We start from the raw sequence: 56,449 nt of genomic DNA, 5'->3' as shown, positions 1-56,449 counted from the left end.
TACCGGCGCAGCCTGGTCGACCTCGCCGCGCTTCAGCTCTCGCCGCTCATCCTCGGTGCGAGCAACATACCCGCGGCCGGCCTGCCGTGGTTCATGACCATCTTCGGCCGCGACAGCATCCTCACCAGCCTGCAGACGCTGCCGTTCACGCCGGAACTCGCCGCCAACACGCTGACGCTGATGGCGAGCATGCAGGGCAACAAGCTGGATGATTTCCGGGACGAGGAACCAGGCAAGATCATGCACGAGTGGCGGTACGGGGAGTCGGCGGCGTTCGAGGAGCAGCCGCACACCTCGTACTTCGGCACCGCCGACGCCACGCCGCTGTTCGTGATCCTGCTGGACGAGTACGAGCGCTGGAGCGGCGACAGCCAGCTGGTCGGTCTGTTGGAGCCGGAGGCCCGTGCCGCACTCGACTGGATCGACGAGTACGGCGACCTGCTCGGCGACGGCTACATCCGGTACCAGACCCGAAACGAGCGGACCGGCCTCGTGAACCAGTGCTGGAAGGACTCCTGGGACTCGATCTCCTACCACGACGGGCGCCTGCCGGACTTTCCCCGCGCGACCTGCGAACTCCAGGGGTACGCGTACGACGCGAAGGTGCGGGGCGCCCGGTTGGCCCGTGACTTCTGGGGCGACCCGGAATACGCGGACCGGCTGGAGCGGGAGGCCGCCGATCTTCGGGCGCGGTTCAACCGCGACTTCTGGGTCGAGGACGGGGAATTTTACGCCCTGGCCCTGGATCCCAACGGCAGGCCGGTCGACTCGCTGTCGTCGAACATGGGGCACCTCCTCTGGAGCGGAATCGTCGATCCGTCCAGGGCGGAGGCAGTCGCGCGGCATTTGCTCGGGCCCCGGCTGTTCTCCGGCTGGGGGGTGCGGACGCTGGCCGTGGATGAGGGGCGCTACAACCCCATCGGCTACCACGTGGGCACCGTCTGGCCGTTCGACAACTCGTTCATCGCCTGGGGGCTGTGGCGCTACGGCTTCCGGGCCGAGGCGGGACGCATCGCCGCGGGCATGATCGACGCTGCGAAGTTCTTCCACGGCCGGCTGCCTGAGGCATTCGCCGGCTACGACCGGGAACTGACCCGGTATCCCGTCGAGTACCCGACCGCCTGCAGCCCACAGGCCTGGTCGACCGGTACTCCGCTGCTGCTACTGCGCGTCATCCTCGGCCTGGAGCCGGACGGGGACCGGCTGCTGGTCGAACCGGCAGTGCCCACCAGCATCGGCCGGATCGAGCTGCATAGCATTCCCGGACGGTGGGGCCACGCGAGCGCGGCATCGGGCTAGCGTCGGCTACCGCCGCGCTGATTGATCCACATCGGCAAGGCGCTCCGACTTCTGCCAGACAGGCAGTAGGGCGACGACCGTGATCACGCATCCGGCCATGATGTACACCGCGATCGCCCAGGGACTACCCGCCTTCGAGTACAAAGCCGCCGCGATGAACGGTGCCGGTCCCGCCAGCACCGTCCCGGCCAGGTGGTACGAGAGCGCGGCGCCGGTGTACCGCACGCGGGGGTCGAACAGTTCGGCGATGAAACTCGACAACGGGGCGTAGGTGACCGCGCTGCTGACCGCCACCATCAGCACGAGCGCCACGCCGACCAGGAACGGATTCCCGGTGTCGAAGAGCCAGAAGAACGGAAAGGCGATGACGGCCGTGAAGATCGCGCCGCCGATGATGAGGCGCCTTCGGCCCAGCCGATCCGAGATCGCCGCCCCGAGCAGGTTCAGTGGCACGGCCACGAGCGCGGCGACGACGATTGCGGCCAGCACCGCGTTCTGGGAGATGCCCACCGTCTTGGGGCCGTACGACAAGATGAACACCGTCGCGACGTAGAACGTTATGTTCGCCGCGCCCAGGCTCGCGCTCCCGATGATCAGACCCTTTTTCTGCGTACGGAGAAGCTGGACAAGCGGTACGGCGGAGCGCCGTCCCGACTCCCTGACGTCCCGAAAGGCCGGAGACTCCAGCACGTGCCGCCTGGCGTAGAGCCCGACGAAGAACAACACGATGCTGGCGAGAAACGGGATCCGCCATCCCCAGCTCAGGAATTGCTCCTCCGGAAGCAGACCGACAAGATAGAATGCCCCGTTGGCCAGGGCCAGGGCCAGGGAAGCACCAGCCTGCGGCCAGGCGCCGTAGAAGCCCCGCTTCGACGGCGGCGCGTGTTCGACCACCATCAACACCGCGCCGCCCCATTCCCCACCCACCGCCACACCCTGCATCAACCGGGTCGCGAGCAGTAGCGCCGGCGCCCAGAGGCCGATGGCCGCGTACGTGGGGAGCAGCCCGATACCCAACGTGCCGACACACATGATCAGCAGCGCCAGAATGAAAATCGGTTTTCGCCCGATCCGGTCTCCGAAATGCCCGAACAGCGCTGCGCCGAACGGCCTGGCGACGAACGCGACCCCGAAGGTCGCGAAGGAGGCCAACGCACCGGCGGTCGGGCTGAGGGCAGGAAAGAACAACTTATCGAATACCGTGGCGGCGGCGACCCCGAAGAGGATGAAGTCGTACCACTCGATCGTGGTACCGATGAAGCTGGTCAGGGCGACATGCGCCAGATGGGAGTCCCCCTGCCCTTGCTCAGCCACCGATCGACCCCTTTCGGATCGCCAGCGCGGATCCACCCGCCCGGGCGCGAAACACCGATCACAATCTATTAGCTGCACGATTCGTTTTAATGATCTATTGGTGATTAATGGTCGCACACCGACCGCCCCACAGCGGCACGTTTGACGCGCTACGTTCGAGGTCAGCGAAGCGCGCACTCGGCCTTGCGGTGCGGGGCGTCCGAAGGGACTACGGGGCGCTTGCCGGTCTTGGCCGCCTTGGCCTTCGCCTTGGTCGCGTCGACTTCCCGGGCGGGCCTTGACACGCGTCAGCTCCTCGCGGATCGCGGCGAGTTGGTCTTCGCGTCGGGCGGCGGGGTCACGAACCCTGAGCGCGGCGGACGGCGGACGGCGGGCGGCGGGCGCGCCGCCCGTTTGCGGGCGGGTCGATCGGGAAGGCCCGGGGTGACCGCAGTACCGGCGCAGGCGCGCCCCGACGGATCGCGAGGATCGTCATGGGTCGACAGCAGGACGACAGGTCCAGGCAGCAGACCGCCGAGCGGGAGCGGCGGGCACAGGAGGACGAGCGCGGCCGGGACTGGGCGGACGAGGCGGCGCAGGCCCGCACCGGCGACGATCCGCGCGCGATGGCGCCGCGCGACGCGGCCGGGCGCCCCTCCAACGGCCCGCAGTTCTGACCGCTCCGCCTCGGGTGGGCGCCCGACGCCCGCCCGAGGCGGCGGTGCCCAAGCCACCCGAGGCGGCAGCGCCACGCACCCGAGGCGACGGGCGGCGTCGCAGCACCCAGAGGCGACGGCGGAACGGCAGCGCCACGGCATCCGAGACGGGGCTCAGCTGCCCTCCTCGGGCAGATGCAGCAGCGGGGCGCGGCCGGGCGGCTGCTCCGGCTCCGGGCCCGGCGGCCCGGCCGGCGGCACCGGCACGGTGACCGGCTCGGCGAAGGTCACCCGCACCTTCTCGCCGTGGTGCCGCAGTTCCACCATGTCGCCCTCGTGGCCGTGCCGCAGCGCGTACGTCGTCTGGTGCTGCCGGACGTCGACGCGCAACCGCATCCCCCGCCACTGCAACGAGAACTCCAGCCGGCTGAGCCGGCTCGGCAGCCGGGGCGCGAACGTCAGCAGCCCCTCGTGGTCGCGCAGCCCGCCGAAGCCGGCGACCAGGGCGATCCACGCCCCGGCCAGCGAGGCCATGTGCACGCCGTCGCGGGTGTTCTCGTTGAGGTCGTGCAGGTCCATCAGCGCCGCCTCGCGCAGGTACCGGTGCGCCAGCTCCAGGTACCCGACCTCGGCGGCGATCACCGCCTGGGTGCACGCCGACAGCGACGAGTCGCGCACGGTACGCCGCTCGTAGTAGAGGAAGTTGCGCCGCTTCTCCTCCGTCGTGAACGCGTCCCCCCGCCAGTGCATGGCCAGCACCAGGTCGGCCTGCTTGACCACCTGCTTGCGGTACAGGTCGAAGTACGGGTAGTGCAGCAGCAGCGGGTACTTCTCGGGCGGGGTATGCGGGAATTCCCACTCCTGCTGCCGGGTGAAGCCCTCCACCTGCTCGTGCACGCCGATCTCGTCGTCGTACGGCACGGTCATGGCGTTCGCCGCGTCCCGCCAGGCGGCCGCCTCCTCCTCGGTCACCCCGAGGTCGAACGCCTGGTCCCGGTGGCGCATCGTGCACTCCGCCGCGGTCAACAGGTTCCGCTGCGCCATCAGGTTGGTGTAGATGTTGTCGTTCTTCACCGCCGTGTACTCGTCCGGCCCGGTCACCCCGTCGACGTGGAACCGGCCGTTGCGGTCGTGGTGCCCCAGCGAGCGCCACAGCCGGGCCGTCTCGACGAACAGCTCCAGGCCGATGTCCCGCTCCATCTGGACGTCCCCGGTGACCTGCACGTACCGGCGCACGGCGTCGGCCACGCCAGCGGCGATGTGGAACGCGGCGGTCCCCGCCGGCCAGTACGCCGACGACTCCGGCCCCTCGATGGTGCGCCACGGGAACGCCGCCCCCCGCAGGTTCAGCGTGCGGGCCCGCTCGTGTGCCTGTTCGAGCGTCGAGTGCCGCCAGTGCAGGGCGTCGCGCGCCGCCGAGGGCTGGGTGTAGGTGAGCAGCGGTAGCACGAACATCTCGGTGTCCCAGAACGCGTGCCCGTCGTACCCCGGGCCGGTCAGGCCCTTGGCGGCGATCGGCCGGCGCTCGGCGCGGGCGCCGGCCTGGAGCACGTGGAACAGCCCGAACCGGACCGCCTGCTGCACCTCCGGGTCGCCCTCGACCCGCACGTCGGCGGCGTCCCAGAACTCGTCGAGGTACTCCCGCTGCTCCCGACGCAGCCCGTCCCAGCCGTCCAGCCGCGCCGCGGCGACGGCCGCGCCGACCTGGTCGCGCAGCGCCGGCAGGGACCGCCTGCTCGACCAGCCGTACGTCAGGTACTTGACCACCCGCAGCGCCTGGCCCGGCCTTAGCACGCACCCGACGGTGGTACGCACCCAGTCCGCGTGCCCCTCCGTCTCGAGCGTGGTGTGCTCCGGGCCGTACACGTCGTGGTCCATCGCGGCGGCGACCCGCAGCCCGCTGACCTTGGTCCGGTGGATGAGCAGCCCGCCGTCGTCGGTGGTCAGCTGCTCCTCGGACTGCAACGGGGACTCCAGGACGGCCGCCACCCGGGGGTCCCGGCTCTGCGCCGGCAGCGACTCGTTCGCCACCAGCTCCGACTGCAGGATCAGCCGCAGCGGCCCGTCGACAGCCTCGACCTCGTAGTTGATCGCGGCCAGCGCCCGCTGCGTGAACGACACCAGCCGGGTGCTGCGGACCTTCACCTCCCGGCCGGCCGGCGAGCGCCAGTGCGCCTCCCGGTGCAGGGTGCCGGCCCGCAGGTCGAGGATCCGCTCGTGGGAGAGCAGTTCGCCGTACCGGACGTCGAGCGGCTCGTCGTCGACCAGCAGCCGGATCAGCTTGCCGTTGGTGACGTTGACGATGGTCTGGCCCGACTCGGGGAAGCCGAAGCCCGCCTCCGCGTACGGCAGCGGCCGCAGCTCGTAGAAGGAGTTCAGATAGGTGCCGGGCAAGCCGTGCGGCTCGCCCTCGTCCAGGTTGCCGCGCAGGCCGATATGGCCGTTGGAGAGCGCGAACACCGACTCCGACTGGGCCAGCACGTCCAGGTCGAGGCGGGTCTCCCGGACGTGCCAGGGCTCCACCGGATAGGCCCGCTCCCGGATCATGCCGCCGCCTCCCGGTCCATCAGCTCGGCGAGGTCGGTCACCACGACGTGCGCGCCGTGCGCCCGCAGCTCGTCGGCCTGGCCCACCCGGTCGACGCCGATCACGTGGCCGAACCCGCCCGCCCGGCCGGCGGCCACCCCGGCCTGCGCGTCCTCGAAGACGGCGGCCTGCGCGGGCTCGACGCCCAGCAGCCTCGCCCCGGCCAGGAAGGTGTCCGGGTACGGCTTGCCGCGCAGCCCCTCGGCCCGGGCCACCAGCCCGTCCACCCGGGCCTCCAGCAGCGGTTCGAGTCCCGCCGCCGCGACCACCTCCCGGCAGTTGGCGCTCGCCGACACCACGGCGCGGCGCAGCCCCGCCTCGGCCGCCGCCCGCAGGTACGCCACCGAGCCGGGATAGACCTCGACCCCGTCGGAGCGGATGCGCCGCAGCAGGACGGCGTTCTTCCGGTTGCCCACCCCGTGCACGGTATCCGCGTCCGCCGGGTCGTTCGGCGAGCCCTCCGGGAGGGTGATCCCCCGGGAGGCGAGGAAGGAGCGCACCCCGTCGGCCCGGGGCCTGCCGTCGACGTACCGGTTGTAGTCGGCCCCCGGGTCGTACGGCCGGAACGGCTCCCCCGTCTCGGCCGCGCGCCGCCGGAGGAACGCGTCGAACGTCTCGGCCCACGCGGCGTTGTGCACCCGGGCGGTCTGCGTCAGCACACCGTCCAGGTCGAAGAGACAGGCGGTCACGTGAGCAGGCAGGCCCAGCACGGTACGAATCTATCCACCGGCCGGACCCGGCAAACCCGTTTCGGCTCGCCTGGAGGCAACGGGCTCAGCGATTGGGGCGCAGCGTCCAGACCACGGTCATCGCCCCCGTCGGCGTGCCATCCTCGGTGGCGATCTCGACCTCGACCGGGAACTCGGGCCGCTGGCCGGCCTCCAGCTCGGCGATCACCTCGGGCGCCGGCCGGCCGAGGCGCGCGGTGGCCCGCACCGGCCCCATCGCCAGCTTCCGGTACGCGATGTCCGCCCGTACCGCCAGCGGCACGGCCCGGTCGAGCACCTGCCCGAACGCGGCCATCACCACCGTCCCGGAGGCCGTTTCGCCGAGGGTGAACATCGCCCCGGCGTGCGGGCCGCCGACGTGGTTGTGCACGGCCGGCGAGTCGGGCAGCCGGACCACGGCCCGCACCCCGCCCTCGGCCTCCGGGGCCACCTCGACGAACTCGAAGCCGAGCGTACGGGCGAAGGGCACGGCCTCCAGCATGCCGGCCGCGACCTGGCGGGAGTCGATCGTCATGCCCGCACGCTACTCCCCGGTAACTTCGCGGGCAAGGCCCCGGGACCGGGCCGCCGCCCCGCCATCCGCGCGGCTCAGCGCCAGCCCACGTCGATCCGGTCCCCGCGCTCGTCGAAGAAGTGCAGGGCGTCCATGCGTACGGAGACGGCCAGCGGGTGGCCCGCGGCGACGGCCGGGTACGGCGCGAGCCGCACGGTCAGCTCCGCCGCGCGGCGGTGGTGCCGGCCCGGGTCGCTGAGCACGCTGGTCCGCCGGTCGTGCGGGGCGGGCTCGGCGGGCGGCTCGCCGACCCGGCCGGTGAGCCGCTGCACGACCTGGCCGAGCCGGCGCCGGCCGCGCTGCTCCGCGGAGCCGGAGTCGGCGGGGCCGCCCATCTCGTCCACCACGACGGCGGTGGCCCCGATGTCGAGGAAGGCCAACGACTCGTGCCCGTGGTGCTCCAGGTAGCGGATGCGGCCCCGGAGCACGTCGCCCGGCGCGTCCGGGGAGACCGGGGTGAGCGCCTCGGCCCGCATGCCGACCACGATCCGCTCGCCGTGGTAGTGCGCGACCGCGCGGCTGCGGATGTCGTTCCACGGCAGGTAGATGGCCTGGTCGCCGAGATGGAGCGCGACGTACCGGTCGAGGTGCACGTAGACCGACGCCTCCAGCAGGTTCATCCGGGGGCTCCCGAGGAACGCGGCGACGTAGAGGGTGGCCGGGCGCCCGTACACCTGGGTGGGGGTGCCGACATCCTGGAGCACGCCCCGGCGCATGATGGCCACCCGGTCGGCCATCGTCAGCGCCTCGGCCTGGTCGTGCGTGACGTAGATGGTGGTGACGCCCAGCTCGCGGGTCAGGCCGGAGATCTCCGCCCGCAGCTCCGCGCGCAGGCCGCTGTCCAGGTTGGACAGCGGCTCGTCCATCAGGAACAGACCCGGCCGTCGGATGATGGCCCGGCCCATGGCGACCCGCTGCCGCTGTCCGCCGGAGAGCTGGCTGGGCTTGCGGGCCAGCACGTCGCCGATGCCCAGCGCGCTGGCCACGCCGGCGACCTGCTCGTCGCGCGGCGCCGGATCGACCCCGGCCAGCCGCAGCGGGAAGGCGATGTTGTCTCCCACCGACATGTGCGGGTAGAGCGCGAAGTCCTGGAAGACCATGGCGATCTTCCGGTCCCGGGGCGGCAGGTCGTTCGCCAGCTCGCCACCGAGCAGCACCGCCCCGGAGCTGGGGGACTCCAGGCCCGCCACCATGCGCAGCACGGTGGACTTCCCGCACCCGGAGGGGCCGAGCAGGACCATGAACTCACCGTCGTTGACGTCCAGGTTGATGGCGTCCACGGCGACAGTGCCGTCCGGAAACACCTTGGTCACATCCTTGAGCGCGACGGTGGTCACCGTCACCTCCCACAGCTCGTCGGCCAGAACCCCGAAAAAGAATGTGACCAGAATCATGCGTTTTCGCGCATCGGGTAAACGTGCCATGTTCGGCCAATAACAGACCTATTACGGCCCCGATCCGGAGGGCCCGACGAGGACCGGGTCACGCCGGCTCGCCGAGGAAGACCCGGCGGACCACCCGCTCGGCGGCATGCCCGTCGTCCAGGGCGCAGAACCTGGCCCGGAACCGCCGCCGGGCGGCCGTCGCGGCGGCGGCGTCGACCGCACCCGTTCGGAACAGGTCGAGCAGGGCGGGGAAGCTGGTCGCCACCGCCCCCGGAGGCTCGGTGAGCAGGTCGAAGTAGACGCCCCTGGCCAGCCGGTACGCCTCCCAGTCCGGCGCGTACACGACGATCGGCCGGTCCAGCACGGCGTAGTCGAACATCGCGGACGAGTAGTCGGTGACCAGCACGTCGGCGGCGAGGTAGAGGTCCTCGACCCGGTCGTGGTCGCTGACGTCCAGCACCCTGACGCCGCCGGCGCTCAGCACCGGCCCGGTGCCGCGGGGGCGCCGGTCCCGGTCGTGGAAGTAGTGGCTGCGCAGCAGCAGCCGCCCGGCCGGGCCGAGCGAGTCCAGCAGCAGCCCGGGGTCGAACGGCGGCCGGTAGCCGGGCAGGTGCTCGCGGTGCGTCGGGGCGTACAGCGCCACCCGGTCGCCGGCGGCGAGGCCGAGCCGGGACCGCGCCTCGCGCACCTCGTCGGGGCCGGCGGTGACCAGTCGGTCGTTGCGCGGGTACCCGACCTCCAGGGTGGTGTACGCGGCCGGGTACGCCCGCTCCCACATCTGGGTGGAGAAGGCGTTCGCCGAGACGCTGTAGTCCCAGCGGTCCACCCGCCGCAGCAGGTCGCCGAAGTCCATGCCGACCGCGCCGAGCGGGTACCGCTGCTGGTCCAGCCCCATCACCTTGACCGGGGTGCCGTGGTGGGTCTGCACGTGCACCGAGCCCGGCCGCTTGCGTACGAAGTCCGGGAAGTTGACGTTGTTGACCAGCCACCTCGCCCGGGCCAGCGCCCGGTGGTACGCCCGGCTGCCGGCCACCACGTACTCCACGCCCGACGGCAGCGAGTCCACCCGGTCCCGCCGGACGACCCACACCCCGCGCACGTGCGGGGCCAGCCGGCGGGCCGCCTCGTAGATCGCGGCGGGGTTGCAGGCGTAGCCGCGGTACCAGTAGGCGGCGTACACGGCCAGCGTCGGGTCGATCGGCCGGGTCAGTTCGGCCCGGTAGTACTCACGCAGCGCCGCGTCCCGGCCCAGCCGGGCGGTTCGGCGGGCCACCGGCGCCAGCCGCCGAACCTGCCGCCGGGCCGCCTCCCCGGCCTGGTGGGCCGCCCGCAGCACGCTGAACGTGCGCCACCGGCCGGCGGCGACCAGCCGATGCCTGAGCCCGTCGACCCCGGGTGGGACGGAAGCGCCGGCGGGCGGCCGCCACCGGGCGTGGTCGGCGGTGATCCGGGCGAAGAACGCGGGCCGCAGCTCGGGGGCGATCCGGTCGCCGTTGCCGAGCACCGTGAGGTAGTGCCAGATCATCCGCTCGAAGACCGCCGGGCGCAGGTCGTCCACGCCCCACTCGTCCATCAGCCGGAACACCCGGTGCCACTGGGCGAACACCTCGAAGTGCCGGTCCCCGCGGGTCCGGGTGATCGCCCCCGCCCGGCGCTGCCGGTAGTTCAGGCAGACCCGGTCCAGCACCCCGATCCGCTCGGCGGCCATCAGCACGGGGTAGCTGAACGGAACGTCCTCGTACCAGCCGGGCGGGAAGCGCAGGCCCAGGTCCACCAGGAACCGCCGGCGGACCAGCCGGTTCCAGGCCGTGTGCAGCAGCCGCATCGCCTCCGGCCGCTCACGCAGCCGGAACGTGACCGGCCCCGGCGGGTCCGGGAACACCTCGGCCAGCGCGCTGCCCACGACCCGGTTGTCCCAGTGCACCCGGACGTGGTCGACGAGCAGCACGTCGGGGCGGGTGGCCCGGAGCCGGGCGGCCACCTCGGGCAGGCAGTCCGGGGCCAGCCAGTCGTCGCCGTCGACGAACCAGACGTACTCGCCGGCGGCCAGGTCCAGCCCGGCGTTGCGGGCCGGACCCAGGCCGACGTTGCGCGGCAGCCGGACGGCGCGGACCCGGTGGTCGCGGTCCGCGTACCCGGCCAGGATGTCGCCGCTGCCGTCCGGCGAGTGGTCGTCGACGCCGATCACCTCGACGTCGTCGAACGGCTGGCCGAGGATCGAGTCGAGGCACTCGCGCAGGTACGCCTGCACCCGGAAGGCCGGTACGACGAAGCTGATCAGCGGCATCGACCGGCCCCTCCGTCAGCCCGGGGAGCGGACACCTCCGACCGCCGGGGCGCCCGCGGCCCGCCGGGTGCGGGCGGGCAGGACGACCCAGGCCAGGACCACACTCCCGACAAAGAGCACGAGCAGGTACGCACCGAGTGTAGCCATGACGATCCCCGCGAAACCGGCGATCGCCGCCACGCCCAGCACCACGGAACGCCCGTCCCAGCCGAGCGTCGCGCCGTGCAGCGGCGGGGCCGCCTGACGCTTCTCCAGCCGCGCCGTCAGGTCGTAGTGGTGCAGGGTGAGCACCAGGACGTACCCGAAGACCAGCCAGGCCGGGACGCCGCCGACCACGCCGACGGCGATCGCGAACAGGTACTCCCCGGCCCGCAGCGCGGCCGGCACCAGCCAGTCCAGCGGCCCGTTGTGCGCCGCCCCGGCCCCGAGGCCGGCGACCAGCAGCACCAGCAGGGCCACCGGCAGCCACCAGCGCAGTCCGGCTGGGTCGCCGTCGCCGCCCGCCCGCAGCAGGGCCGCGACCAGCAGCACCGCCGGGCCCAGGGCGCCGACGACCGCCAGGGTCAGCGGGCCCATCGGGCGCAGCGCCGGCAGCCGCGCGGCCAGCGGGCCGTCGTCGCGGTGCAGGGTGGCGTCCACCGTGTCCAGCACCGGCACCCACATCCAGCGAGCCCGCAGGGTACGCAGCGCCCCGGTGTACGCGAACGCGAGCGTCCCCCAGACCAGCACCGCGATCAGGCTGACCCGCGGGCCGAACAGTGCCACGGTCAGCGCGATCAGCGCCCAGCGCTCCCCGATCGGGAACACCACCGTCCGCTTCAGCCAGTACGACAGCGATCCGGTGTCCGCCTGCACCCGGGTCGACGCGGCGTTCAGCCTGTCGCCGATCCCGCCGCCCCCGGCGCCGACCGTCTTCGGGCGGCGCGCCGCCTCGTCGTGCAGCACCCCGTACCAGGTGTCGGTCATGTGCCGGACGGTCTGCAACGTCATCGCGGCGATCGCCAGCGCCCAGCCGTACCGGAACCCGGCGTGGGTGGCCCCGTAGCCGAGGCCCGCGTAGGCCACGTACTCCTTGGCCCGGTCGGCCATGGTGTCCAGCCAGCCGCCCCAGGCGCTGAAGTTCCGCGTGTAGCGGGCCAACTGGCCGTCCACGCAGTCCAGCACGAAACCGAGGTAGAGCAGGACCGCGCCGGCGACCAGCGCGGGCCGCCCGCCGCCGACGGCGAACAGGGCCGCGGCGGCCACCGCGAAGGCCACCGAGATCATGGTGACCGCCGTCGGGCCGAGCCCCATCCGGGCCGCGGCCTTCGTCACGTACGGGGACCAGGTGCTGACGAAGAAGGTCGTGAAGAAGTCGTCCTTCTCCTTCACCGACAGCTTCAGCTCGGCCCGGTCCTCGTCCACCCCGCGCAGCGCCGCCTCGGCGGCGGCCAGCCCGGCCGGGTCGGCGACCCGGTGGGCGACGAGCAGGCGTACCCGGTGGGCGAAGGTCAGGGTGCCGAGCGCGGCGAGGCCGGTGAACAGCCGGTCCACGACGGGCCCGGCCGACGGGCCGGCGTCGGCGGCGACGGCCGCGGCCCGGGCGGCGGCGGCGAGCGCCGGCAGGTCGTCCACGCCCACCCGCAGCGCCCCCCCGAACACCCCGGTCGCCCCGTCGAGCCGCCCGGCCGGCCCGGCGTCGACCACCTGGCCGCGCTCCTCGCGCACGGCGGCGTGCCCGGGGGCCGGCGGGTCGGTCAGCACCAGCGCCACCGTCGGCCCGACCGGACTGGTGGCCAGGTGCCGCAGTACGGCGGTGTGCGCCACCAGGTCCGCCCCCGTGACGATGACCGGCCCGGCGGCGACGTCGACGAGGTCCGCCAACTCCGTCAGGTCGGCGGCCTGCCGCACCTGGGTCGCCCCGGCCCGGCGCCACTGGTCGGCCAGCCGGTCCGCGAGTGTGCGCCCGTCACCTGTTGGCAGGCCCGCGGCCGGGGCACCGGCGGCGAGCACGATCGCGAGCGTCACCGCGGGACCGCGGTGTGGTACGCGTCCAGCGCCTCGGCGATCGTCCCGTCGACGGTCAGCCGCCCGGCGTCGAGGTACAGCCCCCGACGGCAGAACCGGGTCAGATCCTTTTCGTTGTGTGACACCAGCACCAGTGTGCGCCCCTCCCCGAGCAATCGGTCGATCGTCGCATAGCACTTCCGCCGGAACTCCGCGTCCCCGACCGCGGTCACCTCGTCCATGAGCAGGATCGGGTGCGGCAGGTGGGAGATTATGGCGAAGCCCAGCCGGACCTTCATGCCCGACGAGTAGTGCCGCACGGGCGTGTCGATGGCCCGCTCCACCTGCTCGCCGGCGAAGGACACGATCTCGTCGAAGTGCCGCCGCAGGTAGCCCGACGACAGCCCGTGCAGCCCGCCGACGAGGTACAGGTTCTCCCGGCCGGTCAGGTCGTTGGAGAAGCCGGCGGACAGCTCCAGCAGCGGGGCCACCCGGCCCCGGACCTGGATCCGCCCCTCGTCGGCGATGAGCACCCCGGCGATCAGCCGCAGCAGGGTGCTCTTGCCGGTGCCGTTGCGGCCGACCACGCCGACGGTCTCGCCGGCCGCGACCCGGAACGAGACGTCCCGCAGCGGCCAGAACTGGCCGGACGAGGCGGACCGGCCGCCGCGGTGGATGAAGAACTCCCGCAGCCGCAACTGCCGGCGGCGGTTGCGGACGAACCGGATGCCGAGGCCCTCCGCCTCGATGATCGGCTCCGCCATCACAGTTCCTTCAGCACGGCTGGTTCGAGCCGGCGGAACGCCCACCAGCCGGCGACCAGCACCAGCAGGCTCACGGCGATCGTGGTGGCCAGCAGCCGGACGCCCGGGAACTGGTCCGGGTACCAGATCGCGTGGTGCAGCTGGAAGACGCCGACCAGCGGGTTCAGCTCGTACGCGACCTTCACCCAGCCCGGCGCCGCGGACTCCCGCACGAGGCTGAGCGGGTAGATGATCGGGGTGGCGTAGAAGAGCAGGCGGATCACCAGCCGCATGAACCGCTCGATGTCGCGCATCAGCACGTTCGCCGCCGACAGCAGCAGTGCGAGCCCGACCAGCAGCATCCCCTGCACGGCGACGGCGAGCGGCAGGGCCAGTAGCGACCAGCCGGGGTGGATCCTCCCCTGCGCGGCGTACACCGCGGCGATGGCGGCCAGGATCGGCAGGCCGGCGGCGTACTCGGCGAACCGGCCGGCGATCCGGCCGATCGGGAAGACCTGGCGCGGGACGTTCATCGTGGTGATCAGCCGGGCCTGCCCGGTGAGCGCGTTCGTCGCCTCGCTCAGCGCGGAGCTGGTCCACATCCAGGCGAAGATGCCGGTGATCAGGTACAGCGGGTACGACCCGGCGGCCTGCCCGAGGTGGCGGCTGGTGTCACCGGAGTAGAGCACCCCGAAGACGAAGAAGTAGATCGCGCCCATGCCGAGCGGCTCGATCAGCGACCAGAGGTACCCGAGCAGCGACTGCTGGTACTTCACCGCGAGGTCGCGCCTGACGAGGATGCGCAGCGAGTTGCGGTGCGACCACAACGCCCCGACGCCAGACGTCACCGTCGCCTCCTCGCTGGACGCGCAACAGGTTAACAGCCGGGTCCGCCCGGATCCGCCGGACTCAGCACTCGATCACGTTGACGGCCAGACCGCCCCGCGCCGTCTCCTTGTACTTGACCTTCATGTCGGCGCCCGTCTCGCGCATCGTCTTGATCACCTTGTCCAACGAGACGGCGTGCACCCCGTCGCCGCGCAGCGCGAGCCGGGCGGCGGTGATCGCCTTGATGCTGGCCACGGCGTTCCGCTCGATGCAGGGGATCTGCACGAGGCCGCCGACGGGGTCGCAGGTCAGGCCGAGGTTGTGCTCCATGCCGATCTCCGCCGCGTTCTCCACCTGCGCGGGGGTGCCGCCCAGCGCCTCGGCCAGCCCGGCGGCGGCCATCGAGCAGGCCGAGCCGACCTCGCCCTGGCAGCCCACCTCCGCCCCGGAGATCGAGGCGTTCTCCTTGAACAGCACGCCGATCGCGCCCGCCGCCAGCAGGAACCGGACGACGCCCTCGTCCGACGCCCCCGGCACGAACCGCGTGTAGTAGTGCAGCACCGCCGGGATGATGCCGGCCGCGCCGTTCGTCGGCGCGGTGACCACCCGGCCGCCGGCCGCGTTCTCCTCGTTGACCGCCAGCGCGAACAGCGTCACCCAGTCCATCACGCGCAGCGGGTCGCCGGTGCCGTCCGCCTCCAGACTGCGCCGCAGCTCCGCCGCGCGCCGCCGGACCCGCAGCCCGCCGGGGAGTACGCCGTCGCGCTCGCAGCCCCGCTCGACGCACTCCCGCATCACCCGCCAGATGTCCAGCAGCCCGGCCCGCACGTCGGCCTCGCTGCGCCAGGACCGCTCGTTGGCGAGCATCACCTCGCTGATCGACAGCCCGTTGCCGGTGCTCACCGCCACCAGGTCCGCGCCGGTCAGGAACGGGTACCGGACGGGGGTCGTGTCGGGCTTGATCCGGTCCGCCCCGGCCGCCGCCTCGTCGACCACGAACCCGCCGCCGACGGAGTAGCAGGTGCGCGCCCGCAGCTCCGCGCCCGTGTCGTCGTACGCGGCGAAGGTCATCCCGTTCGGGTGGTACGGCAGCGAGCGGCGGCGGTGCAGTACCAGGTCCCCGTCCGGGTCGAAGTCGATCTCATGGGTGCCGAGCAGGCTCAGCCGCCGGTCGGCGCGGATCCGGGCGACCCTGGCCTCGACGGAGTCGGTGTCGACCGCCTCCGGCGCCTCCCCCTCCAGCCCCAGCAGCACCGCGCGGTCGCTGCCGTGGCCGTGGCCCGTGGCGCCGAGGGACCCGAACAGCTCGGCCCGCACCCGGGTCGTCGAGGAGACCAGCCCGTCGGCCTTGAGCCCGGAGACGAACGTCCGGGCGGCCCGCATCGGGCCCACGGTGTGCGAGCTGGACGGCCCGATGCCCACGCTGAAGAGGTCGAAAACGCTGATCATGTGCACTTCCTCGCCGTCGTTGCCCGGGATGCGGGCCCGGCCCGGTCGCGGCCACCCGGTCGGGGCGGCCGTTGCGTCGCCGCCGCCCGGACGGGGCGGCCGACCGGCGAGCCTACCCGCCCCGGCCCGTGGCCGCCCGGCCTGACCAGCCCATTTTCCCTCCCCCGCCAGGATCCGACACCCGCCCGACCGTCCTGTGGAACTGCCCGCACAGACGGGGCAGGGGAATCGCCGTGCAGGACAGGCACCCTGCCACCGCCCCTGTGGAGCTGCCCGCGTGAATGGGGCAGCGGGGCTGGCCGGGCCCGGTCTCCGTTCGGCGGGACCACCAGGCAGGACGGCGCGGAGCAAGGTAACCAGGCGGCGGTGGGCCCGTGGGGGGCGGTAGCACGCACGGGGCAACTCCACAGCGTCCACACCGTAGAAGCTCCGGCCCCCGCCGCCCGCCCCGCCGGTCCTGCGCCGCCCGCCCCGCCGCCCGCCCGCCGGTCGCCCCGCCGGTCGCTGCGCCGGTCGCCGCGCCCAGGTCCGGCGGCCCACCCGGGGCCGGCACCGACGCGAGCAGCGGGTATGCACCTACGGGTCGGCTGCGGCCAGATCCCCCTCGGGACGGAGGGCGGACTGGTCGGGCGTTTCTACCGTTGGTGGCAGAAGCGGCGGAACGCCGCAGAGTGGGAGTACGACGATGAGTCGCAAACTGGTCCGGCCCCGCGAGGGGCGCATGCTCGCCGGCGTGTGCGTCGGCCTGGCCCGCCGGTTCAACACCTCCGCCAACCTGGTCCGGCTGCTGTTCCTGCTGTCGCTGCTGCTGCCGGGCACCCAGGTGATCGTCTACCTGGTGCTCTGGGTGCTGATGCCCAACGAGGACCGGCACGCCGCTCGCTACTGACCACAACCGGAAGCGCCCGCCCCGGACGACCGGGGCGGGCGCTTCGCGTTCGTGGCGTCAGGGCGCGGTGTACGTGACGGTCACCTTCTCGTAGCCGAGGGAGCGGAGCAGGCCCTCCAGCATCTTGCGGGTGTTCTCCTCGGCGCGGGCGCCCAGCCCGCTGTCCCGGGCGGCGGCGCCGATCCGTTCCTCGGCCATCCGGTACACCTGCTGCTGCCGGTTCGGGTCGCCCTTGACCAGGTCGTTGATCCGGTTGAGCAGCCCCCGCTCCTCGGCGAAGACATAGCTCTTCTCCATGTCGAGGTTGACCTGGCCGAGCTGCGGCGCCGGCAGTTTGATCTCGACGGACTTCCCGTCGGCCGACTCGACCACGGCCCCCTCGGAGATCCTGGCGAAGTCGACGTACGCCTCGACGCTGCCCGCCCCGACGAAGAGCGTGCGCTGGTTGAGCAGGAACTCCGGGATGTTGTTGCGGTCGTTCTGCAGGTCGACGACGACCTGGAAGTTGCCCTCGGCGGCCACGTAGCGGCTGAGGTCCTGGATCGACTTCAGCAGCGGCGGCTGACTCCGGTCGGTCTGCTCCTTGGCGAACGGGTTGCGGAACTCGGGGAAGATCCCCGTGGCCTGCGCGCCGAGCAGCACCACCACCGCCAGGGCGGCGGCGCCGAGCGCCAGGAGGAGCCCGCGGGCCGGCCCGGAGGGCGGCCGGGCAGGCTCGTGGAATTCGCCGTCAGGGGACATTGCGCTCACCATCCTCGATCGGACACGTCGCCCTGTCGATGACGGTACGTCCCCCGTGCGACACTCGCGCGCCAAGCTCGCCGACCGGACGCGGAGGCCCTGGTCAGGCGAATGCGGACAGCCCGGTGAGCCGCTGCCCGATGACCAACTGGTGGATCTCCGAGGTGCCCTCGTAGGTGAGCACGCTCTCCAGGTTGTTGGCGTGCCGCAGGACCGGGTACTCCCCGGAGATCCCGTTCGCGCCCAGGATGGTGCGGCACTGCCGGGCGATGTCCAGCGCCTCCCGGACGTTGTTCAGCTTGCCCACGCTGACCTGCTCCGGGCGCAGCCGCCCCGCGTCGGCGAGCCGGCCCAGCCGCAGCGCCAGCAGGAAGCCCTTCTGCCACTCGACCGCCATGTCGGCGAGCTTGGCCTGGGTGAGCTGGAAGCCGGCCAGCGGCCGGCCGAACTGGGTGCGCGTGGTCGCGTACCAGCGAGCGGACGCCCGAGTCGGCGGCCTCCAGTTCCAGGCAGGCCAGCCCGTACGCCACCGCGGAGGAGCCGGCACAGCCGTACCCGGTCAGGTGCATGCCGAGCAGGCCGAGCCTGCCGAACTCCCGGGCCAGCTCGCGGGCCGGCACCCGGCCCTCCTCGTACCAGTCGGCGACGTGCGGGCGGACCCGGTCGTCGAGGAGCTGCCGCACCACGTCGCGGATCTGCCGTTCCTCGTCGTCGAGGAGGGAGTCCAGGTCCAGCAGGTCGAGAGGAGTCATGCCGCCACCTTAACGAAGGTTCAGGAGCGGGTCACTCGGGCTGGCCGGAGAGCACCAGCACCCGGGCGTGGATCTGGTTGCGCTGCTGGAGGGCGGCGCGCAGCGCGCGGTGCAGCCCGTCCTCCAGGTACAGCCCGCCGTTCCACTGCACCACGTGCGGGAACAGGTCCCCGTAGAACGTGGAGTCCTCCGCGAGGAGCTTGTCCAGCGCCAACTCGCGCTTCGTGGTGATCAACTGGTCCAGTCGCAGCGGGCGCGGCGGAATCTCGGCCCACTGCTTGAGCGTCAGGTTGTGCTCCGGGTAGGGACGCCCGTCCCGGACCGCTCTGAAGATCACGACGGCAGCTCCCCTCCCCCTTACCGGGCCGACTCACCGCGCCGGGTCGGATCGCGGTGCGGCGCCGCGCGGCACGGCACGGCACCGATGACGGTGCCAGCGTAGCCGCCCCCGGCGACACCGTGATTCACTCCCTCATGTCGGCTTTGCTACTGCCGGTACCCCGCCGCACCGGCCCGAACCGGGCGATCCGACCCGCTTCCGCGTCAGCTCCACCGGCCCCGGCGGACCACCTCGTCGGCCGGGCGGCGGCCCCGCCGCAGCGACGGGGAGCGGTGGTCGGGCGCCCGGTAGCCCACGGTGAGCGCGCCGATCGGCTCGTACTCCTCGGGCACCCCGAAAGCCTCCCGGTACGCCCGCGTGCGCTGCGGCGGGATGCCGAAGAAGCAGGCACCCAGCCCCTCGTCCACGGCGGTGAAGAGCATGAGCAGGGCGGCGAACCCCGTGTCGATGTGCCAGTACGGCACCGGCCAACGCTCCGTCGCGCGGTCCGTCCAGCCCTTGTCCGGCTCGGCGTACCGGTCCAGGTACGCCGACCGGTTCGCGTGCGGGACGACGATCAGCGGCGCCCGGCGCATCCCGGCCAGCCAGCGGTCCCGCCCGCCGCCGTCCGGCGTGGCCGCCGCCCAGAACCGCTCCCGGTCGTCCGGCTCCTCCAGCACCAGGAAACCCCAGCCCTGGGCGAACCCGGCCGACGGGGCCCGGACGGCGTGGTCGAGCAGCCGCTTCACCACCTCCGGCGGAACCGGGCGGTCCGGGTCGTAGTTGCGCACCATCCGGCGGCGCCGGACCACCTCGGCGAACTCCATGCCGCTTCCCCCGTTCCGGCTCAGGCGCCGGGCCGGATGCCCCAGGCACCCCGCCAGGTCTCCCCGGGCTCCAGCGTGATCACGTCCCGGCCGGAGCGGAACGCGTCCGGCGGGCAGGTCATCGGCTCGACGGCCACCGATCGGCGGTGCCGCTCACCACCGAGGGTGTCGCCGGTGAAGACCTGCCACCAGCCGAACCCCCGGTCGGCCCAGAGCCGCACGGCCGCCGAGTCGTCCGGGGCGGTCAGGGTGACCGACGAGCCGCCGTCGGCGTCACGGATCACGTCGCCGAACGCCGTGTCGAGCACGGCCGGGCCGATGCGCCGGGGCGTGGTGTAGTCGTACGCGGTGCCGGCGACCGGGGCGACCCCGATCGGCAGCAGCCGGTTGTCGACCACCACCCGGGTGCGCCCCGGCACGCGCAGGGCGAGGTCGTCCACCGCCACCCCGGGCAGCCGCAGGTACGGGTGGACGGACCAGCCGAACGGGCAGGGCTCGGCGCCGACGTTGGTGGCCTCCGGCTCGACGCGCAGGCCGTCCGGCCCGACGCTCCACCGGGTGAGCAGCCGCAGCGGCCACGGGTAGCCGGGGTGCGGCGGCAGGTCGTACCCGACGGTGACGGAGTCCTCGGACCGCTCGACGAGGTGCCACCGCACCCAGTTGACCAGGCCGTGGATGGCGTTGTGCCGGGTCGGCTCGGTCAGGGTGAGCTGCAACGAGCGCCCCCCGAACTCGTACGCCCCGTCCCGGATGCGGTTCGGCCAGGGGGCCAGCACCTGCCCGGCCCCGCCGGGGCAGAGCTCGTCGGCGCCGTACCCGTCGAGGTAGTCGACGCCGTCGTGCCGGTACGCCCGCAGGCCGCCTCCCACCTCGACGATCACGGCCTCCTGGCCGGCGGCGGCGATGGTCCACTGTGCACCTGACGGCGGGTGGGGCGCGGCGTTCTCCATGCCGGGGACCCTATCGGCTCAGCCGCGCTCCCCGCCCGACGCGGTCGCCGGCCGGTAGCGGGCCAGGGCAGGGAAGACGGCCGCCAGCAGCACCGCCAGCACCGCGGCGGCGAGCCCGCCGCTGACCCAGGCGGCACCCGCGCCGGACCCGGCGGCCACCGCCCCGGCGCGCAGGTCCCCGAGGCGGGGCCCGCCGGCGATGACCACGGTGTTGACACCCTGGATCCGGCCGCGCATCCGGTCCGGCGCGTACACCAGCAGCATCGTCTGCCGGACGACCGCGCTGACCAGGTCGGCCGCGCCGGCCACGGCGAGGAGCCCGACCACCAGCCAGAGCTGGTGGGCCAGCCCGGCCGCCGCCACGGCCACGCCCCAGCCCACCACGGCGAGGATCAGCACCAGCCCCTGCCGGCGGATGCGGCCGATCCAGCCGGAGGTGAGCCCGCCGAGCATCGCGCCGATCGAGATCGCGGCGTACAGCCAGCCGACGGCGGCGCCGCCGCCGAACCGCTGCTCGGCCGTCTCCGGGAAGAGCGCCCGGGGCATCGCCAGCACCATCGCGATGAGGTCGATGGCGAAGGAGAGCAGCAGCACCGGCGTGGTGGCCAGGTAGCGGAGGCCGTCGACGATGCTGGCCAGCCCCGCCCGGCTGGGCGCGGCGGTGCCGTCCGCGTCGGGTTCCGGAGGCATCGCGGGCAGCCGGAAGGTGGCCCAGAGCGAGACGGTGAACAGCAGCGCGTCCACCGCGTACGCCACGGGCAGCCCCACGTCCGGGCGCCAGAACGTGAAGATGAGGCCGGCGGCCAGCGGCCCGAACACCGAGGTCGCGGTGAAGGTGGTGAAGTTCAGCGTGCTCGCCGCCGGCAGCAGCTCGGCGGGGACCAGCCGGGGCAGGATCGCGTTGCGGGTGGGCGAGGTGATCGCGAAGGCCGTGGACTGCACCGCCACCAGGGTCAGCAGCAGTACCGGGCTGCCCACCCGGAGCAGCGCCTGCACCAGCAGCGCCAGCGTCGACACCCAGAGCAGCGTCCCGGCGCCGAGCAGCACCCGGCGCCGGTCCCGGACGTCCGCCACGGCCCCGCCCCACAGCCCGAAGACCAGCAGGGGCAGGAAGCCTGCGACGCCGAGCAGCCCGACCCAGAACGAGCCGCCGGTCAGCGCGTACATCTCCACGGGCACGGCGACGGCGGTGAACTGGAAGCCGAACATGGCCACGCCGTTGCCGAGCCACACCCGCCGGTACGCGGGCACGCCGAGCGGGCGCAGGTCGATCGCCCAGCGGCGCGCCCCGCGCTGCCGGGTCTCCTTGACGGCGGTCACGGGGCCAGCCGCTCCACGATCCAGTGGCCGTCGTCGGCCGTGCCACCCGGGTCCGCCGTGCGGCGGAACCGCAGCCGGTCGTGCAGCCGGTTGGCCCGGCCCTGCCAGAACTCCACGGTCTCCGGTCGCACCCGCAGCCCGCCCCAGTCTGGCGGGGTGGGGATCGGCGCGGTCTCGCCGAACCGCTCGGCCGCCCCCCGGTAGCTCGCCTCCAGGGCCGCCCGGTCGGGGATCACGCGCGACTGGGTGCTGGCCCAGGCGCCGAGCTGCGATCCGCGCGGCCGGCTCGCGAAGTACGCCTCCGTCTCGGTCCGGTCGATCGGTTCGATCCGGCCGGCGACCACCACCTGCCGGTGCAGGGGGAACCAGGGGAACACCAGGCTGGCGTACGGGTTGGCCAGCGCCTCGACGCCCTTGCGGGAGCCATGGTTGGTGAAGAAGACGAAGCCCTCCCGGTCGTACGCCTTCAGCAGGACCGTCCGGCCGCTGGGCCGGCCCGCGGCGTCGGCGGTGCCGACCACCATCGCGTTCGGCTCGGGCAGGCCGGACGCGGCCGCGTCGGCGTACCAGCGGGCGAACTGGGTGAGCCAGTCGGCGGCCAGGTCCGCCTCGGAGAGGCCCAGCTCGGCCGCGTACTCGTTACGCATGCCGACCCACTGCGGTGTGTCACCCGTCACAGTTCGCTCTCCCCCTCGCCGGGCTGCGCGCGCCTCCGGCGCAGGCCAGCCCGTATGCCCCAGTCTCACCGAGTGCGGCCAAATGTCCACCGGCGGGGGTGTCACGTGCAGCACAGTCGCAGTGGGTCGCGCGGTTGGTTACTCGCCAGGCAAGATGTCACGAACACGTCCCTGAGGATCGCCTAAGGCGCTCGGCCGACAGGGCCGAAGTCCCAGGCGGGCGCACCGAGCTGAGCCAGGAGAGAGCGATGGCCGACTTCAAACCCGGACTGGAGGGCGTCGTAGCCTTCGAGACCGAGATCGCCGAACCGGACAAGGAGGGTGGCGCGCTGCGCTATCGCGGCGTCGACATCGAGGATCTGATCGGCCAGGTCTCGTTCGGCAACGTCTGGGCCCTGCTGGTCGACGGTCGGTTCGGCCCGGGCCTGCCGCCGGCCGAGCCGTTCCCGGTGCCGGTGCACTCCGGCGACATCCGCGTCGACGTGCAGTCCGCGGTCGCCATGCTCGCCCCGTACTGGGGGCTCGACCAGCTGCTGGACATCTCCGACGAGCAGGCCCGCGAGGATCTCGCCCGGGTCTCCGTGACCGCGCTGTCCTTCGTCGCGCAGTCCGCCCGCGGCCTGGGCCTGCCCGCGGTGCCGCAGAAGGAGATCGACAAGGCGGAGACGATCGTCGAGCGCTTCATGAAGCGCTGGCGCGGCGAGCCCGACCCCCGGCACGTCAAGGCCGTGGACGCGTACTTCATCTCGGCGGCCGAGCACGGCCTGAACGCCTCCACCTTCACCGCCCGGATCGTCGCCTCGACCGGCGCGGACGCGGCGGCCTGCATCTCCTCCGGCATCGGCGCGCTCTCGGGTCCGCTGCACGGCGGCGCCCCCTCCCGGGTGCTCACCATGCTGGAGGCCGTCGAGCGCAGCGGCGACGCCGAGGGCTACGTCAAGGGCGTCCTCGACCGGGGCGAGCGGCTGATGGGCTTCGGCCACCGGGTCTACCGGGCCGAGGACCCGCGCGCCCGGGTGCTGCGGCGCACCGCGAAGGAGCTGGGCGCGCCGCGCTTCGAGATCGCCGAGGCGCTGGAGAAGGCCGCCCTGGCCGAGCTCCAGGCCCGCCGCCCCGACCGGGTGCTCGCCACCAACGTCGAGTTCTGGTCGGCCGTCGTGCTGGACTTCGCCGAGGTGCCGGCGCACATGTTCACCTCGATGTTCACCTGCGCCCGGATGGGCGGCTGGAGCGCGCACATCCTGGAGCAGAAGAAGCTCCAGCGGCTGGTCCGCCCGTCGGCCCGGTACGTCGGCCACGCCCCCCGCAAGCCGCAGGAGGTCGAGGGCTGGGACGCCATTCCCCACGGCGTCTGAGGGCGTTCTGACCTGCACGGAAGCGCGGGGCTCCACCGGTCGGTGGGGCCCCGCACCCGTGTCGGCGGCGAATGTGTTCCACGCCTCACGGTCAGGTACGGGACCGGTACGCGGTCGGGGTGAGCCGGGTGCAAGGATGGTGGTTCGGCAGTGTCGCCGGACCGGGCTGGAGGTCCCGGCCGCGCCGTGTGCCCGCGTACGCGTCCGCCGTCGGTCCCCGCCCCGCTCGCTGACCGGGCCCGCCCTCGCCCAAGCGGAAGGATCTCGACAACCGTGGCTGACGCACCGACCATCCGGATTCCCGACGACATCAGGCCCGCCGACGGACGGTTCGGCTGCGGGCCGTCCAAGATCCGTCCGGCGGCCGTGTCCGCCCTCGCGGACGTGGCGACGAGCTACCTGGGCACCTCGCACCGGCAGAAGACCGTGCGCGACCAGGTCGCCCGGCTGCGGCGGGGCATCGCCGAGTTCTACTCCCTCCCCGAGGGCTACGAGGTCGTCCTCGGCAACGGCGGCACGACCGCGTTCTGGGAGGTGGCCACGTTCGGCCTGATCCGGGACCGGGCCCAGTTCGCCAGCTTCGGCGAGTTCGGCGCGAAGTTCGCCAAGGCCGTCAAGGAGGCGCCGTTCCTGGGCGAGCCGACCGTCCGCAAGTCCGAGCCGGGCAGCGCCCCGGCGCTGGTCGCCGAGGCCGGGGTGGACGCGTACGCCATCCCACAGAACGAGACCTCGACCGGCGTGGCCGTGCCGATCAACCGGGTGGCCGGCGCCGACCCGGGCTCGCTGCTGCTGGTCGACGCCACCTCGGCCGCCGGCGGGCTCGCGGTCGACGTGGCCGAGACCGACGTCTACTACTTCGCCCCGCAGAAGTGCTTCGCCTCCGACGGCGGGCTCTGGCTGGCCCTGATGTCGCCGGCCGCGCTCCAGCGGGCCGCCGACGTCAAGGCGTCGGGTCGCTACATCCCGGCCTTCCTCGACCTGGTCACCGCGATCGACAACTCGCGGCTGGAGCAGACGTACAACACCCCGGCGCTGGCCACCATCTTCCTGGCCGCCGAGCAGACGGACTGGATGAACGCCCAGGGCGGCCTGGCCTGGGCGGCCAAGCGCACGGCCGAGAGCGCCGGCATCGTGTACGGCTGGGCCGAGCGCTCGTCGGTCGCCACGCCGTTCGTCACCGACCCGGAGCTGCGTTCCCACGTGGTCGCCACCATCGACTTCGCCGACGGGGTGGACGCCTCGGCGATCGCGAAGGCGCTGCGCGCCAACGGCATCGTCGACACCGAGCCGTACCGGAAGCTGGGCCGCAACCAGCTGCGGATCGCGCTCTACCCGGCGGTCGAGCCGGCCGACGTCGAGGCGCTGACCGCGTCGATCGACTACGTGGTGGAGCGGCTCTAGGCGCCGACACGGTGGGTGGCCACGGGTGCATCCCCGGCCACCCACTGTGACCGTCCGCCCAGGTCATCCGCAACATGCGGGTGTCGGATCCCCCACCTGGGTACGGATGGGCGTACCGTGGTGCTCTAGACGCCCGGGTGGCTGACTCGTGGCGTGCGGCCAGCGAAGCGGGACGGAGGCAAGCTGATGCGCCCAGTACGCTTCGTCGCCCTCTCCGAGGACGGCCAGGCCCTGGTGCTCACGGACGAGGTCGGGCGTCTGCTCGCCCTGCCGATCGACGAGCGCGTCGCCGGTGCGCTGCACGCCGAGCCGGGCACGACTCCGCTCGCCGTCGTGGCGCCGACCGCCGACCCGGTGCCGTCACTGTCCCCACGGGACATCCAGGCCCGGATCCGCGCCGGCGAGTCCGCCGAGGACGTGGCCCGCATCGCGGGCGTGCCGGTCGACCGGGTGCTGCGCTACGCCGGCCCGGTCCTCCAGGAGCGGGCGATGCTGGCCCAGCACGCCCGCCGCACCCGGCTCAAGGGCGCGGAGAAGCCGACCCCGCTGGCCGAGGTGGTCAACGGCCGGCTGGCCCAGCACGGGATCGACACGGAGAAGATCTCCTGGGACGCGTACCGGCGCGAGGACGGCACCTGGCGGATCATCGCCACCTGGCCGTCGGGCAAGGCCACCGCGCAGGCGATCTGGGATCTGGACAAGACCCGGCAGCACGTCACGCCGCACGACGACATGGCGCAGTACCTGTGCGCCGAGCGCCCGACGCCGATCCTCGGCCAGGAGCCGGCGCCGGAGCGCGGCGGCCACGCGCTGCCCGGCCCGTCGCGCGGCGAGCCGAGCCGGGGCGGCCACGGCCTGCCCGCGGCGGCCGGTGAGTCCGCCCGTCCGGGCCGGGACCCGATCCGGGCGGGGCGGGATGCGCTGCTGGCCTCGCTCGATCGACCGCTCGGCAGCACCTCGGGGCGCGGCCTGGAGCCGCGTACGCCGGCCGCGCTGGCCGGGCCCGAGGCGCCCCGGCAGCGCTCGGTGGCCGGCGGGGCGGCGGCCCTGCTCGGCGGCGGCCAGGGCTCGGCGTTCGACGACGACTCGGACGCACCGAAGGAGGTCCCGGCCGTGCCGTCGCTGGCGGTGCTGCGGCCCCGGCGCACGGGCGCCGCGGCGGCGACGACCGGTGGCGAGTCGGCCGACGCCTCCGGCAAGCCGCGTAAGCGGCTGCCGAGCTGGGACGACGTCCTCTTCGGCAGCGGCCCGGCGGCCCGCGAGTCCTCCTGACCCACCACCGCCGTTTCCCGGGCAGCGCGCACGCGTCGCCCCGGAAACGGCGAGGCACTCCAGGTGCCGCCGTGACAGGGTGGGTGCCATGGAGTACACGAATCTGGGCCGCACCGGCCTGTCGGTGAGCCGGCTGTGCCTCGGCACGATGAACTTCGGGCCGCAGACCAGCGAGCCGGACAGCTTCGCCATCATGGACCGGGCACTCGAACACGGGATCAACTTCTTCGACACCGCCAACGTCTACGGCTGGCAGACCGGTGAGGGGATCACCGAGCAGATCATCGGTCGCTGGTTCGCCCAGGGCGGCGGCCGGCGCGACAAGGTCGTCCTGGCCACCAAGGTGTACGGCAAGATGGGCGAGTGGCCCAACGAGCAGGGCCTGTCCGCCCGGCACATCGTCCGGGCCTGTGAGGACTCGCTGCGTCGCCTGCAGACCGACGTCATCGACCTGTACCAGATGCATCACGTCTCCCGGGCCACTCCGTGGGAGGAGATCTGGCAGGCGATGGAGACGCTGGTCGCCCAGGGCAAGGTGATCTACGTCGGGTCGTCCAACTTCGCCGGTTGGCACATCGCGCAGGCGCAGGCGGCGGCCGGGCGGCGCAACTTCCTCGGCCTGGTCTCGGAGCAGTCGATCTACAACTTGCTGACCCGGCACGTCGAGCTGGAGGTGATCCCGGCCGCCCAGCACTACGGCCTCGGCATCATTCCCTGGTCGCCGCTGCACGGCGGGCTGCTGTCCGGGGTGCTGCGCAAGATGGCCGAGGGCGGGGCCGCGCGGGGCACCAGCGGGCGCGCCGCCGAGGGGCTGCTGGAGTACCGGCCGGCCATCGAGGCGTACGAGAAGTTCTGCGCCGACCTGGGTCACGATCCGGCGGACGTGGCGCTCGGCTGGCTGCTCTCCCGGCCGGGGGTGACCGCCCCGATCATCGGCCCGCGCACCCTCGACCAGCTCGACCGCACCCTGGGCGCGCTGGACGTACGGCTCGACGAGGCGGCGCTGGCCCGGCTCGACGAGCTGTTCCCGCCCGTGGGCAAGGGCGGCGCGGGCCCGGAGGCGTGGGCCTGGTGACCGTGCCGGCCTGACGAGCCCGGCGGGTCAGGCCCGTGTCGGCGACATGGCGGGGTTCTGCGGACTCGGTCACCGCGATGTCGCCGACATGGCGGCCCAAGCCTCGGTCGGGCCGCCCTAGATCGGCCAGGCGGCCAGCCGGTCGTACGTCGGCCGGGGCCCCTGGTGGCTGCGCACCAGCACCAGCTCGGCGGCCGGCCACTCCGGTCCGAGGTACTCGTGCAGCGCCTCCCGGTCGGCGAGGACGTCCGCCCGGTCGATCCGGTCACCGGGGCGGGCGATGGTCAGGTGCGGCCGGAACGGCTTCTCGTCGTACGGCAGCCGCCCGCGCCGCAGCCGGAGCCGGACCAGTCGGGCGAGCACCCCCAGCGCCTCGACGTCGCCGCGCACGTCCACCCAGAGCACCGTGAACCGGCCCCGCCCGAAGCTCCCGCCGCCGCCGAGCCGCAGCACCGGCGAGGCGTCCCGCCCGCCCCGGAACGTCTCGGCGGCGAGCCCGAGGGCGCTCTCCACGTCGACCAGCCGGTCGGCCTCGACCTCCCCGAGGAAGGCGAGCGTGAGGTGCGCGTTCGCCGGGTCGGCGAGCCGTACGTTGGTCCCGGCCGCCGCCGCCAGGCCGACCCGGAGCCCGGCCACCCGCGCGGACAGGTCGTCGACCGCCGGGCGCGGCGGGTAGACCGCCACGAAGAGCCGCACCTGGGTACGCCGCTCAGCGGTGCCGCTGGCGACGCGGGGCGCGGGCGGCCGGCAGGGTCAGCCCGGCCTCGTCCAGCAGCCCCTCGACCCGCACCCGCTCGATCTCCCGGTCGACGCCCTCCAGCTCGCCCAGGTGCTCGACCAGCCCCAGGCAGCGGCAGGCCGCCCGCAGGTGCCGGTCGTACGCGTCGAGGACGGCCGGGTGCCAGATGACCGCCCGGCCGCCCTGGTTGACCCGGTGTCCGGCAAAGCGACGCAGGTCGGCGGCGATCTGCTGCAGGGAGCGGCGGCCGGGCCGGTCGAACTCGCTGAGGTCGACGTCCCGGGCGAGCGCGTCGGCCTCGACGGCCCGGTCCAGTCGGGCGATGGTACGGCGTTCGCGGCGCCGCTCGCGCCACTCGGCGTACCCGCAGGCGACCCGGTCGATGATCTCGTCGGCGCAGAAGACCAGCGCGAACAGGACGGGCAGGCTCGCCACGGCAACGATCGCCAGAGCTAGCAGCATCGCGCGGCCCACCTCCACGTATCGACGCTAAGCCTGGTCGTGCCTTACCGCCAGCGGTTCGCGGATATTCAGTCCGGCGAGACGACGTAGAAACGGGGCATCGGGAGCATCCGCACCCGGAGCCGGGCCCCGGCGCGGCGCAGCTGCCAGGTGAGCGCCAGCAGCGCGGTGGCCAGGGAGACCAGCCCACCGATCCAGATGCTCGCCCCGGCGCCGAACGTCTCGGCGACCCAGCCGATCAGCGGCGCGCCGACCGGGTTGGTGCCGAGGAAGACGAGCACCCACAGCGCCATCACCCGGCCCCGGAAGGCGGCGTCCGTACCGAGCTGGACCCGCTGGTTGGCGGCCTGGGCGAAGAACACCATGAAGAAGCCGGCGGGCAGCAGCAGCGCCACCACCATCCAGTACGACGGGGCGAGCCCGACCAGGGTGCCGAAGACGGCGCAGCAGACCGCGGCGCCGAGCACCAGCCAGACCGACGGGCGCGCGCGCCGCCCGGTGCCGGCCAGCGCCCCGCCCAGCGCGCCGACCGCCAGGGCGGTGCTGAACAGGCCGAACGACGCGGCGCCGGTGTGGAACACGGTCTTGGCCAGCGCGGCGAGGGTGAGCTGGAAGTTGAACAGGCTCATCCCGATCACCGACATCACCGCCATGGGCAGCAGCAGGTCGGGGCGGCGGGCGACGTAGCGCAGCCCGTCGACCACCCGGGCCGAGCCCCGCTCGGCGAGCGGCGGCAGGTCCGGACGGTGCAGCTCGGACGCGCGCATCCGGACCACGTTGGCCAGCGGGCCCAGCGAGCTGACCGCCGAGAACAGGAAGACCGGGCCGACGTCCACCGCGGCGATGGCCAGGCCGGCGAAGGCGGGACCGACGATCCGCGCGCAGTTGAACACCGCCGCGTTCAGCGAGAGCGCGTTGGGCAGCAGGGCGGTGCCGACCAGCTCGGAGACGAACGCCTGCCGGACCGGGGTCTCCACCGCGTTGGCGACGCCGAGCAGGGCGGCGAAGACGAACACGTGCCAGAGCTGGACCAGCCCGGTGAGCACGAGCAGGCTCATCCCGAACGCGAGCACGGTCCAGAACGCGTTGGCGACGAACAGCAGCAGGCGCTTGTCGTACCGGTCGGCGAGCCGCCCGGAGATCAGGGTGAGCAGCAGCACCGGGGTGAACTGGAGCGCGGTGACCACGCCGAGCGCGGTGGCGGAGTCGTCCGAGAGCTGAAGGACGAGCCAGTCCTGGGCGATGAACATCATCCAGACGCCGATCAGTTTGATCAGCTGCCCGGATGCGAAAAGCCGGTAGTTACGGACACGCAGTGACTGGAACATCGTGTTCAGCTTCGCCTGCACCCTGGTAGCGCCTCCTCGGTCGTACGCGTCATCCACAACGGACGGCGCGGACCGGCTACGGGCGCGGTCAGGCGCGGGCGAGCTGCTGCAGGATCTCCGCGGCCCGCTGCAGGGTCTCCCGGTCGGACTCGCTCAGCTCGGCCAGCCGGTGGGCCAGCCACTCGTTGCGGGCCCGCTCGAACTGGTCGAGCACGGCCCGTCCCCTCTCGGTCGCCGCGAGGATGACCTGCCGGCCGTCGGTCGGATGGGGGGTGCGCTGCACGAGGCCGCGCTCCTCCAACTTCGCGACGATCTTCGTCATCGTGGGCGGTTGCACCCGCTCGACGTCGGCCAGTTCCCGGGGCGTCAGGGCGCCCGCCAGCATCAGGCTGGTGAGCGCCGAGAGCTGGGTGACCGTCAGGTCGCCCACCGGTCGGGCCTGGCGGACCCGCCGGTTCAGCCGGGTGATCGCATCACGCAACTGGGGGGCCAGCTGCGCCGGTGGCACGCGTTTCGCCGTCACCGTCCGCTCCGTCACGATAGTTAGCATAACTAATGAGCCTGGCTAACGACATGCGATATGACCATGCTCACCTGCGGAATTCCCGCCCTACAGGGCCGGAGCGTCCGAATCGGACGCTCCGACCCCACCCGACCACCGTAGGTTGTCGGTGGACCGGCAGGACGACCCGGTGGGTCGTCAGTAAACCAGCAGGACGACCCGGTGGGTCGTCAGTAAACCAGGGACTCGATCGGGCTGCGCGCGAAGTACACGACGAAGAGCGCCGCCACCCCGTACAGCAGGGGGTGGACCTCCCGGGCCTTGCCCTTCGCCAGCTTGACCACCACGTACGTGATGACGCCCGCGCCGATGCCGTTGGAGATCGAGTACGTGAACGGCATCAGGGCGATGCTGAGGAACGCCGGGATGGCGATCTCGTAGTCGGTCCAGTCGATGGTCCGCACCGCGGTCATCATCAGGAAGCCGACCACCACCAGCGCCGTCGAGGCCGCCTCGAACGGCACCACCAGCGACAGCGGCGCGAGGAACATGGCCAGCAGGAACAGGACGCCGGTGACCAGGTTGGCCACGCCCGTCCGCGCGCCCTCCGCGACCCCGGCCGCGCTCTCGATGTACGACGTGTTGCTGGAGACGCTCGCCGCGCCGCCCGCCGCCGCGGCGAGCGAGTCGACCAGCAGGATCTCCTTCGCCCGCGGCGGGGTGCCCCGCTCGTCGAGCATGTTCCCCTCCTGGCCGATGGCGACCATCGTCCCCATCGTGTCGAAGAAGTCCGTGATCAGCAGCGTGAACACGAACATCAGCGGGATCAGCCAGCCGACCCGGCTCCAGGAGTTCAGCACGTTGAACTGGCCGAGCAGGGACAGGTCGGGGATGTCCACGATCTTCTTCGGCAGCTCCGGCACGTTCAGCGACCAACCCTTCGGGTTGGGCTTCCCGTTGACGAAGGGCGGGCCGACCTTGGCCACCGCCTCCACGACGATCGCCAGCACGGTCGTGGCGAGGATGCCGATCAGGATCGCGCCCCGGATCCGGCGGACCACCAGCACGATGGTGAACAGCAGGCCCACCACGAAGACCAGCATCGGCCAGCTGACGATCTTCCCGTTGACGCCGAGCCCCACCGGGACGGTCGTGCCCGCCACGTCCGGGATGCGGCGGACGAAGCCGGCGTCGACCAGGCCGATGATCGTCAGGAAGAGGCCGATGCCGACGCCGATCGCGGTCTTGAGCTGGGTGGGCACCGAGCGGAACACCGCGGTACGCAGGCCGGTGAGCACCAGGATCGCGATGATCACACCCTCGATCACCACGAGGCCCATCGCGTCCGCCCAGCTCATCTGCGGGGCGATCTCGTACGCGACCAGCGCGTTCACGCCGAGGCCGGCGGCCAGCGCGATCGGGAACCGGGCGACGACCCCCATCAGGATGGTCATCACGCCGGCGACCAGCGCGGTCGCGGCGGCGATCGCCGAGATGGCCAGCTTCTTGCCGTCGCCGTCGACGGCTCCACCGAGGATGAGCGGGTTGAGCACCACGATGTACGCCATCGTGAAGAAGGTGGCGAGGCCACCCCGCACCTCACGGCTCAGCGTCGAACCGCGGGCGGTGATCTCGAAGAACCGGTCGAAGCCGTTGCGGGGGTGAGCGGGATCAGGTGGAGCGCCTTTGTCGGGCGGGGCAATCGCCATCAGGGTCCTCGCAGGTGATCTTCCGTCTGTCGCGCGCATCGTCGCAGATCAGGGGCCACGCGGCAAAAGTTGATCGCGTACGCTTGCCCCCGTGCGACAGGAGCAACCGCCGCGGCCCGAGCCGCTCGACCCGCCGATGGTGCCGTTCGCGGTCGCCGGGCTGGTGGCCTGGGCGGTGGCCGGCCTGGTGCTGTTGATCTTCTTCCGCGGCTGGCTCACCGAGCACGGGCACCTGAACTGGCTCTGGACCTGCCTGGCCGGTTTCCTCTGGGGCTTTCCCGGTCTCGCCGTGATGATGCGTCACGATGCCAACCGGCGTCGCCGCCGCGCCGGCCGCTGACGCCCTGGGGCCGCGCCGGCCGCTCAGGCTTCGGTGCCGCGCCGGCCACCGGGGCCGGCGCCGGCGGAGTCAGGAGTGGCCGTACGGCTCGGCCGGCTCCGCCGACTCCACCGAACCCGGAGCCCGGCTCACCGACACCGCCTCCACGGCACTGTCGTCGTAGACCGTGGGCGCCTCGTCGACCGGGGTGTCGCCCGACTCGGCCAGGGTCTCCGAGTGCGCGCCGCAGCCGTGGTCGGCGCTGACCACCCGCCCGTCGTCCGGGGCGTAGAAGTTGCCGCAGACGCCGAAGCACCGCCGCAGCGCGCCGGCGAGCGGCAGGTAGAAGCCGCAGGTGCCGCAGCGGGCCGCGGCCGGGGCGGCGATGGAGATCGGCGCGGACGGGCCGTGGTCGCCGTCGTACCAGCGCTGGGCCGCCTCGCTGCGCCCCTCGCGGGAGAGCACCCGGGCGCGGCCGAGGCCGAGCTCCCAGGAGGTCTCCTCCACCGCGGCATCGTCGGAGAGGAGGTACCCGGGGGCGAGCCGCTCGTCGTCGGGCGGGGTGGGCAGCAGGTCGCCCGGGCCCAGGTCGCCCGGCTTGAGCCGCTCCTGCCACGGCAGCCAGCCCGGGGCGAGCAGCGCGTCCGGGCCGGGCAGCAGGACCGTCTCGCAGATCGTGACCTTGCGGCTGCGCGGCACCCGGGTCACGGTGACCGCCCACCGCCAGCCCCGGTAGCCGGCAAGCCGGCACTCGAAGTAGTGCGTGACGAGGCGGTCGGCCTCGGCGACGGCCTTGACGTGATCGCCGATGTCGGAGGGATCCACCTCGGTGATGGCGTCGCGGGCCACCTCGACGGCGGCGGCGCAGACCTGGTCGAGGCGGGCGGCGCGGGCGGAGGTGGGCCTGGTCACCCCACCATTGTTCCCCATGCGCGGCGACGACCGACAGGCACTCCCCGGAGCGTGTTCTGCGACGGTGGTGACACGGGCGTGGCCCGGATGGGCGAGGATGGTGCACATGCCGTTGTTCTCCCGCTCCGAGCGGTCCGTACTCGGGCGGACCGTCGGCACCGGCATCCGGGCCGTCCGCCTGCTGCTGCGCGGGTCCGCGCGCGGCGGGCGCTGGATGACCCGGCGCGCCGGGCTGGCCCGGGCGCGGGGGGCCGGCGGCGAGGCGGGCATGGTGCGCCTGTTCGACCTGCACGCGGTCTCCTGCGCGGGCGACACCCTGATCGCGATCGGGCTGGCCGGGACGATCTTCTTCAACGTGCCGCTCGGCGAGGCGCGCAGCAAGGTCGCGCTGTACCTGCTGGTCACGATGGTGCCGTTCGCGATGCTCGCCCCGGTGGTCGGCCCGCTGCTGGACCACTTCCGGCACGGCCGCCGGTACGCGCTCGCGGCCACCATGCTCGGCCGAGCGTTCCTGGCCTGGCTGATCTCCGACTACATCCACGGCTTCGGCCTCTACCCGGCCGCCTTCGGCGTGCTGGCGCTGTCCCGCGCGTACGGCGTCGCCCGGTCGGCGGCCGTCCCCCGGCTGCTGCCGGCGGGCCTCGGGCTCTCCCAGGTCGGCGCCCGGGCCAGCGTCTACGGCACCGTGGCCGGCGGGCTCGTCGCCCCGATCGGGCTGGCCGCGTTCTGGTTCGGCCCGCAGTGGCCGCTCCGGGTGGCCTCGGTGATCTTCCTGGTCGGCATGGTGATCGCCCTGCGGCTGCCGCCCCGGGCGGATTCCGACCCGCCGGAGCGGGTCCCGCGCGCGCTGCGGGCGCTCGGCCGGCGCGCCGGGGACCGCCCGCTGGGCCGGGGCCGCCCCGCCGGCCGGCTGGTGATCGCCACCCTCGTCGGCGCCGCCATGCTCCGCGCGGTGTACGGCTTCCTGCTGCTCTTCCTCGCCTTCGCGCTGAAGAAGGGCGACCTCACCACCGTCTTCCTCGGCCGGGACCTCGGCGCGGAGGTGGCGCTCGGGCTGGTCGGCGGGGCGCTGGCGACCGGCACCTTCCTGGCCACCGCGATCGGCACCCGGCTGCGCATCCACCGGCCCACCGCGATCCAGTCCACCAGCATGATCATCGTGGCCGGCACGGCGGTGCTTGCCACGATCCGCTTCTCGCTGCCGATGGTCGCCCTGCTCTGCGTGGTCGCCGCGCTGGTCAGCGGCGTGGCGAAGCTCGCGGTCGACGCCTCCATCCAGGAGCGCATCCCGGAGCGGCTGCGGGCCAGCTCGTTCGCCCACTCCGAGACGGTGCTGATGCTCGCGTTCGTGGCCGGCGGCGGCCTGGGCCTGGTGCCGTTCGCCGGTCGGGTCGGCATCGCCGTCGCCGCCGGGGTCGCGGTGCTCGCCGCCGCCCGCGGCGTGTACGTCGCCGGGAAGCTGCGCGGCGAACGGCTCGCCGGCCGGCCGCTCGGCGACGACGAGCTCGCCGACGACCCGGCCCCGGTCGAGGAGCCGGAGCCCGACGACGCGACGGGTGTCGCCCCCACCTCGCCCGCCCCGGCCCGGCACACCGCCGACCCGGCCGACGACCCCGGACTGGCCCCGCCCGGGTACCACATCTACCGGCCCTCGTCCGCCGTCGCCGGCTCGGGCGGGGCGGACGACGAGAGCCGCCGCGAGCCCCGGGGCCCCCTGTCGTGACCGGGCTGCTCGTGGTCACGGCGGTACCCGCTGAGGCCGACGCGATCCGCGCCGGACTGACCGTCCCCCGGCAGCGCGGGGCCGGCCTGCCCGGGCAGGTGCCGGCCGGGCAGGGGGCGCTGGCCGACTCCGCGCCGCCGTCCCGCGAGGTGACCGTCGCGCCGGTCGGGGTGGGTCCCGCGGTCGCGGCCGCCGCCACCGCCCGGCTGCTGGCGCTCGCCGAGGGCGCCGGCCGGCCGTACGGGGCAGTGGTCAGCGCCGGGATCGCCGGCGGATTCGCCGGCCGCGTCGCGGTCGGCGGCACCGTCCTGGCGACCCGGAGCGTCGCGGCCGACCTGGGCGCCGAGTCCCCCGACGGTTTCATCCCGGTCGACGAGCTGGGCATGCCGCCCGAGCTGCTCGGCGGCGGCACCGCCGTACCCGCCGACCCGGGACTGCTCGCCGCGCTGCGCGCCGCCCTGCCGGCCGCGACGCTCGGCGCGGTGCTCACCGTCAGCACGGTGACCGGCACGGCCGGGAGCACCCGGGCGCTCGCCGACCGCTACCCGGACGCCGTGGCCGAGGCCATGGAGGGGTACGGGGTGGCCGTCGCCGCCGCGCAGGCCGGCCTGCCGTTCGCCGAGCTGCGTACCGTCTCCAACCCGATCGGCCCCCGGGACCGCGGCGCGTGGCGAATGCGCGAGGCGTTCGAAGCCCTCACGGCCGCCGCCGCAGCGCTCGCCTGACGGGCCCCGGCCGCTCACCGACGGCGGGCGGGACGGCGTTCGTCCGGGCGCTCCAGCCGGAGCACACACGGCCGGTTGGCCTGCAACTGGTACCCGCACGCGAGCAGCAGGTGGATGCCGTCGTCCTCGGCGACGGCGTGCGCGGCGCGGATCCCGTTCCGGGCCATCTCGACTTCCAGGGCCGTCACCAGCCGCCGCCCGATACCCAGGCGGCGGCAGGCCCCGGCGACCAGGATGCCGTCCAGCACCACCTCCCGCTCCCGCGCGTCGACCAGGTCGCCGTACAGCAGGTGGGGGCTGCGCTCGTGAGCCCGCAGCTCCCCGAGCAACTGCCCGTCGGGCAGCTCCGCCAGGAACCGCCAGGACGTGGCCGCCAGCCCCTCGGTGACGCGGCGCACCGTGACGTCGCGCCGGATCCGGTCCGCCCACCGCCGCCGGTCGCGATACGACCGGTTCAGCTCGTACGTCGCCGGCGGCAGCGGGCGCGGCCACCGCTCGGGCGGCAGGTTCCACCACTGCGCCCACCACGCGCCCGGCCAGTCCCTCGGCTGCTCGACCTCCCAGACGTCCAGGTGGGCCGGATACCGCCGCCCCGCCTCGTCCCGCAGGCCGTCGTGCGGCACCCCCGGCACAGGCGTCACGTCCGCCGCCGGCACACCGGACGCGGCGTCGTCCGAGCCGATCACCAGCCGACCGCCGGCCGCCTCGACCAGCCGCTCCACCGTCCGGAACCGGGGATCCCCACCCCGCCCCGCCTCGATCCGCGCCACGGTGCTCTTCGGGACCCCGGCCCTCGCCGCCAGCTCCCGCTGGCTCAGGTCCGCCCGCCTGCGCAGGGCCCGAAGCACGTCCCCGACCTCGAACAGACTCGTCGACTCCGTCACGCATCGATGGTCCGCGGCGCCGAACGGTCCTTTCAACACCTGCCCCGAACCTGTGGACAACCCTGTGGAAAACCCGCTCCGTCCCGATGGCTGACACGTCCTCCGGCCGCTGTGGAGCTGCCCCACCTGTGCGCCCACAGCCCTGGCCGGCCACACCTGTGCTCCCAGTGAGCACGGCACCTTCGCCGGAAGTGGACGCAGGTGGGATGCCGGCGCGGGCGCGTCAAGCGGACGCAGGTGGGGCACCGGCGCGGGGGCGTCGGAATGCGGGGGCGTCGGAATGCGGGGGCGCGCGCCCGGGACAACGGGTCCGCCCCGCCGGGTGGGCATCCTCCAGCCTCCTGTGGAGCTGCCCCGCCGGTGCGCCCAATGCCAACGGCCCAGGCAGCCCAGTGGTCCAACGATCCAGAGGTGGCCCGGCAACCCAACGGCCCAACGGCCCAGAAGGCCCAACGGCCCAGAGGACCCAGACGGTCCAACGGCCCAGAGGACCCAGACGGTCCAACGGCCCAGAAGGCCCAGGCGGTCCAACGGCCCAGAGGGCCCGGCCCGCGGCCCGGACGGCCCAGGCGGTTCCGGCTGATCCAGGCGACCCGGGCGACCCAGCGACCCACGCGACCCGGGCGGCCCAGGCCGGTCCGCGCGGTCCGGGCGACCCAGGCCGGTCCGCGCGACTCGGGCGACCAGGCCGGTCCGCGCGACCCGGGGCCGGTCCGCGCAACCCACGCGACCCGGGCGACCCAGGCGGTCCGGGCGGTCCGGGCGGTCCGGACGGTCCGGGCGGTCCGGACGGTCCGGGCGGTCCGGACGGTCCGGGCGGTCCGGGCGATGCAGGCGATCCGGGCAGCCCAGGCGATCCGGGTGGCCCAGGCGATCCGGGCAGCCCAGGCGATCCGGGCAGCCCAGGCGGCCCAGGCGGCCCAGGCGGCCCAGGCGGCCCAGGTGGTCCGGGCAGCCCAGGTGGTCCGGGCAGCCCAGGCGGTCCGGGCGGCCCAGGCGGTCCGGGCGGCCCAGGCGGTCCGGGCAGCCCAGGCGGTCCGGGCAGCCCAGGTGGTCCGGGCAGCCCAGGTGGTCCGGGCAGCCCAGGCGGTCCGGGCGGCCCAGGCGGTCCGGGCGGCCCAGGCGGTCCGGGCGGCCCAGGCGGTCCGGGCGGCCCAGGCGGTCCGGGCGGCCCAGGTGGTCCGGGCGGCCCTAGCAGGATCGCTCATCCTGTTCCGGTTGCCCCATCCGTGCGGGCAGCTCCACAGGCGGCGAACAGCACCATGGCCACCCAGCCCCCCGGCGACGAACAGCACACGCGCGCCCAGCCCGGCGGCGCCACAAGCCGGTGCTGCCGGGTCACCACGGGCCCGGGCAGGCACATCAGGCGCGAGCGCCCACAACAGACGCGGGGCCCACGCCGGGCGCGAAAGGGCCACGCCGGGCGCGGGGCCCGGTCACAGCCGGAGGGTGGTGGCGCTGGGCCGGTAAGGGGCGGGGATACGGTGGGGGCGTGGCGCTCTCCCTGGCGATCTCGCCCTGCCCCAACGACACGTTCGTCTTCCACGCCCTCGTGCACGGCCGGGTGCCCGGCGCCCCGCCGGTCGAGGTGACGTACGCCGACGTGGACGTCACCAACACGGCCGCGGAGCGCGGCGCGTTCGACCTGGTGAAGGTGAGCTACGCGGCGCTGCCGTGGCTGCTGGATGATTACCACCTGCTGCCCTGTGGGGGCGCGCTGGGCCGGGGCTGCGGCCCGCTGGTGCTGACCCGGGGGGACCGCACGGACCTGACCGGTGCGACGGTGGCGGTGCCCGGGGACCGGACCACCGCGTACCTGCTGTTCCGGCTCTGGTCGGCGGACCGGCCGCCGGCGCGCATCGAGGTGGTCCCGTTCCACGAGATCATGCCGGCCGTGGCGGCCGGCCGGTACGACGCCGGGCTGGTCATCCACGAGGCGCGGTTCACGTACCCGCGGCACGGGCTGACCGCCCTGGTCGACCTCGGCGAGTGGTGGGAGGGCGACACCGGGCTGCCGATCCCGCTCGGCGCGATCCTGGCCCGCAGGGGTGCGGTCGACCCCGTGGCGGCGGCCGAGTGGGTCCGGGAGTCGGTGCGGCAGGCGTGGGCCGACCCGGAGGCCAGCCGGGAGTACGTGCTCGCGCACGCCCAGGAGATGGAGCCCGACGTCGTGGACCGGCACATCGCGCTCTACGTCAACGAGTTCACCGCGAACCTGGGGGACGCGGGATTCGCCGCCGTGGAGGCGCTGCTGGGCCGGGCCGCCGACGCCGGGCTGATTCCTCAGACCTCCAGCTCGCGCGCCACCGCATGGACGAGCTGAGCGATCTTCTGCGCCGTCTTACGGTCGGGGAACCGGCCCCGCCGCAGGTCCGGCTGGACCTTCGCCTCCAGCACCTTGATCATGTCCTCGACGAGGCCGTGCAGCTCCTCGGCCGGCCGGCGGCGCAACTCCGCCACGGACGGCGGGGCCTCCAGCAGCTTCACCCCCATCGCCTGGGCGCCCCGGCGGCTGTCCACCACGCTGAAGTCGATCCGCTGACCGCCCTTGAGGTCGGTGACACCTGTCGGCAGCGCGCCCTTCGGAAGGAACACGTCGCCACCCTCGTCACTGGTGACGAACCCGTATCCCTTGGCCGCGTCGTACCACTTCACTCGACCCGTAGGCACGTGAGAACCCCTGCTTCGTTTGAGACGTCTACTGCGTAAAGGCTAGCCGGATCATGCGGTCGAGCGCCGCCGGGAATCCGGTGAGATCGTCGAGCACCGCTCGGGCACCCGCCGACTCCAGTTCGTCGATCGAGCATGGGCCGGTCGCCACCCCGATGCCGGGAACTCCGGCCGCCCCGGCGGCCGTCATGTCGGCCACGTGGTCGCCGACGTACAGGGTGGCGTTCCAGGCGCGCAGCGCCGTCGCCTTTTCCTCGGCGAACAGGTCGCCGGCCAGCTCGTCGACCGCCAGCCCGAGGTGGTCCAGGTGCAGCCGGGCCAGCCGGCCGGCCTTCGCGGTGACCACCACGACCCGGCCGCCGTGGGCGTGCACGGCCTCGATCGCCGCGGCCGCGCCGGGCATCGGCAGGCTGGGGGTGATCGCGTACGCCGGGTAGAGCTCCCGGTACGCCTCGACGGCCGACTCGACCTGCTCGGGCGGGAACCAGCGGGCGATCTCCACCCGCAGCGGCGGCCCGAGCCGGGACACCGCCGCGTCGGCGTCCACGGGCACCCCGGTGCGCGCGGTCAGCGCCCGGAACGCCGCGGCGATGCCGGGACGCGAGTCGACCAGGGTCATGTCGAGGTCGAAACCGACCGTCAGTGGGGGCATGCCGGAACCGTACCCGCCACGTCGTCGACCCGAGCCGGACGTCCGAGAGGCGCGACCGGCCCGCGGCGGGCTAGCGTGGAACGACGATGACCACCTCACTCGCCGACCATCTGCGGACGCTGCCCGACGAGTCCCTGGCCGCCCTGCTCCAGCTGCGGCCCGACCTCGTCGTACCGGTGCCGGCCGACGTCTCCGCGCTCGCCGTCCGGGCCGCGTCCCGGGTCTCCGTGGCGCGGGCGCTGGACGGGCTCGACCAGTTCACCCTCCAGATCCTCGACGCGGCCCGGCTGACCCGGGACCCGGCCGACGGCGCGACCTCCACCGAGGCGGTCCTCGCCATGGCGACCGCCGGGGCGCACCCGCCCGCCCCGGCCACCATCCGCGGCACGGTGAACCGGCTGCGCGCGCTGTTCCTGCTGTACGGCCCCGAGCACGCCCTGCGCGTGGTCGACGGCGTCGACGAGGTGTCTCCGTACCCGGCGGGGTTGGGCCGGCCGGCGGCGGAGCTGGACCCGCGGACGGCGGCCCTCTGCGCGGACCCGGCGAAGCTGCGGCGCACGCTGCTGGCGGCTCCCCCGCCGGCGCGGGCGATCCTGGACCGGCTCGCGGCCGGGCCCCCGGTGGGCAGCGTGCCCCCGGGGGCACTGTCCGCCCCGCCGCTCGGGGCGGAGGACGCCGTGCCCCCGGACCCGGTCAACGGCGGCGCGCCGACCGGCTCGCCGGTGCGCTGGCTGGTCGACAACCGGCTGCTGGTGCAGGTGTCCGCCGGGACGGTGGAGCTGCCCCGGGAGGTCGGCCTGCTGCTGCGCCGCGACAGCGGCCCGCTCGGCCCGCTGCGCGCCAGCCCGCCGCCGGTGGCCGCCGCGTCGCGCGAGGCGAAGGCCGTCGACTCGGCCGGGGCCGGGCAGACCATGGAGGTGGTACGGCAGACCGAGGCGCTGCTGGAGCTGCTGTCCGCCGAGCCGGTGCCGGTGCTGCGCTCGGGCGGGGTCGGGGTGCGCGACCTGCGCCGGCTGGCCAAGGCGCTGGGGCTGGACGATCCGACGACCGCCCTGCTGCTGGAGGTCGCGTACGCGGCCGGGCTGGCCGGCGAGCGGGAGCGGCCCGGGGCCACCACCACCCGGTACGGCGCCGACCAACAGATCCTGCCCACGGGCGGGTACGAGGTGTGGCGCGCCATGTCGCTGGCCCAGCGCTGGGAGCAGTTGGCCCGGGCGTGGCTGCTGATGACCCGCCAGGTGGGCCTGGTCGGGCAGCGGGACGACCGGGACCGGCCGATCAGCGTGCTCTCGGCCGAGGCGGAACGGGCCGGGGCGCCGGCCGCCCGACGTTCCGTCCTCGGGGTGCTGGCCGACCTGGAGCCGGCCGCCGCACCCACCCCCGACGAGGTCCTCGAACTGCTCGACTGGCGGGCGCCCCGGCGCAGCCGGGGCCGGGAGAAGGCGCACCGGGAGGTGCTGGCGGAGGCCGCCCAGCTCGGGGTGACCGGGCTGGGGGCGCTCACCTCGTACGGGCGGCTGCTGCTGGCCGACGTGACCGAGGCCGACGAGCGGGGCGCGGACGACCCGCTGGGCCTGCGCGCGGACGCCGACGGTGACGGCGCGCCGACCGCCGTACGGGCGCTGGACGCCCTGCTGCCCGCCCCGGTCGACCACTTCCTGGTGCAGGCGGACCTGACCGTGGTGGTGCCCGGCCCGCCCGACCCGGCCCTGGCCGGGGAGTTGGAGGTGGTGGCCGAGCACGAGTCGGCGGGCGGGGCCAGCGTGCACCGGGTCACCACGGCGAGTGTGCGCCGGGCCCTGGACGCCGGGTACTCGGCCGACGACCTGCACGCCCTGTTCCGCCGCCGGTCCCGCACCCCGGTGCCGCAGGGGCTCACCTATCTGGTGGACGACGTGGCGCGCAAGCACGGCGGGCTGCGGCTGGGCTCGGCCGGCGGGTACGTGCGCAGCGACGACGAGGCGCTGCTGGCCGAGGTGCTGGCCGACCGGCGGCTGGAGGCGCTGGCGTTCCGCCGGCTGGCCCTGACGGTGCTGGTCACCCCGTACCAGATGAACCGGATGCTGACCGCGCTGCGCGACGCCGGGTACGCGCCGGTGCCGGAGGACGCCTCCGGCGCGGCGGTGCTGGCCCGCCCGAAGACCCGGCGCGCGCCGGGCCGGGCGCCGCTGTCCCGCACGCTTGACCCGTTGGCGTCCCCGAAGCTGGCCCTGCCCCGGCTGCTCGGGGTGGTGGAGCAGATCCGGCGCGGCGACGCGGCGGCCCGGGCGGCGCGGCGGGCCCCGGCGGTGGTCCGCGGCGGCGCGGCGCGCACCGGCCCGATGCCCGCGCACACGCACGCGGACGCCCTGGCGGTGCTCCAGCAGGCGGTGCGCGACAAGGCGCTGGTCTGGGTCGGGTACGTCGACGCGCACGGGGCGACCGCGTCGCGCCTGGTCCGGCCGGTGTCGATCGGTGCGGGCTACCTGCGGGCGGAGGACGAACGGACGGAGATGCTGCACACGTTCGCCCTGCACCGCATCACGGCGGCCGTCCGGGAGACCTGACGGGCGTGCCCGGTCGACGCCGCGTCCCCGGTCGACGGGGCACAGGTCAGCGGCGGTCCCGGCGGAACGTGCCGATCACCGCCACCGCCAGCAGCAGGCCGAACCCGGCTCCGGCGGACTCGCCGACCGAGGCGACGAGGCCCTGCCGCTGGACCAGCCAGCCGTAGAGGAACCAGGCGACGAGGACGACGGCGGCGGTGGCGTACCCGAGCAGGGCCGCCGCCGTGACTTCGGCGGCCCGGTCCGGTTCGTCCTCGGTGGTCAGGTCGTGGTCGACGCTCATCGCCCACCTCCTGGAGGGGTGAGGGGACAATCCCCGGGGCGCCGGTGCCGGCCTCGGCGTCGAGACCGGCCCGGTCGCCGGACCGCGTCAGGTGCCGGGGCGGCGGCCGAAGACGATCACCCGGCTGCCGATCTTGCCGAGCTCCCAGGCGCGGCGGGCGTCGGACGGGAGCAGGTTGATGCAGCCGTGCGAGCCGATCGACTTGTTGTGCAGGTAGGTCGTGGTCTGGTGGTAGCCCATGCCCTGGGTGAAGTGCTGCCAGTAGGGCAGCCACACCTCGTACGGGTTGGACCACTCCTTGATGTTCCGGTAATTGATCTTGAACGTCCCGGCGGGAGTGCGGTAGCCCGGCATCCCGGTACGCGTCACCGTCGGCCCCCAGACGACCTTCCCGCTGCGCATCGCCCAGGTGGTCTGCCGGGTGAGGTCGATGCAGAAGGTGGTGGCCGATCCCGTCCCCGCGTTGCAGCGGCGCACATCGGTCGTGGCCAGCCGCTTCGCCACGTCGTACGTCAGCGGGCCGGCGCGGCCGGCCGGCGGACGGATGTCGTACCGCTGCTGGAACTTCTTGATCGCGGCGCAGTCGGTGGCGGACTGCCTGCCGTCCACGATCACCTTTCCGAACCCGCCCAGCTTGGCCAGGTACGTCTCGACCTCGCGCTGGTGCTCGCCCTGCGGGCAGGACGTGGCGGCGGGGGCCGTCGTCTCCTTGGCCGTCGTGCGGGTCGGCGTGGGCTTCGGCTTCGCGGTCGTCTTGCTGGGTGCCGGTGTCGGCTTGGTGACGGGCCGGGTCACCTGGTCGGAGCCGGACGCGCCGCCCGCCCCCGTTGCCTGCTCCACCGCGCCGGCCTGGGCCAGCCCCCCTCCACGGCCACCCGGGTCGGCCTGCGGATCGGGCGTGCACGCAGCGGCGCCGACCAGCGTGACCACAGCCAGGCCGACGACCCGGATCCTGAACCTGACGCGCTTCATGCGGCCTCCCGGGGCGATCGTCCCTCTGATAGACGCTGGAGATACCGGAATGGTTGCACCCAGTGTCCGGATTTTCTGCCCCGATCCGGCTTCGTGCAAGACTGGATGGTCGGCCCGGGGCTACTCGACGGGGCCGGTAACCAGGCTCAGGAGAGGACGCTGGCGTGAGCGGTGGACCACTGATCGTGCAGTCGGACAAGACCCTGCTGCTGGAGATCGACCACCCCGACGCCCAGGCCTGCCGGATGGCCATCGCGCCGTTCGCCGAGCTGGAGCGCTCCCCCGAGCACGTGCACACGTACCGGCTCACGCCGCTCGGCCTGTGGAACGCCCGCGCCGCCGGGCACGACGCCGAGGGCGTGGTCGACTCCCTGATCAAGTACTCCCGCTACCCGGTGCCGCACGCGCTGCTGGTGGACGTGGCCGAGACGATGGACCGGTACGGCCGGCTCCAGCTCGCCAACGACCCGGTGCACGGCCTCGTCCTGCGCGCCCTGGACCGGGTCGTCCTGATCGAGGTCGCCAAGAGCAAGAAGCTCGCCGGGATGCTCGGCGCGAAAATCGACGACGACACGGTCGCGGTGCACCCGTCCGAGCGGGGCAGGCTCAAGCAGGCGCTGCTCAAGCTGGGCTGGCCGGCGGAGGACCTGGCCGGGTACGTCGACGGCGAGGCGCACCCCATCGAGCTGGCCGAGCAGGGCAAGGACGGCCGCCCGGCGTGGACCCTGCGGTCGTACCAGCGGGAGGCCGTCGAGTCTTTCTGGGCCGGCGGGTCCGGCGTGATCGTGCTGCCCTGCGGCGCCGGTAAGACGCTGGTCGGCGCGGCGGCGATGGCCGAGGCGAAGGCGACCACGCTGATCCTGGTCACCAACACGGTCGCCGGGCGGCAGTGGAAGCGCGAGCTGGTCGCCCGCACGTCGCTGACCGAGGACGAGATCGGCGAGTACTCGGGCGAGCGCAAGGAGATCCGGCCGGTCACCATCGCGACGTACCAGGTGCTCACCTCGCGGCGCGGCGGCGCCTTCACCCACCTGGACCTGTTCTCGGCGCGCGACTGGGGCCTGGTCGTCTACGACGAGGTCCACCTGCTGCCGGCGCCCATCTTCCGGTTCACCGCGGACCTCCAGGCCCGCCGCCGGCTCGGGCTCACGGCGACCCTGGTACGCGAGGACGGCCGGGAGGGCGACGTGTTCAGCCTGATCGGGCCCAAGCGGTACGACGCGCCCTGGAAGGACATCGAGGCGCAGGGCTGGATCGCCCCGGCAGAATGCACCGAGGTACGGGTGACACTCACCGACGCGGAGCGGATGTCGTACGCGACGGCGGAGTCGGAGGAGCGGTACCGGATGGCGGCGACCGCCCGCACCAAGCTGCCCGTGGTCCGCGCGCTCGTCGACCGGCACCCCGACGACCAGGTGCTCGTGATTGGTGGCTACATCGACCAGTTGCACCAGCTCGGCGAGTACCTGGACGCGCCGATCGTGCAGGGCTCGACGACGAACAAGGAGCGGGAGCGGCTGTTCGACGCGTTCCGGTCCGGGGAGATCCGGACGCTGGTCATCTCGAAGGTCGGAAACTTTTCGATCGACCTACCCGAGGCGGCCGTGGCGATCCAGGTGTCGGGGACGTTCGGGTCCCGGCAGGAGGAGGCGCAGCGGTTGGGGCGGGTGCTCCGGCCGAAGGCGGATCGCCGGCAGGCGCACTTCTACACGGTGGTGTCCCGGGACACGATCGACACGGAGTACGCGGCACATAGGCAGCGGTTCCTGGCGGAGCAGGGGTACGCGTACACGATCGTGGACGCCGACGACGTCCTGGGACCGAAGCTGCCGACCGTCGACTGAGGCCGGTCGCGCACGCGCCGCGCCACGCTGCGCCGCGCCGGCGGGTGACCGCCATGTCGGCGATATGGCGGGGTCCACGGCGCTCCGATACCGCCATATCGCCGACATAGGGAACGGCGACCTGTCACTTGCGCTTCCGCGTTGGCGCAGCCAAGCGGCCGAAGCGAACACCGGCAACCAACGTAAAGCCCTCAGCCGGCTCGTCGCCCGTCGCGTCGTCAGGACAGGATTCACTCTGATCATGCCCCGTTGGGGAGGCTGGACCAGCGACCTCACCGAGTGCGCCGAGGCGTTTGGGCTCTACTATCCGGACCGTGCCGGGCAGATGCGAAGAGCTGCCATCACGGGCCGCCTTGAATAGATATGAAGAAGTAGTCATCCGCCTGCGCTCAGCCAACGCTGCCAGCTGGAACGTGTAATTCGCGGCTCGCGGCTCTCGGCCGCGTGGAGGACGAACTGCGCCCGGAGCCGAACCAACGGGTCGTCCGCCGAAGCCAGCGCGGTGACCCTGTCGAGGAACGACGGGTCAAGGTGTCGGACCAGCCGGGCGTACATCCAGTCCTTGCAGCGATAGGGTCGCACCAGCGCTGAGAGAATCAACTCAGCTATCTGAGGCCGAGCATTTTCCGGAAGACCGCCGCGCTCGAACCGTAGGAGAAGCATTTCCTTGGTTGCCCATGGGGACCACATCCGCGATTCAGGCGCTCCCCACTCGGTCGGATAGTCCGCCTCCCACCGCAGGTACAGCACAGCAAACGGTGCCCACAACGCCTCCGTAACGTCATCGTCAGGGGCCGAGTCCAGGAACGCACGAACAGGCCCGTGGATCGTTCGCTTGTGATGCCAGAGCCGGTCGGCGCTGGCCTGGTCCATCTCGGCGACGAGGTGGGGCTGGGTCGGCGCGGCTGTTCTCTCCACGGCCCACAGCCCGTTCCATCGGTGCAGCGCCTCGCTCTCAGCCGCAACCAACGCCTGATGACGAGCAAGCGCCCGGCGTCGCACAACCTGGTCCGTGGCAACCAGGTCAAACATCCAGAAGTAGTCCCCATACAACTCCGCAGACACGCCTCCAGCCTGCCAAGCACCCGGCACAGACCCTCACGGCAGGTCTAGCCGGACCTGTCACGCAGATCCTGAGACCCGACATCTTGGCGAGGGGTCCCCCGTCAGTCGGGCATGCACCGGCATCAGCGACCCAACCGGGTCAGTGCTGTGCGGCCTCGGCAACGAAGACGCCGCGCCCCGGGCGGCCGACCAGCACACCCTGCTCCCGCAGCGTCGCCACCGCACGGTGGATCGTCGCGGGCGAGACGTCGTAGTGATCAGAGAGTTGTTTGGTGGACGGGATCTGCGACCCGGGCTGGAACTCGCCCACCTCGATCCGCCTCAGCAGATCCTGGATCAACTCGGTCATAGTTGGCGGGATCGGCACGTGAAGCCCCTTGCAGTCGGTTGGCTCTCCCAGTATCGAGCACCAGGTGAAGGAGCGGCAATAACTGCAAGGGAAGCAGCAGGCAACACTCCAGCTAGATTCGATAGGTAAGCGAGCGTTGACAGAGGTTAGAGGGGTTCGGTAGCGTCACCGTCGGGGATGCGGTGCCGTTGCGGTCGGTTGGCGCCTCTCGTGCCGGCCTCGCATCGCCGACGAGACCTCACTTCTCCGCGCTCCCCCGGCGCGGCCGTGCTGCCGTACTCGCCGAACGAGGCTGCGGTGGCAGGGCGGGGCGGTCTCCGCCGACCGGCAAGCGGCGGAGACCGCCCCCTCCACCACCACCGACGCGATCCGACGAAGGGCGATCACCCGTGCGCGACCTGATCCGTCGGCTGACGAACCGGCGCGACACACCACGACCGACGACGCAGAACACCAGGCCACCGCAGATACGCCGGCCCCTGCGGCCGTCGCAGATCCGGCACCGGCACTTCAACGAACGCCGGCGCGGCCTCGACCCCGTCGAGATCCGATCGTTCCTGCACGAGGTGGCCGACGAACTTGCCGTCGCGCAGAGGGCGCTCGTCGCGATGCAGGAGGAGAACGTACGGATCAAGAGTGCCCTGCGCGCCTGGCAGAGCGCCCAGGCGGCGAACCGCCGGTACCGATGACCGACCGCTGGGGTGATCCACCTGCCGATCACCGCGCCCGACCTGCTCCGGGCGCGGATCTTCGCCCGTACGGCCGCCCGGGTGCTGGCCCGACTCAGCGCCCGCGTCGAGCCGGGCGGGGTGATCGTGTCGGCCGAGGACGAGCAGCACCTACGCCACTGGGTCTTCTGCGACCGGCTGCTGCCCGGCGGCGCGCGGTGTGCCCTGCCGGTCGACCACACCGCGCCCTGCTCACGCCTGCTCAACCGCCGATGAGGACCGCCGGGTGACAGGATCGCCACTCGGGCCGTGGGACGGCTCAGTATCGTCGCCGGGTGAACGACTCTCCGATGCGCCTCGTGCGCGAGTTCCATGAGGTGTTCGGGCTGGCTCGTGCCGATCGGCCGACGGCGGTGCCGGCCGATCTCGCCGAGCGCCGGCAGCGACTGCTGGACGAGGAGGTTCGGGAGCTTGCGGAGGCCGCTCAGGGTGGACGGCTCGACGAGATCGCACGTGAACTGGCCGACGTGGTCTACGTCGCGTACGGGACGGCGCTGACCTACGGGTTCAACCTCGACGCGGTCATCGCCGAGGTGCACAGGGCGAACATGAGCAAGCTCGGGGCCGACGGGCTGCCGGTGATCCGTGACGGCAAGGTGCAGAAGGGCGACGCGTTCCAGCCCCCGGACGTGGCGGCAGTCCTCGCCCTCGAGTAGTCGCCGGCCCCCTGCTCGCCGGTCATGGAGTTCTGGTGCCAGAAAAGGTGGCTAATGCCCCACTTCGTCAGGCACCACAACTCCATGATCGACGCGTAGCAAGGTGGCGTGACGGCCCGGCCCGGCGGGAAGGGCCGGACCGGCATGCGGGGGCGAATGCCGCGACGGTCAGGAGACCGCGGTCTTCACCAGCTCGATGACCTTCTGCTCCACGGCGGGGCTCCACTTCTGGAGCGCGTACGACACCGGCCACATGTCTCCGTCGTCGAGGTTGGCCGCGTCCTGAAACTCCAGCGTCGAGTAGCGGGTGTTGAACTTGCCCGAGTTCTTGAAGGCGACAAGGACCTTGCCGTCCTCGTTCGCGTAGGCGGGCATCCCGTACCAGGTCTTCGGCGACAGCTCCGGAGCGGTGGCGGTCACCGCCACGTGCACGCGCTCGGCGAGCGCACGGTCCTCCGGCGCCATCTTCGCGATGCTGTCGAGGACCGCCTGCAGCCCGTCGGCCTTCTTGGCGCCCTTCTTGCCCTCGGCGCGCAGCTCGGCGGCGCGCTCCTTCATCGCGGCGCGCTCCTCGGCGCTGAAGCCGTCGGACTCGGTCTGGGAGTTCTCTGCGGGCATTTCCGGACTGCCTTTCGACGTTCAAGGCTCGGCGCGATGCCGGCCGTCTCCAGCAAGGCTAGGGCCGACGACACCCGGGAGCTTCTCGATTCCTGATCGGATCGGGGGCCACCACGGGGCATCCCGCGTCCCAGACGTCGGCCAGGACGGCGAGCACGGCCTCCCGAGGCGAAAGTTTCACGGTCGACGGCGCAGGTAGCGGGCGCGGCGGCCGGCGTCGCGGAACCCGAGCCGCCGGTACAGCGCAGCGGCCGGGTTGTTGTCGTTGACGCAGAGCCACGCGGCCCCTGCCTGTTCCCCGGCCAGCGACCGCAGCGCGCACCCCACCAGGTACGCCCCGACCCGCCGGCCCCGCCAGCCCGGGACGACGCCCACCTGGTCGATCCAGTTGTCGATCACGTTGAGGAAGCCGACCGCCCCACCGTCGGGGCCGCGCGCGATCATCGACAGCTCCGGCCGGTACTCGTCGTCCTCCCGCAGCTCACCCAGCCACTCCTCCGCGGTGGGCGCGGCGAAGCCGGGCCGGTCGGCGAACGACGCACTGTACGTCTCGAACAGCTCCCGCCCGGTGTCCCACGTCACCGGCTCAATCCGCACGCCCTCGGGGCGCGCGACCGCCGGGAGGCCGGTCAGGTCGTGCCGCAGCACCCACTCGGCGAACGTCCGCTGAAAGCCGCGCGCCTCGAACAGCGCCTCCGCGCCCGGGCTCCACGACTCGGTGGTCAGCAGCAGGTCCGCATCCTCGGCCTGCTCGCTCGCCCAGTCGAGCAGCCGGCCGCCGAGTCCCCGCCCCCGCCAGGCCGGATGCACCAGGCCGGTGCTGGTGGCCGGCTCCCGGCCGGTCCCGACGCTCACGGCCGCGACCAGGCCGCCGTCGTGCCAGGCCCCGAGGGTACGTCCCTGCAGCAGCCGCGCCCGCAACAACGGAGTACGCCCGAACAGCGGCAACCCCCCGTCGGCGCTGAGGCACGCCTGAGCCAGCTCACCCAACGCCCCGAGGTCCCCCTCGCCGACCTCGCCCCAGCTAACCTCACCCACACCGACTCCCACCCGTTCCACCTTGCCCCCTCCCACCCCGCCCACCCCACCCGTCCCGGCCCGGTCCGGTCCAGTCCGGCCCAGTGATCATGGAGTTGACGGCGAAGTTGATCGCCGATCGTGCCGCTAACCTCATGATCACCGGCGCGGGGCGGGGCGGGGCCGGGCGGGACCGTGCGGGGCGAGAGCAAGTAGGCAGGGGCGGGCGGGGTGGCGTCAAGCGCATTCCGGCCGGGCCGGCCAGCACTGTCAGAGGACGTGGGTGGGGTGTTCGGCGGCGATGCGGGCGTCCCGGCGGGCCGGGCCGAGGTTGGCGCAGATGACCACGGACGCGCCGACGGAGAGCGGGGCGAGCAGCCACTTCAGCGGCTGATCGTGCTCGGCCGCATCGACCAGGAGTCGGTCGCCGGCCCGCAGGTCGAGGCGCCCCGCCAGTTCGCGCGCGACGCTGCCGTACGCGCCGATGCTGGTGCCGTCCGGGGTGGCCGCGTCCGACGGGCGGACGGCGGCGTAGTCGAGCGGGGCGTCGGCGTGCCGCAGCACCTCGGTCGACCAGTCGAGCCAGCCCACAGGTACGTCGGCCAGCGGCCCCGGCCCGGTCCCGACGAGGTACCGGTGCACCCCCTCGGGTACGTCCTCCAGCCAGTCGTCGAGGCGTTGCGGGGTCACGAACACCGCGTCGTACGGCCGGTCGCCACCCGGTTCGAGCACCGGCAGCCCGGCGGTGGCCCGGGGCCGGAACGAGACTGCCATCCCCACCGACCAGGCGCCGAGCAGCACCGCGGCGGTACGCCAGTGCGGCGGCAGCAGCACGGCCACCCGGCTGCCGGGGCCGAGCCCGCAGCCGTCCCGGAGCAGACCCGCCGTGCGCGCCGCCCAGCCGCCGAGCTGGCCCGCGCTCAGCTCGACGCGCTCCCCCGTGGCCTCGTCCTGGTACGTCAGCAGCGGCGCCCCGCCCTCGGTCGCCGCGACAGGGACGGCGTCGGTGGGCGCGACTGGGACGGCGTCGGTGGGCGCGACTGGGACGGCGTCGGTGGGCGCGACCCGCGCAGCGGCGGTGGGCAGTCCGGCCATCAGGCTCTCCTCACTCCGGATCGCCTCACCCTATCGACCACCCCACCTGGCACTCCCGCCCCGCGCCCGGTCGCTGCGGACGCGGCGATCAAGAAGTTTGCGTCGGAATCGTTGCGCACGCCGACGCAATTCTCTTGATCACAGCAGCAGGGCGGCAGGGGGAAGCGGGGCAGCCCCTGCCCTTCTCCACCGAATGCGTCAACAAGGTGCCCTTCCTTACACCGGGAGCGCCGGGCCGCCGTTCAGGAGCGGGGCCAGCAGGTCGCCGTGCTTGTCCACCCGTTTCAGCGCCTCCCCCGCCGTGTACGGCTTCGTCGCCGGACGCTTGCCGGCGGCACCGGCGGAGACCTCGTCCCAGGTCAGCGGGGTGGAGACCGACGGCACGGACTGGGCGCGCAGCGAATAGGGCGCCACGGTCGTCTTCGCCGCGTTGTTCTGACTCCAGTCGATGAAGATCTTCCCGGGGCGCAGATTCTTCGCCATCTTCGACACGATCAGCTTCGGGTGTGCCTTCTCCAACTCCTGGGCGATCCGCCGGGCGTATGCCGACACGTCGTCGGAGGACTGCGTCCCCGCGATCGGGCAGCAGAGCTGCATGCCCTTCTTCCCCGACGTCTTCGGGTACGAGTCCACCCCGTCGGAAGCCAGCCGGTCGCGCATCAGCAGGGCCACCCGGCAGCACTCCCGCAAGCCGGCCGGGGCGCCCGGGTCCAGGTCGACGACCATCATGTCGGGATGTTCGCCGATCTTCCACTGCGGCGTGTGCAGCTCAAGGGCGGCGAGGTTGGCCAGCCAGACCAGGGTCGGCAGGTCCCCGGCGACGACGTAGTCGATCGTCTCCCGCCCCTTGCTCGATCCCGGCGCGGGCAGCGTCTCCGTACGCACCCAGTCGGGCGTGGCGGCCGGCGCGTTCTTCTCGAAGAACGACTTCTCCGCCACCCCGTTCGGGTACCGGATCCGGGTCAGCGCCCGGTCGGCCAGGTGCGGCAGCAGCACCGGGGCGATCCGCGTGTAGTAGTCGATGACCTCGCCCTTGGTGAAGCCCGCCTCCGGGTAGAGCACCTTGTCGAGGTTGGACAGCTCCAGCGCGCGGCCCTCGACGGTCACCCGCAGCCGTTCAGCCTGCATCGTCGACCTCCTCGGGCGGCTTGTCGGGGCGCAGCCGCAGCAGCCGGGGGAAGCGCAGCCGGCCGTCGGGGGTGCGCTGGCCGTACTTCACCTCCACCACCACCCGAGGGTCTACCCAGATGGCACCCCGCGCATCCTCGCGCGGCACGTCCCCGGCGAACGGGGACGCGCCCGAGCGCAGCGGCTCCAGTTCGCGCAGCAGCTCGCGCTCGATGGCCGCGCCGATGCCGCCGCCGACCCGCCCGCGGAAGGCGAGCCGCCCGTCCGGGCCGGGGACGCCGACCAGCAGCCCGCCGATCTTGCGCGCGCCGGGTCGCCAGCCGCCGACCACGAAGTCGCCGGTCACCTCCAGCTTGACCTTGACCCAGTCCGGGGAGCGCACGCCGGGCCGGTAGGCGGAGCCGAGCCGTTTGGCCATCACCCCCTCAAGGCCGTTCTCGCCGGCCGCGTCGTAGGTGGCCGGGCCGTCCGAGAAAGCCGGGGGTACGGCCCACCGCGCCCCGCCGAGGCCGAGCCCCTCCAGGGCCGCGCGCCGCTCCCGGTACGGGCGGCCGGTCAGGTCCTCGCCGCCGAGCCGGAGCAGGTCAAAGATCATGTACGTCACTGGCGCGCCGGCCGCCAGCCGGGCCGCCTTCGCCGGGTCCCGCACGTGCATCCGCTCGGCCAGCGCGGTGAACGAGGGCTGACCGGTGGCGTTGAGCGAGACCACCTCGCCGTCGAGCAGCGCGTCGCCGACCTGCTCGGCCAGCGTGATCAACTCGGGGTACGCGACGGTGATCTGCACGCCGGAACGCGCGTACAGATGCTGACGGCCGTTGACGATGTCGGCCAGCGCGCGAACGCCGTCCCACTTGAACTCGTACGCCCAGTCGGCGCCGGCGGGCAGCGGGCCGGTCATCGCGAGCATCGGCTTCAGCGGCGCGCCGGGCACCTCCTGACTGTAGTTGCCTGCGGAAGCGCTCGCGCCCGCTTCGATCCTTTGCGATCCTGAGCTGTACCGGTGAGAGGAGCGGGGCCATGCGGGCGATCTGGAAGGGGGCCGTCTCGTTCGGGCTGGTCTCGATCGCGGTGAAGCTGTACTCCGCCACCGAGGAGAAGGACATCCGCTTCCACCAGGTGCACCGGGACGACGGCGGCCGGATCCGCTACAAGCGCACCTGCCAGGTCTGCGGCGAGGAGGTCAGCTACGACGACATCGCCAAGGGGTACGACATCGGCGGAGGCGAGATGGTCATCCTCACGGACTCCGACTTCGCCGAGTTGCCGCTGACCACCTCGCGCGCGATCGACGTGCTGGAGTTCGTGCCGGCCGAGCAGGTCGACCCGATCCTCTACAACAAGGCGTACTTCCTGGAGCCGGAGGGCGCGGCCACCAAGCCGTACGTGCTGCTGCGCGACGCGCTGGCCGACTCGGAGCGGGTGGCGATCGTCAAGGTGGCGCTGCGCCAGCGCGAGCAGCTCGCCACCCTGCGCGTACGCGAGGGCGTACTGCTGCTGAACACGATGCTCTGGCCGGACGAGGTGCGTACCCCGGATTTCGGCTTCCTGGACGAGGACCTGAAGATCCGCCCGCCGGAGCTGGCGATGGCCAGCTCGCTGATCGACTCGATGGCCGGCGAGTTCGCCCCGGACGCGTTCACCGACGACTACCGGGCGGCGTTGCAGGAGGTCATCGACGCGAAGGTGGAGGGCCGGGAGGTCGTCCAGCCGGAGGAGGTCGAGGAGGCCCCGGCCGCGGCGGTGGACCTGATGGCGGCGCTGAAGGCGTCCGTCGAGCGGGCCAAGGCGGCGCGCGGTGAGGAGCCGGAGCGGGTCGGTGGCGAGCCGACCCCGATCACGTCGGCCCGGTCGGCTCAGAAGGCGGCGAAGGCGCCGGCGAAGAAGGCCGCCGAGAAGAAGGCGGCGGCCAAGAAGGCCACCGGTGCGGGTGCTGGCGGGGGCGCGAAGAAGGCAGCCCCGAAGAAGGCCGCCGAGAAGGCGGCGCCGGAGAAGAAGGCCGCCAAGAAGGCGGCCCCGAAGAAGGCGGCCCGCAAGACGGCCTGAGCCGGGAATGGCCTGAGCCGGGGATGGCCTGGGCCGGAGATGGCCTGGGTCCGAAACCCTTGGACGCGAGACCCCTGGACGCGAGATCGCCCGGACGTGGGATCGCCTGGGCGCGAGACGGCTTGGCGACGAGACGGCGAGAGCGCAGGGCGCCGGCCGTCCGGTACCCTCTTCGGCCGCCTGTGGAGCTGCCCGCACTGACGGGGCAGCCGGGCGCGGACGGCCGGACGATCCCCGCGACCACGCCGCCGCTGGCGGCTGAAGTGCGGCAGCGGCGCCGACGGCGAAAACGTGGCAGCCGCGCCGTGGGTGGCAGCGGCGCCGACGGCGAAACGCGGCAGCCGCGCCGAGGGTAAAGCGGCAGCGGCGCCGACGGCGAAACGCGGCAGCCGCGCCGAGGGTAAAGCGGCAGCGGCGCCGACGGCGAAACGCGGCAGCCGCGCCGAGAGTGAAGCGGCAGCCGCGCCGACGGAACGCAGCAGCGGCGCCGGCGGCGGAAGAGCGACAGCGGGCCTGACCGGCGCCAGCCACGACTGGGGGCATGCCCGGTGAGCTATTGCTGCCCTGTGCCCCCGCGCGCACCGGCAGCGACTCGTGTCGGGCGGGACGACCATTGGCGCGCCGGTGGGGCTGCCCGGACGCGGTAGCGCGGATGGGGCAGCTCCACAGCGTCCAGAACGAGTACCGGCCCCTCCCCCGCCGTACACGGAAAAGGGGCCAGCCCGTCGCCTCAGCCCTGGTTGAGCTTCTGGGTGGGGGTGACGCGGACGATCACCCGCTCCTCGCCGGGCTTGCGGAACGGGTAGGTGTCCTGCCCGAGGTACTTCTTCGCCAGCTTGTCGATGTGCTCGTCAGCGCCCTCCTCGACGAGTTCGGCGGTGCCCTTCACCCACAGGGTGCGGAAGTCGTTCGCCTTGTCGACAATCGAGATCCCGACGGCCGGGTTGCGCCGGATGTTCTCGTACTTGCGCCGCCCCTTGGCGGTGTTGAACACAATGTGCTCGCCGTCGGTGTCGATCCAGACGGGCGTGACGTGCGGGGTTCCGTCGGGCTCGACGGTGGCAACGTGGGCGAGTTGGGGCTCGGCCAGCAGGGCCAGGTCTACTTCGGTGAAGATCGCCATGGTCGAAAACTACTCGCACCGGAGCCCGCGTATCGGTAGGACGGCGCGTCGGGGCACAAAAGGAAGCCGGCCGAGGGGGACACCTGGGGCGGCCCTGCGGGTACCGTGTGCGCTGGCCTCGGCAGCGGCCGCCGGGCCCCCATCTCTTGACAGGGAGTCGACGTGAGCGAGCGTGTCCAGAACCGGTCGGCGGGCCAGGGCCCGGGCGGCAAGGCGGAGCGGCGGCTGGCCGCCCAGCTGGCGGCGAAGAAGGCCGCCGAGGCGAAGCGCCGCCGGCAGTCGATCCTCGGCGCGCTCGCCGGCGTCGCCGTCGTCGGCGTGCTGGTCGGGGTCTTCGTCGTCGTGAACAGCGGGAAGGACGACACGGACCAGGCGGCTTCCGCGCCGTCGGCCAGCGCCCCGGCCGGCGCTGACCCGACCGCGCCGCCCGCCCCGAAGCTGCCCGAGGGGGCGGACCCGGCGCTGGGCACCAAGCCGACGGTCGAGGCGGGCAAGGGCGAGCTGAAGAAGCTCACCGTGACGACCCTGATCAAGGGCAAGGGCCCGGCGGTGAAGGCCGGCCAGCAGATCACCACCAACTACGTGGGCGTCTTCTACAAGGACGGCAAGGAGTTCGACGCCTCCTGGACCCACGGCGAGCCGGCCACCTTCGGCATCGGGGTCGGGCAGGTCATCAAGGGCTGGGACGAGGGCCTGGTCGGCGTGACGGTGGGCAGCCGGGTGCAGCTGGACATCCCGGCCGAGCTGGCGTACGGCAACGACGCGTCCGGGGGCCGGCCCGCCGGCCCGCTGCGGTTCGTCGTCGACGTGTTGGCGGCGCAGTAGCAACGCGGCCGGCGGTACCGCGGTGCGCTAGTTCCAACGCCGCTCGGTTAAGGTCCGGCGGGTGTTTCGCAATGGTTTGTGATGATGTCGATCGCGATGGTGGCTTTGTAGCTATGCCGGTCTACGTTGGGTCCGCGGGCTTGGTACTTGGAGTTTGAGCG

53 protein-coding genes and 2 pseudogenes (1 of these 55 cut by a window edge) are annotated in these 56,449 nt (G+C 73.2%); 18 read left to right on the top strand and 37 right to left on the bottom strand.

What is annotated here, in order from left to right; translation table 11 throughout:
• A protein-coding gene (locus ABGB16_RS07365; RefSeq protein WP_347667201.1) for a glycogen debranching N-terminal domain-containing protein crosses the window boundary here: on the top strand, positions 1-1,299 show its 3' portion. The gene continues 723 nt to the left of window position 1, outside the view; only the last 1,299 of its 2,022 coding nucleotides appear in the window; its start codon lies beyond the left edge, outside the window; the stop codon is at positions 1,297-1,299.
• Between the two features lie 6 nt (positions 1,300-1,305).
• On the opposite strand, the gene ABGB16_RS07360 is transcribed toward ABGB16_RS07365, so the two are convergent.
• Both ABGB16_RS07360 and ABGB16_RS07355 read right to left on the bottom strand, forming a co-directional pair.
• On the bottom strand, positions 1,306-2,613 hold the full coding sequence (locus ABGB16_RS07360; protein WP_347667200.1) for an MFS transporter: 1,308 nt from the start codon (positions 2,611-2,613) through the stop codon (positions 1,306-1,308).
• A 161-nt stretch (positions 2,614-2,774) separates the two neighbouring features.
• Positions 2,775-2,897 carry a hypothetical protein gene (locus tag ABGB16_RS07355; protein WP_347667199.1) on the bottom strand — a complete coding sequence of 41 codons (123 nt, stop codon included), beginning with the start codon at positions 2,895-2,897 and terminating at the stop codon, positions 2,775-2,777.
• A 189-nt stretch (positions 2,898-3,086) separates the two neighbouring features.
• Here ABGB16_RS07355 and ABGB16_RS07350 point away from each other — a divergent pair, with 189 nt between their 5' ends.
• Complete coding sequence (locus ABGB16_RS07350) at positions 3,087-3,269, top strand: hypothetical protein (RefSeq protein ID WP_347667198.1); 183 nt, start codon at positions 3,087-3,089, stop codon at positions 3,267-3,269.
• 153 nt (positions 3,270-3,422) lie between these two features.
• On the opposite strand, the gene ABGB16_RS07345 is transcribed toward ABGB16_RS07350, so the two are convergent.
• The 9 genes from ABGB16_RS07345 to ABGB16_RS07305 all read right to left on the bottom strand — a co-directional run bounded on the left by ABGB16_RS07345 (position 3,423) and on the right by ABGB16_RS07305 (position 15,793).
• A complete protein-coding gene (locus ABGB16_RS07345; RefSeq protein ID WP_347667197.1) occupies positions 3,423-5,795 on the bottom strand; it encodes a glycosyl hydrolase family 65 protein in 2,373 nt (790 codons plus the stop codon).
• Positions 5,792-6,544: a beta-phosphoglucomutase family hydrolase gene (locus ABGB16_RS07340; RefSeq protein ID WP_347667196.1), complete on the bottom strand. Its 753-nt coding sequence runs from the start codon at positions 6,542-6,544 to the stop codon at positions 5,792-5,794. The genes ABGB16_RS07345 and ABGB16_RS07340 overlap by 4 nt, the downstream gene beginning before the upstream one ends.
• 64 nt (positions 6,545-6,608) lie before the next feature.
• Complete coding sequence (locus ABGB16_RS07335) at positions 6,609-7,076, bottom strand: DUF4442 domain-containing protein (RefSeq protein WP_347667195.1); 468 nt, start codon at positions 7,074-7,076, stop codon at positions 6,609-6,611.
• 74 nt (positions 7,077-7,150) lie between these two features.
• The gene (locus ABGB16_RS07330) at positions 7,151-8,452 is read right to left on the bottom strand and encodes an ABC transporter ATP-binding protein (RefSeq protein WP_347667271.1); all 1,302 of its coding nucleotides are present in this window, start codon (positions 8,450-8,452) and stop codon (positions 7,151-7,153) included.
• A gap of 145 nt (positions 8,453-8,597) precedes the next feature.
• Positions 8,598-10,787, bottom strand: a complete 2,190-nt coding sequence (locus ABGB16_RS07325; protein WP_347667194.1) for a bifunctional glycosyltransferase family 2 protein/CDP-glycerol:glycerophosphate glycerophosphotransferase — start codon at positions 10,785-10,787, stop codon at positions 8,598-8,600.
• A 15-nt stretch (positions 10,788-10,802) separates the two neighbouring features.
• Complete coding sequence (locus ABGB16_RS07320) at positions 10,803-12,749, bottom strand: DUF5941 domain-containing protein (protein ID WP_347667270.1); 1,947 nt, start codon at positions 12,747-12,749, stop codon at positions 10,803-10,805.
• A gap of 41 nt (positions 12,750-12,790) precedes the next feature.
• Positions 12,791-13,537 (bottom strand): ABC transporter ATP-binding protein, encoded by a 747-nt coding sequence (locus ABGB16_RS07315; protein ID WP_347667193.1) that lies wholly within the window; start codon positions 13,535-13,537, stop codon positions 12,791-12,793.
• Positions 13,537-14,364: an ABC transporter permease gene (locus ABGB16_RS07310; RefSeq protein WP_347667192.1), complete on the bottom strand. Its 828-nt coding sequence runs from the start codon at positions 14,362-14,364 to the stop codon at positions 13,537-13,539. The genes ABGB16_RS07315 and ABGB16_RS07310 overlap by 1 nt, the downstream gene beginning before the upstream one ends.
• Before the next feature lie 61 nt (positions 14,365-14,425).
• Positions 14,426-15,793: an L-serine ammonia-lyase gene (locus ABGB16_RS07305; protein ID WP_347667191.1), complete on the bottom strand. Its 1,368-nt coding sequence runs from the start codon at positions 15,791-15,793 to the stop codon at positions 14,426-14,428.
• A 685-nt stretch (positions 15,794-16,478) separates the two neighbouring features.
• Between ABGB16_RS07305 and ABGB16_RS07300 the strand changes: the two genes are divergently transcribed.
• Positions 16,479-16,682, top strand: a complete 204-nt coding sequence (locus tag ABGB16_RS07300) for a PspC domain-containing protein (RefSeq protein WP_347667190.1) — start codon at positions 16,479-16,481, stop codon at positions 16,680-16,682.
• Between the two features lie 57 nt (positions 16,683-16,739).
• On the opposite strand, the gene ABGB16_RS07295 is transcribed toward ABGB16_RS07300, so the two are convergent.
• From ABGB16_RS07295 to pdxH, 7 genes and pseudogenes are all read right to left on the bottom strand, one after another.
• Entirely contained in the window at positions 16,740-17,423 is a 684-nt protein-coding gene (locus ABGB16_RS07295) for a DUF4230 domain-containing protein (RefSeq protein ID WP_347667189.1), read from the bottom strand.
• Between the two features lie 103 nt (positions 17,424-17,526).
• Positions 17,527-18,175, bottom strand: a pseudogene (locus tag ABGB16_RS07290) (acyl-CoA dehydrogenase family protein).
• Between the two features lie 31 nt (positions 18,176-18,206).
• The gene (locus ABGB16_RS07285; protein ID WP_073839113.1) at positions 18,207-18,512 is read right to left on the bottom strand and encodes a type II toxin-antitoxin system VapB family antitoxin; all 306 of its coding nucleotides are present in this window, start codon (positions 18,510-18,512) and stop codon (positions 18,207-18,209) included.
• 206 nt (positions 18,513-18,718) lie between these two features.
• Positions 18,719-19,321 (bottom strand): nitroreductase family protein, encoded by a 603-nt coding sequence (locus ABGB16_RS07280; protein WP_347667188.1) that lies wholly within the window; start codon positions 19,319-19,321, stop codon positions 18,719-18,721.
• Between the two features lie 20 nt (positions 19,322-19,341).
• Positions 19,342-20,271, bottom strand: a complete 930-nt coding sequence (locus ABGB16_RS07275; RefSeq protein ID WP_347667187.1) for an aldose 1-epimerase family protein — start codon at positions 20,269-20,271, stop codon at positions 19,342-19,344.
• 18 nt (positions 20,272-20,289) lie between these two features.
• On the bottom strand, positions 20,290-21,591 hold the full coding sequence (locus ABGB16_RS07270) for an MFS transporter (RefSeq protein ID WP_347667186.1): 1,302 nt from the start codon (positions 21,589-21,591) through the stop codon (positions 20,290-20,292).
• Complete coding sequence (gene pdxH / locus ABGB16_RS07265) at positions 21,588-22,238, bottom strand: pyridoxamine 5'-phosphate oxidase (protein ID WP_347667269.1); 651 nt, start codon at positions 22,236-22,238, stop codon at positions 21,588-21,590. The genes ABGB16_RS07270 and pdxH overlap by 4 nt, the downstream gene beginning before the upstream one ends.
• Positions 22,239-22,516: 278 nt before the next feature.
• Here pdxH and ABGB16_RS07260 point away from each other — a divergent pair, with 278 nt between their 5' ends.
• From ABGB16_RS07260 to ABGB16_RS07245, 4 genes are all read left to right on the top strand, one after another.
• Positions 22,517-23,623: a citrate synthase 2 gene (locus ABGB16_RS07260; RefSeq protein ID WP_347667185.1), complete on the top strand. Its 1,107-nt coding sequence runs from the start codon at positions 22,517-22,519 to the stop codon at positions 23,621-23,623.
• Positions 23,624-23,896: 273 nt separating this feature from the next.
• A complete protein-coding gene (serC, locus tag ABGB16_RS07255; protein WP_347667184.1) occupies positions 23,897-25,024 on the top strand; it encodes a phosphoserine transaminase in 1,128 nt (375 codons plus the stop codon).
• Between the two features lie 186 nt (positions 25,025-25,210).
• Positions 25,211-26,296, top strand: a complete 1,086-nt coding sequence (sepH, locus tag ABGB16_RS07250) for a septation protein SepH (RefSeq protein ID WP_347667183.1) — start codon at positions 25,211-25,213, stop codon at positions 26,294-26,296.
• An 88-nt stretch (positions 26,297-26,384) separates the two neighbouring features.
• The gene (locus tag ABGB16_RS07245) at positions 26,385-27,371 is read left to right on the top strand and encodes an aldo/keto reductase (protein WP_347667182.1); all 987 of its coding nucleotides are present in this window, start codon (positions 26,385-26,387) and stop codon (positions 27,369-27,371) included.
• A gap of 117 nt (positions 27,372-27,488) precedes the next feature.
• Here the strand turns inward: ABGB16_RS07245 and thpR are convergent, their stop codons facing one another.
• The 5 genes from thpR to ABGB16_RS07220 all read right to left on the bottom strand — a co-directional run bounded on the left by thpR (position 27,489) and on the right by ABGB16_RS07220 (position 32,111).
• Entirely contained in the window at positions 27,489-28,067 is a 579-nt protein-coding gene (thpR, locus tag ABGB16_RS07240) for an RNA 2',3'-cyclic phosphodiesterase (RefSeq protein ID WP_347667181.1), read from the bottom strand.
• A 13-nt stretch (positions 28,068-28,080) separates the two neighbouring features.
• Positions 28,081-28,590, bottom strand: a complete 510-nt coding sequence (locus ABGB16_RS07235) for a hypothetical protein (protein WP_347667180.1) — start codon at positions 28,588-28,590, stop codon at positions 28,081-28,083.
• Between the two features lie 50 nt (positions 28,591-28,640).
• Entirely contained in the window at positions 28,641-29,921 is a 1,281-nt protein-coding gene (locus ABGB16_RS07230; RefSeq protein ID WP_347667179.1) for an MFS transporter, read from the bottom strand.
• A 67-nt stretch (positions 29,922-29,988) separates the two neighbouring features.
• The gene (locus ABGB16_RS07225; protein ID WP_347667178.1) at positions 29,989-30,438 is read right to left on the bottom strand and encodes a MarR family transcriptional regulator; all 450 of its coding nucleotides are present in this window, start codon (positions 30,436-30,438) and stop codon (positions 29,989-29,991) included.
• 194 nt (positions 30,439-30,632) lie between these two features.
• The gene (locus tag ABGB16_RS07220; RefSeq protein WP_347667177.1) at positions 30,633-32,111 is read right to left on the bottom strand and encodes an NCS2 family permease; all 1,479 of its coding nucleotides are present in this window, start codon (positions 32,109-32,111) and stop codon (positions 30,633-30,635) included.
• 91 nt (positions 32,112-32,202) lie between these two features.
• Between ABGB16_RS07220 and ABGB16_RS07215 the strand changes: the two genes are divergently transcribed.
• Positions 32,203-32,451 carry a DUF2530 domain-containing protein gene (locus tag ABGB16_RS07215; protein ID WP_347667176.1) on the top strand — a complete coding sequence of 83 codons (249 nt, stop codon included), beginning with the start codon at positions 32,203-32,205 and terminating at the stop codon, positions 32,449-32,451.
• 69 nt (positions 32,452-32,520) lie between these two features.
• On the opposite strand, the gene ABGB16_RS07210 is transcribed toward ABGB16_RS07215, so the two are convergent.
• Entirely contained in the window at positions 32,521-33,360 is an 840-nt protein-coding gene (locus ABGB16_RS07210) for a DUF3027 domain-containing protein (protein ID WP_347667175.1), read from the bottom strand.
• An 88-nt stretch (positions 33,361-33,448) separates the two neighbouring features.
• Between ABGB16_RS07210 and ABGB16_RS07205 the strand changes: the two genes are divergently transcribed.
• The gene (locus tag ABGB16_RS07205; RefSeq protein WP_347667174.1) at positions 33,449-35,065 is read left to right on the top strand and encodes an MFS transporter; all 1,617 of its coding nucleotides are present in this window, start codon (positions 33,449-33,451) and stop codon (positions 35,063-35,065) included.
• Complete coding sequence (locus ABGB16_RS07200) at positions 35,062-35,790, top strand: futalosine hydrolase (protein ID WP_347667173.1); 729 nt, start codon at positions 35,062-35,064, stop codon at positions 35,788-35,790. The genes ABGB16_RS07205 and ABGB16_RS07200 overlap by 4 nt, the downstream gene beginning before the upstream one ends.
• Positions 35,791-35,804: 14 nt before the next feature.
• Here the strand turns inward: ABGB16_RS07200 and ABGB16_RS07195 are convergent, their stop codons facing one another.
• On the bottom strand, positions 35,805-36,674 hold the full coding sequence (locus ABGB16_RS07195) for a GNAT family N-acetyltransferase (protein ID WP_347667172.1): 870 nt from the start codon (positions 36,672-36,674) through the stop codon (positions 35,805-35,807).
• A 1,492-nt stretch (positions 36,675-38,166) separates the two neighbouring features.
• On the opposite strand from ABGB16_RS07195, the gene ABGB16_RS07190 reads away from it, so the two are divergent.
• A complete protein-coding gene (locus ABGB16_RS07190; RefSeq protein WP_347667171.1) occupies positions 38,167-38,997 on the top strand; it encodes a 1,4-dihydroxy-6-naphthoate synthase in 831 nt (276 codons plus the stop codon).
• Here ABGB16_RS07190 and ABGB16_RS07185 read toward each other — a convergent pair.
• A complete protein-coding gene (locus tag ABGB16_RS07185) occupies positions 38,958-39,344 on the bottom strand; it encodes a cold shock domain-containing protein (RefSeq protein WP_347667170.1) in 387 nt (128 codons plus the stop codon). The two genes, ABGB16_RS07190 and ABGB16_RS07185, sit on opposite strands and share 40 nt — an antisense overlap.
• 28 nt (positions 39,345-39,372) lie before the next feature.
• Positions 39,373-39,996, bottom strand: coding sequence for an HAD family hydrolase (locus ABGB16_RS07180; protein ID WP_347667169.1), 624 nt, complete (start codon positions 39,994-39,996; stop codon positions 39,373-39,375).
• An 86-nt stretch (positions 39,997-40,082) separates the two neighbouring features.
• Here ABGB16_RS07180 and ABGB16_RS07175 point away from each other — a divergent pair, with 86 nt between their 5' ends.
• Positions 40,083-42,542, top strand: coding sequence for a helicase-associated domain-containing protein (locus tag ABGB16_RS07175; protein WP_347667168.1), 2,460 nt, complete (start codon positions 40,083-40,085; stop codon positions 42,540-42,542).
• 46 nt (positions 42,543-42,588) lie between these two features.
• On the opposite strand, the gene ABGB16_RS07170 is transcribed toward ABGB16_RS07175, so the two are convergent.
• Together ABGB16_RS07170 and ABGB16_RS07165 are read right to left on the bottom strand one after the other, a co-directional pair.
• Entirely contained in the window at positions 42,589-42,825 is a 237-nt protein-coding gene (locus ABGB16_RS07170) for a hypothetical protein (protein WP_347667167.1), read from the bottom strand.
• 87 nt (positions 42,826-42,912) lie between these two features.
• The gene (locus tag ABGB16_RS07165) at positions 42,913-43,797 is read right to left on the bottom strand and encodes a L,D-transpeptidase family protein (RefSeq protein WP_347667166.1); all 885 of its coding nucleotides are present in this window, start codon (positions 43,795-43,797) and stop codon (positions 42,913-42,915) included.
• Positions 43,798-43,961: 164 nt separating this feature from the next.
• Here ABGB16_RS07165 and ABGB16_RS07160 point away from each other — a divergent pair, with 164 nt between their 5' ends.
• Positions 43,962-45,641, top strand: coding sequence for a DNA repair helicase XPB (locus ABGB16_RS07160; RefSeq protein WP_347667165.1), 1,680 nt, complete (start codon positions 43,962-43,964; stop codon positions 45,639-45,641).
• A 375-nt stretch (positions 45,642-46,016) separates the two neighbouring features.
• Here ABGB16_RS07160 and ABGB16_RS07155 read toward each other — a convergent pair whose 3' ends face one another.
• Both ABGB16_RS07155 and ABGB16_RS07150 read right to left on the bottom strand, forming a co-directional pair.
• Positions 46,017-46,706, bottom strand: a complete 690-nt coding sequence (locus ABGB16_RS07155) for a hypothetical protein (protein WP_347667164.1) — start codon at positions 46,704-46,706, stop codon at positions 46,017-46,019.
• Between the two features lie 139 nt (positions 46,707-46,845).
• Positions 46,846-47,073 carry a winged helix-turn-helix domain-containing protein gene (locus tag ABGB16_RS07150; protein WP_347667163.1) on the bottom strand — a complete coding sequence of 76 codons (228 nt, stop codon included), beginning with the start codon at positions 47,071-47,073 and terminating at the stop codon, positions 46,846-46,848.
• 371 nt (positions 47,074-47,444) lie between these two features.
• On the opposite strand from ABGB16_RS07150, the gene ABGB16_RS07145 reads away from it, so the two are divergent.
• The 3 genes and pseudogenes from ABGB16_RS07145 to ABGB16_RS07135 all read left to right on the top strand — a co-directional run bounded on the left by ABGB16_RS07145 (position 47,445) and on the right by ABGB16_RS07135 (position 48,439).
• Positions 47,445-47,744, top strand: a complete 300-nt coding sequence (locus ABGB16_RS07145; RefSeq protein WP_347667162.1) for a DivIVA domain-containing protein — start codon at positions 47,445-47,447, stop codon at positions 47,742-47,744.
• Positions 47,741-47,999, top strand: a pseudogene (locus ABGB16_RS07140) (hypothetical protein). Before ABGB16_RS07145 ends, ABGB16_RS07140 begins: the two are co-directional and overlap by 4 nt.
• A gap of 59 nt (positions 48,000-48,058) precedes the next feature.
• Entirely contained in the window at positions 48,059-48,439 is a 381-nt protein-coding gene (locus ABGB16_RS07135) for a MazG nucleotide pyrophosphohydrolase domain-containing protein (protein WP_347667161.1), read from the top strand.
• 168 nt (positions 48,440-48,607) lie between these two features.
• Here the strand turns inward: ABGB16_RS07135 and ABGB16_RS07130 are convergent, their stop codons facing one another.
• The 5 genes from ABGB16_RS07130 to ligD (ABGB16_RS07110) all read right to left on the bottom strand — a co-directional run bounded on the left by ABGB16_RS07130 (position 48,608) and on the right by ligD (ABGB16_RS07110) (position 53,228).
• Entirely contained in the window at positions 48,608-49,057 is a 450-nt protein-coding gene (locus ABGB16_RS07130; RefSeq protein ID WP_347667160.1) for a hypothetical protein, read from the bottom strand.
• 177 nt (positions 49,058-49,234) lie between these two features.
• Positions 49,235-50,095 carry a GNAT family N-acetyltransferase gene (locus ABGB16_RS07125; protein ID WP_347667159.1) on the bottom strand — a complete coding sequence of 287 codons (861 nt, stop codon included), beginning with the start codon at positions 50,093-50,095 and terminating at the stop codon, positions 49,235-49,237.
• Positions 50,096-50,344: 249 nt separating this feature from the next.
• On the bottom strand, positions 50,345-51,169 hold the full coding sequence (locus tag ABGB16_RS07120) for a TIGR03089 family protein (protein ID WP_347667158.1): 825 nt from the start codon (positions 51,167-51,169) through the stop codon (positions 50,345-50,347).
• Positions 51,170-51,385: 216 nt separating this feature from the next.
• The gene (gene ligD / locus ABGB16_RS07115) at positions 51,386-52,297 is read right to left on the bottom strand and encodes a non-homologous end-joining DNA ligase (RefSeq protein WP_347667157.1); all 912 of its coding nucleotides are present in this window, start codon (positions 52,295-52,297) and stop codon (positions 51,386-51,388) included.
• On the bottom strand, positions 52,287-53,228 hold the full coding sequence (gene ligD / locus ABGB16_RS07110) for a non-homologous end-joining DNA ligase (RefSeq protein WP_347667156.1): 942 nt from the start codon (positions 53,226-53,228) through the stop codon (positions 52,287-52,289). Before ligD (ABGB16_RS07110) ends, ligD (ABGB16_RS07115) begins: the two co-directional genes overlap by 11 nt.
• An 86-nt stretch (positions 53,229-53,314) precedes the next feature.
• Here ligD (ABGB16_RS07110) and ABGB16_RS07105 point away from each other — a divergent pair, with 86 nt between their 5' ends.
• Positions 53,315-54,340 (top strand): Ku protein, encoded by a 1,026-nt coding sequence (locus tag ABGB16_RS07105; RefSeq protein ID WP_347667155.1) that lies wholly within the window; start codon positions 53,315-53,317, stop codon positions 54,338-54,340.
• 730 nt (positions 54,341-55,070) lie between these two features.
• Here the strand turns inward: ABGB16_RS07105 and ABGB16_RS07100 are convergent.
• Positions 55,071-55,463 (bottom strand): PPOX class F420-dependent oxidoreductase, encoded by a 393-nt coding sequence (locus tag ABGB16_RS07100; RefSeq protein WP_347667154.1) that lies wholly within the window; start codon positions 55,461-55,463, stop codon positions 55,071-55,073.
• Between the two features lie 162 nt (positions 55,464-55,625).
• On the opposite strand from ABGB16_RS07100, the gene ABGB16_RS07095 reads away from it, so the two are divergent.
• The gene (locus ABGB16_RS07095; RefSeq protein ID WP_347667153.1) at positions 55,626-56,288 is read left to right on the top strand and encodes an FKBP-type peptidyl-prolyl cis-trans isomerase; all 663 of its coding nucleotides are present in this window, start codon (positions 55,626-55,628) and stop codon (positions 56,286-56,288) included.
• Positions 56,289-56,449: the final 161 nt, after the last annotated feature.

The sequence above is a fragment of the Micromonospora sp. B11E3 genome (assembly GCF_039871625.1).
Lineage (GTDB): Bacteria > Actinomycetota > Actinomycetes > Mycobacteriales > Micromonosporaceae > Micromonospora.
The sequence above is the reverse complement of the archived record's forward strand: the minus strand, read 5'-3'. Positions and strand labels throughout refer to the sequence as shown.

What these genes read in the sequence shown, in the direction of transcription:
- ABGB16_RS07100 (WP_347667154.1), bottom strand. Translation starts at nt 55,463, where the DNA reads ATGGCGATCTTCACCGAAGTAGACCTGGCCCTGCTGGCCGAGCCCCAA.
- ABGB16_RS07175 (WP_347667168.1), top strand. Translation starts at nt 40,083, where the DNA reads ATGACCACCTCACTCGCCGACCATCTGCGGACGCTGCCCGACGAGTCC.
- ligD (WP_347667157.1), bottom strand. Translation starts at nt 52,297, where the DNA reads ATGCAGGCTGAACGGCTGCGGGTGACCGTCGAGGGCCGCGCGCTGGAG.
- ABGB16_RS07130 (WP_347667160.1), bottom strand. Translation starts at nt 49,057, where the DNA reads ATGCCCGCAGAGAACTCCCAGACCGAGTCCGACGGCTTCAGCGCCGAG.
- sepH (WP_347667183.1), top strand. Translation starts at nt 25,211, where the DNA reads ATGCGCCCAGTACGCTTCGTCGCCCTCTCCGAGGACGGCCAGGCCCTG.
- ABGB16_RS07180 (WP_347667169.1), bottom strand. Translation starts at nt 39,996, where the DNA reads ATGCCCCCACTGACGGTCGGTTTCGACCTCGACATGACCCTGGTCGAC.
- ABGB16_RS07295 (WP_347667189.1), bottom strand. Translation starts at nt 17,423, where the DNA reads ATGTCCCCTGACGGCGAATTCCACGAGCCTGCCCGGCCGCCCTCCGGG.
- ABGB16_RS07170 (WP_347667167.1), bottom strand. Translation starts at nt 42,825, where the DNA reads ATGAGCGTCGACCACGACCTGACCACCGAGGACGAACCGGACCGGGCC.
- ABGB16_RS07305 (WP_347667191.1), bottom strand. Translation starts at nt 15,793, where the DNA reads ATGATCAGCGTTTTCGACCTCTTCAGCGTGGGCATCGGGCCGTCCAGC.
- ABGB16_RS07325 (WP_347667194.1), bottom strand. Translation starts at nt 10,787, where the DNA reads ATGCCGCTGATCAGCTTCGTCGTACCGGCCTTCCGGGTGCAGGCGTAC.
- ABGB16_RS07210 (WP_347667175.1), bottom strand. Translation starts at nt 33,360, where the DNA reads ATGGGGAACAATGGTGGGGTGACCAGGCCCACCTCCGCCCGCGCCGCC.
- ABGB16_RS07275 (WP_347667187.1), bottom strand. Translation starts at nt 20,271, where the DNA reads ATGGAGAACGCCGCGCCCCACCCGCCGTCAGGTGCACAGTGGACCATC.
- ABGB16_RS07335 (WP_347667195.1), bottom strand. Translation starts at nt 7,076, where the DNA reads ATGACGATCGACTCCCGCCAGGTCGCGGCCGGCATGCTGGAGGCCGTG.
- pdxH (WP_347667269.1), bottom strand. Translation starts at nt 22,238, where the DNA reads ATGCGTAACGAGTACGCGGCCGAGCTGGGCCTCTCCGAGGCGGACCTG.
- ABGB16_RS07280 (WP_347667188.1), bottom strand. Translation starts at nt 19,321, where the DNA reads ATGGAGTTCGCCGAGGTGGTCCGGCGCCGCCGGATGGTGCGCAACTAC.
- ABGB16_RS07345 (WP_347667197.1), bottom strand. Translation starts at nt 5,795, where the DNA reads ATGATCCGGGAGCGGGCCTATCCGGTGGAGCCCTGGCACGTCCGGGAG.
- ABGB16_RS07120 (WP_347667158.1), bottom strand. Translation starts at nt 51,169, where the DNA reads ATGGCCGGACTGCCCACCGCCGCTGCGCGGGTCGCGCCCACCGACGCC.
- ABGB16_RS07105 (WP_347667155.1), top strand. Translation starts at nt 53,315, where the DNA reads ATGCGGGCGATCTGGAAGGGGGCCGTCTCGTTCGGGCTGGTCTCGATC.
- ABGB16_RS07220 (WP_347667177.1), bottom strand. Translation starts at nt 32,111, where the DNA reads ATGGCGATTGCCCCGCCCGACAAAGGCGCTCCACCTGATCCCGCTCAC.
- ABGB16_RS07300 (WP_347667190.1), top strand. Translation starts at nt 16,479, where the DNA reads ATGAGTCGCAAACTGGTCCGGCCCCGCGAGGGGCGCATGCTCGCCGGC.
- ABGB16_RS07315 (WP_347667193.1), bottom strand. Translation starts at nt 13,537, where the DNA reads ATGGCGGAGCCGATCATCGAGGCGGAGGGCCTCGGCATCCGGTTCGTC.
- ABGB16_RS07205 (WP_347667174.1), top strand. Translation starts at nt 33,449, where the DNA reads ATGCCGTTGTTCTCCCGCTCCGAGCGGTCCGTACTCGGGCGGACCGTC.
- ABGB16_RS07350 (WP_347667198.1), top strand. Translation starts at nt 3,087, where the DNA reads ATGGGTCGACAGCAGGACGACAGGTCCAGGCAGCAGACCGCCGAGCGG.
- ABGB16_RS07260 (WP_347667185.1), top strand. Translation starts at nt 22,517, where the DNA reads ATGGCCGACTTCAAACCCGGACTGGAGGGCGTCGTAGCCTTCGAGACC.
- ABGB16_RS07165 (WP_347667166.1), bottom strand. Translation starts at nt 43,797, where the DNA reads ATGAAGCGCGTCAGGTTCAGGATCCGGGTCGTCGGCCTGGCTGTGGTC.
- ABGB16_RS07245 (WP_347667182.1), top strand. Translation starts at nt 26,385, where the DNA reads ATGGAGTACACGAATCTGGGCCGCACCGGCCTGTCGGTGAGCCGGCTG.